We start from the raw sequence: 54,304 nt of genomic DNA, 5'->3' as shown, positions 1-54,304 counted from the left end.
CCAACGCGGAATAGACGGAAAGGGCAGAGTCTTTCGTGCGGCCAAAACAGAACAGAACCTTGACGTTTTCGCGGCCCTTCAGGCCAGCCGGAAAATCATGGGTCTTGATCAGAGATCCCGCAGGCAATTCAGCCGTTGCCAATTCCGGTTCAAACCCTGCCTTTGGTTTTCGGAACCAGCGGCGACGCTTGCAGGCCACCCAAAGCGCGTCAAACATTAGCGTACTGCCCGATCTGCCATTGCTGGCCACAATTATGCAGGGGTCATCTTTGCTGTTCAGGCCGAAAGTAAGTTTGGACATGTTGATAATCAGGGTTCCCACACGGGTTCGGGGTCTACCGGCACTAGATGTCTAACTTTCGGCAAAAGGTCCAGCGATTAGCCGAAGTCTCGTGCCGGCCTGTCAGTCCGCGTGTGACTTTAAAGCTGCTCGGAAACGCACCAAAGCGCCCTTAAGCCTGTCCGGTTTCGTGATCCAGCCTTTGCTGCGCGATCGCCTCGTTACGGAGGGCCTTCTGGTGGTCTTCCATACATTGCCGCACAAAGCTCAGGTGACGATGTACTGCTTCTCTGGCACCTTCCGGATCGCGGGCCTGAAGCGCGGCGTTGATGTCTCGGTGCTGATCTAGAATAGCCTCGCGCGTGGTGCGCTGGTTGAACATCATTTGGCGATTGTAGAAAACACCTTGCCGCAGCAAGTCAAACATGGATCGCATCATGTGCAGCATCACGACGTTATGGCTTGCGTCGATGATGGCCATATGAAACTGGGCGTCCAGATGCGCTTCGTCTTCCGGGGCATTGCGCGTGTGGGCGGCTTCCATTTTGTCAAAGATCGTCTGAACGACCTTCAAATCGCTTTCCGACCCCAGTCGCGCCGCGCGCTCGGCTGCCAACCCCTCCATATCCCGGCGGAAAGACAGATAGTCCGAAACCGCCTCATCATGGCTGCTGAACAGTCGGATCAGGGCGGGGGAAAAGGCCGATCCCAAAACCTCGGCCACATAGATGCCGGATCCGGCTTTTGCGGTCAGCAAACCTTGGTCCTGCAACTCGGAAATCGCCTCGCGCAGGGATGGACGGGACACGCCCAGTCGTTCAGCCAGTTCACGCTCGGCCGGAAGGCGCTCGCCGGGGCGTAGGATGCCTCGCAGGATCAGCAATTCGATTTGCCGCACCACCGCTATTGAGAGCTTTTCGGTCTGAACTTTTTGAAAGGGCATGAGGATGTCGTTTTGAGAATTGGTCAAATCATATGACCACGGTTTGCGGTGCGGTTCAAGAAGAGCAGATCACAGGGTTCAAAACATTAGGTCAGCAATATTGACATTAATGTGTGAGTCACTAGTGTTCACCCATTCAAGAGCGGAGGAGGCTCATGACCAACCACGAGTTGTTTGCAACGCGGGCGTCGCGCATGAAGGCGTCGGAAATTCGCGAATTGCTGAAGCTGCTGGATCAGCCCGGAATCATTTCCTTTGCAGGCGGAATTCCGGACCCGGCCTTGTTTCCCGCAGACGCATTCTCGCAGGCTTTTCAGGTTGCGCTTAGTCCAGAAAAAAAGGCGCAGGCCCTGCAGTATTCGGTCAGCGAAGGCTATGCCCCGTTGCGCGAATGGCTTGTCGACCACATGCGCGAGATCGGCGTTGTCTGCGACATCGACAACATCCTGATCACATCCGGGTCACAGCAAGCGTTGGACTATTTGGGTAAGCTTTACCTGTCGCCCGGCGATACGGCGCTTGTTGGTTGGCCGACATATCTGGGCGCGCTGGCTGCATTCAACGCCTATGAGCCACGGTTCGACCGGCTAAGCGTGAATGGCAACCGGGGTGCTGATGAATACGTCGCCGCTGCCGGGGCCGGCAGGGTCAAGTTTGCCTACCTGTCTCCGGATTTCGCCAACCCAACGGGCGAGACCATGGATTTGCGGGGCCGCGAGGCTTTGCTGGATCTTGCTGAGGACTTGAATTGCGCCGTGATCGAAGACGGGGCGTATCAGGCGTTGCGATATGAAGGGGAAGCGATCCCACCGATTTTAGCATTGGAGCTGGCGCGGAAAGGGGCGATCGAAGACTGTCGTACAATCTATTGCGGTAGTTTCTCCAAGACGCTGTCGCCGGGCCTTAGGGTCGGGTGGGTTGTTGCGGCCAAGCCCGTGATCTCTCAACTGGTGCTGATGAAGCAGGCTGCTGATCTTCACTCGGCGACCATTAACCAGATGGCGATCGACCAAGTGGCTCGGGCGTGTTTCGACACGCATATCCCAATGCTGCGACAGACTTACGGCGCGCGCCGGGGAGCGATGCTGGATGCGTTGGAAGAATACATGCCGGATGGGGTGGAATGGACGAAGCCCGAAGGGGGGATGTTTGTCTGGCTGACGCTGCCTGTTGGTACTGATGGTGCCGCATTGCTGTCCCGCGCTTTGGAAACGGTCAAAGTGGCCTTTGTTCCGGGTCAGGCATTTTTCCCAGATGGCTCGGGTGCAAACACGATCCGTTTGAGCTTTTCAAATTCGGACGAGGCGACAATTCGTGAAGGCATACGTCGCTTGGGTGAGGTCTTGCAGGCCTGAATGCGCAATAAGGGTCTGTTAACCAATTCCGGCCATTGAGCGGGGTATGAAACGGCTTCTGACTTTGCTGCTGATGTTGGCCGCTTGTTCGGCTGGCACACCGCAATTCCGCGATGTTCCGGCCACTCGTATTGCTGTCAACGGCAGCGTTTTTGACGTACGCGTGAGAGGAGAGTTGGCCGAGGCGGTGCGGATCAACACGCAATATGCCCCGCGCTTGGGCCCAATCCGCGATCGCGCAGCCCTTGCGATGGCACAGGTATCTGGCTGCCCGATTCTTGATGTTCTGGGTGATGCAGCCGTCACGGTCGGCGTTTTGGGGTGTGACCGTCAGGCCGGTGAACGCTTGTTGCTGACCTCGATTTCCGTGCCAAACTACGAATGTATTGATTTTGGCACCTATGAAAGTTCAGGTGACGGCGGTTATCAGGTTTTTGAGTGTACGCCCTATTGATACAGACTGAGGCCGGCGGAAATCAGCAAGATATTGTGGATAACTCATGCCGATATCCCATATCCTGCGCAACCTCGTTGACTCAGCCCCAATCTGTTGCGCAGACTTCCAGATATAGGAATCATGGGACCCGTCGCCTTTGCGCTTTAGCAAACTCAAACTCACCGGCTTCAAAAGCTTTGTTGATCCGACCGACCTGATCATCGCGGACGGGTTGACCGGAGTTGTGGGTCCAAATGGCTGCGGCAAGTCCAATCTCCTGGAAGCGTTGCGTTGGGTGATGGGGGAAAACCGCCCCAAATCCATGCGCGGTGGCGCGATGGAGGATGTGATTTTTGCGGGGGCGGCCACACGTCCCGCTCGCAACTTTGCCGAAGTTGTTTTGACCATGGACAACTCGGAACGGCTGGCCCCGTCAGGGTTCAATGACACCGATCAGCTTGAGATCGTACGCCGTATCACCCGCGATGTGGGCAGCGCCTATAAGACAAATGGCAAGGACGTGCGGGCGCGCGATGTGCAGATGCTGTTTGCCGATGCGTCCACGGGGGCGCATTCACCCGCGCTTGTGGGTCAGAACCGCATCGCCGAATTGATCAACGCCAAACCTCGCGCGCGTCGGCGTATCCTGGAAGAGGCTGCGGGGATCTCCGGTCTGTACCAGCGTCGGCACGAGGCCGAGTTGAAGCTGAAAGGTACTGAATCCAACCTGACGCGCGTCGATGACGTGCTGGAACAGCTTGGAACGCAGCTTGCGCAGTTGGCCCGACAAGCGCGCCAGGCTGCCCGGTATCGCGAGATTGGCGAACAGTTGCGGCAGGCCGAGGGGATGCTGCTGTATCGCCGCTGGAAAGAGGCCGACATGGCCCGCCAGCAGGCCGAAGAAAAGCTGCGCGAGCGCATTACCGAGGCGTCCCGCGCCGAGGCCGAAGCGCGTGAAGCGGCGGCCAAACGCGCCGAGATCGAGCAAACTCTGCCCCCTCTACGCGAGGAAGAGGCGATTGCCGCTGCCGTGTTGCAACGCCAGCAGGTGCAGCGCGATCAACTGGCCGACCAGGAAACACGCGCGCGGCAGACGATCGAAACCTTGACCAACCGCATTCAGCAGTTGGGTAACGATATTGAGCGTGAGGCCGGTCTGAACCGCGACGCAGGTCAGATGATCGAACGGTTGGAATGGGAGGCGAGAGAGCTTGCCAAGGCCACCGAAGGACATGACGAGAAAGTCGCCGAAGCCGCCGAGATTGCGCGCGAGGCAGCGTCTGTCCTGCAGGACCGCGAGGATCACCTCTCGCAGGAAACCGAGGATATGGCCCGTCTTGTCGCCCGGCACCAGTCGGCGCAGCGTTTGGTTGAGGACAGCCGCAAGACGCTGGCCCGGTCTGAGGGTGAAGAAGAAAAAGCCCGTGTTGCGGTGGACGAAGCCCGTGACGCACTAAGCCGCGCAACCGACGCGTTCGAGGCCGCTCAGGAGGGTGAGGAAGAAGCCCGAGAATCTGCTGAGGCCGCCGAAGAAGCCCTGGCCGCTGCAGATGAGATGCGCACCGAAACACAGGCCCGAGAGGCCGAGGCCCGTGCCCAACGGTCCGAAGCTGAAGGTGAGCTTGGCGCCATTCGCGCCGAAACCGCGGCCCTTGCGAAACTGGTCGAACGTGACACGGCCGAAGGCGGGCAGGTGCTTGACCTGCTGCGCGTTGCACCGGGTTACGAAAAGGCGCTGGGTGCGGCGCTGGCCGATGATCTGCGCGCGCCTCTGGTCGAAGGTGACGGACCGTCCGGCTGGGTTCAGGTTGCCGGATACGATGCCGATCAGCCCCTGCCAGACGGCGCAGAGCCGCTGGCGCTGCATGTCTCAGGGCCGGACCGTCTGAGCCGCCGGATTGCTCAGATCGGGTTGGTCGACGCAGAACAAGGTGAGCGGTTGCAGGCCTCGCTGCAACCAGGGCAACGTCTGGTGTCGCGCTCGGGCGACTTGTGGCGCTGGGACGGGTTCCGGGCCTGGGCCGAGGACGCGCCAAGCGCGGCTGCCCTTCGGTTGGAGCAACTGAACAAGCTGGAAGCGCTGAAACAGGAATTGGCCCGGACCGAAGCGCAAGCCGATGGCGCACGCGCGGCGCATGAGGCCCTGTCGCAGCAACTGGCCGATGTCACCGAAGCGGACCGCCGAGCGCGTGAAGCCCGCCGTGCTGCTGATCAGCGTATGGCAGAAACTGCTCGGCAACTCAGCCGGGCCGAGGCCGACCGCAATCTGGCACAGGGCAAGCTTGAGACTTTGACCCTTGCCGTCGACCGCCACAAGGAAGACGCCATGTCTGCCCGCGCCCAACTGCGCGAGGCCGAGGGTGCGCTGACCGGTTTGGGTGATCTGGACAGCGCCCGCGCGCAGGTTGAGGACATCAAACAGACAGTCGAGGCCGCGCGGATCACGATGCTGACCCACCGTTCGACCCATGATGAGCTGCGCCGCGAAGGAGAGGCCCGAACCCGGCGCACACAAGAGGTGACCAAAGACCTGAGCGGGTGGCGGCACCGTCTGGACAGTGCCGAGAAGCGAATTTCGGAACTGGCAGAGCGCAAGGAAAGCTCGGAAGACGAGCTGTCCGAAGCCATGGCCGCCCCCGGTGAAATTGCCGAGGCGCGCGAAGAACTCAACGAGTTGATTGAAACGGCCGAAGCGCGTCGGGCCGAGGCTTTGGATAAGCTGGCTCTGGCCGAAACCCAGCAGCGCGAAGTTGTCATGGCCGAGCGGGATGCAGAGCGCGTCGCGTCCGAAGCCCGCGAGACCCGAGCGGCTGCCGAGGCACGGTGTGATGCCGCCAAAGAAGGGGTGACCGCGGCGGCTGAACGCATTGCCGAAGATCAGCAACTGACCCCGAACCAGTTGTTGAATCAGTTGGACGTGAACCCCGACCAGATGCCCGCCGCCGACGCGCTTGAGGCCGAGGTCAACCGCCACAAACGTCAGCGCGACGCGATGGGCGCGGTGAACCTGCGCGCCGAAGAAGACAGCAAAGAGGTTCAGGAGGAATTCGACACGCTGAACGGTGAAAAGGCTGATCTGGAAGAGGCGATCAAGGCGCTGCGCAGCGGTATTGCCAGCCTCAACCGCGAAGGGCGCGAGCGTCTGCTGACGGCGTTTGAACAGGTGAATTCGAACTTCGCCATGCTATTCAAGCACCTGTTTGGAGGCGGCGAGGCCAATCTGGTCATGGTCGAAAGCGATGATCCGCTGGATGCCGGGCTTGAGATCATGTGCCAGCCGCCGGGCAAGAAGCTCTCGACCCTCAGCCTGTTGTCGGGTGGGGAGCAAACTCTGACCGCGACCGCGCTGATCTTTGGCGTCTTCCTCGCCAACCCCGCGCCGATCTGTGTGCTGGACGAGGTCGACGCGCCTTTGGACGACGCCAACGTGACGCGCTTCTGCGACTTGCTGGACGAGATGTGCCGCCAGACCGACACGCGGTTCCTGATCATCACCCACCACGCGGTGACGATGGCAAGGATGGACCGGCTGTTCGGCGTGACCATGCAGGAACAAGGCGTCAGCCAACTGGTTTCCGTCGATCTGAAGAAGGCCGAGCAGATGGTCGCCTGACCGCTCACTGCATCGTGACGCCTGTTGCGGGTCTTTCACGATAGGGTCGCGGTATGACCCGATATCTGATCCTCGCCCTGCTGATCGCTGGCCCCGCCAGCGCCGCCGATTGGCCGACCAAACCCGGAGACACCCCCCTGTCGCCCGAAGAGCTGGACGCGTTGGCGGGTCAAACTTTCACCTTCTACGATGACGGTCAGGCTGCATTCTCGGCCGGGGGTGCCTACTCCTATACCTACGCCAGCGGCGACGCGGCCTTTGGCACCTATTCCATCGCCGAAGACGGCAGCGTCTGTATCGCCTATCGCAACGGATTCAGTCGCTGTGATCTGTACGTGCGCAGTGGAGAACGCTTGATCCTGATTGATGAGAAAGGCGATCGGTATCCGGTCAGGCCGGAGTGACTGATCCATCAGGAAAAAGCTGTCTCCAATCGTTTTAGCGAACTTTGAGGCCACACTTCATCGAATGTGTAAAATTCTTTGAAGGCGGGAATCTCCTCGCTGAGTGGTACCCAAGCTTGTTTGCTGTTCGTGAAAATCTGCGCATCCGGAGGACATTGATCCGGGTTGTCCAATGTCCCAACACGCACGTACTTTAACTTGCCAAGACGGATCATGTAGCTGCTGAACACGGCGACGCCACAATTCTTGCAACGCGTAATAATCTGGCCTTTACCGCTTGGCGTGGAAAGTTCGTGTTCAGTGATCGGCCCCTCAAGCTGCACGCGGTCAGCCTCAATAATGGCGTTCAAGACATAAGCCGCTCCGGTTTGTCGCTGGCATTCGTTACAGTGACAGCAATGGACGAACATAGGTGGTGTCGTCATCTGATACGTTACGGCTCCGCAGCCGCATTTTCCCTTGATCATTGTTTCCCCCAAGTTGTCGTTTGCATTCGTGCCATCGTCTTTATTCGACCAGTTCATAGTGTTTGATCGAACGCGACTCGACCAACTCTGTCTCTGCGGGATCGATGTGCGGACTCTGGTAGTCTTCGCCGACAAACGCCTTAAGTGACTCTAGATTTTCCCACACCATAACAAAGCTGAATTCTCGGGGTGTGTCGGTGCGCGCAGCCCCAGGAAATACTTGAACCATGCCCTTGGTGCTTCGCATCAAGGGGATCGCTGTTTCATGGAAGAATTTGCTGAACTCTTCTTCTTTGCCCGGCCGAGTCACGACCTGAAAAATGCGCATGATCATTCTTCCATCCTCCGAAAAGTTTGGTTCCTGCATGCACGAGCGCCTCAGCTTCTAGGACCATATCATTTTGTAACGACCTTGTCTTATCAGGGCACAAGCCAGACACCGCGTCACAACCGCCCCAACAACTCTGCCGTCGGCCACGCATCCGCAGGCAGACCCAGCCGTTGTTGCTCGGCCTGAACGGCCGACCGTGTCCCGGCCCCCAGAATGCCGTCGATCTTGCCTACATCATGGCCGCGTGCCTGAAGTTTGGTTTGTAGCTGCTTCATCTGTGCGCCTGTCAAACCCTGTGTTGGATTCCCGGCGTCATAGATTTGGGCACCTTCCAGACGGGTGCCGAAATAGGCGGCGGTCAGGACGTAGACAAAGCTCTGGTTCCATTCGAAATAGACGTCGAAATTGGGATAGGCCAGAAACGCCGGTCCCTTGTGTCCCTGCGGCAGGATCAGTGACGCAGGCAGATTGGCCAGCGAACCGTTTCGGGCCTGTACTCCCATCGCCTGCCAGTCCGAGACCGGGCGCGGCTTGCCCGGGCCGGACAGGGACCAATCCATTTGGTCCGGAACCGCGACCTCCTGCAGCCACGGCTGACCTGGTTGCCACCCAAGATGCGACAGCATTTTTGCGCCGGACATTAGCGCATCCGGGGCCGAGGTTTTCAGCGAAACCGTCCCGTCTCCGTCGCCGTCCACGCCATTGTCCAGAATATCCTGCGGTAGCATTTGAACCATGCCGATCTCACCCGCCCACGCGCCGGTCGTTCGGGCGGGGTCGAAATTGCCCTGACTGTACAATTCCAGCGCCGCAAATATCTGAGGGCGGAACAGTTCGGGCCGGCGGCAATCATGGGCCAATGTCACCAGTGCGTTGCGGGTGTTGAAATCCCCCTGAACCGCTCCGTAGTCGGTTTCAAACGCCCAGAATGCCAGCAACACGCCGCGTGATACCCCATATTCCCGCTCAATCCGGTCAAAAACAGCGTCGTATTTGTGTGACATGGCCTGCCCGCGATCTATTCGGTTTTGCGAGATCAGGCGGCGAGAGAAATCAATGAATGGTTTCTGAAAGACGCCTTGCGCGCGGTCAGCTCTGAGAACGGCGCCATCCTGCTGAACACCTTGAAAGAAAGCGTCGATAGTAGATTTATCAAACCCGTTGTCCACCGCCTCGGTCTTTAGCCCATTCACAAAGGAATTGAACCCGCCACCACATTGGGCAAAGGCGGGTGTGATGAATAGGGTGGTTGCAACAAGACCAGAAAGAAAACGCATGGGTGGCACCGTCAGAGAATAAAACTAAGCCCAGCCCACACCGACACGAGGCCCAGCGCAAGCCCCCAAACGGTCCACAGCATGTTACATGCGCGGAAAACCTCCGGTGCACCGATCTCACGCGGGGCGTCGCCGTTGACCCATGCCAAATCCCGAAGCTTTCCATCATAGCTGCGCGGCCCGGCAAGTGCGACGTTCAGGGCACGGGCCATGGCGGCCTCAGGCCAGCCTGCGTTTGGCGAGATATGGCGCCGCGCGTCTGAGGTGATTCCTTGCCACTGCGCCCATTGACCAGATTGCACGACGATCATGACGCTGGTCAGGCGGGCAGGGATCAGGTTCAGAACATCATCCAGACGGGCGGCGGCCCAACCAAACTCAAGATATTTTTCTGAGCGGTAGCCGATCATGCTGTCGGCCGTGTTGACCGCCTTGTAGATCAGCAGACCCGGCAGCCCGGCAACCAGAAACCAGAAGGCGGGCGCAATGACACCGTCGCTCAGGTTTTCGGCGGCACTTTCGATCGCTGACCGCGCGACCTGTGCCTCGGTCATGTCGCGTGTGTCCCGTGAGACAATCATGGCCACTTTCGCGCGCCCTTGGTCAAGCGAGGCGTTCAGCCCCTCGGCCACATCTCGCACATGCGTCACAAGGGATTTCTGCGCCAAGAGAATGGCGCAGATCACAAGCTCAACCAGGGGGCCAAGCATGGCCAGTGCGCCTCCGAGTATCATTGCGCCGATGACCAGTAGGACGACCACGGCGACCCCTTTCAGGCGCCGGTGCCCGCCACTATTCAATCGTTTGTCCAGCAGGCCGATAAGGTTACCGATCATCACCGCGGGGTGCCTTACCCGGGACCACACCCAATCTGGCTCCCCCAGTGCCGCGTCCAGGCACATGGCGCAGACCAGCAGAAAAGCGGTGCTCACAGCGCGGCCTCCAGCCGTGCCCAGCCATTTGCAGGTGGAAGCCCCAGCCGCAGGTAGGTTTGCGAATAGGGGAAGATGCGGCTCCAGATATGCGCATGGGCCAGACGGTCTTGCCAATCGGCGGCCTTGTCGACCGCATAAAGACGGAACAGCGTGGTTCCCCCCACAAGCCTCGCACCCTTCCGCGTCAGAAGGGTATCCAGCCTGATTGTTTCCTCGGTCAGGCGTTGGCGTGTGGCGTCGGCCCAAGCTGTATCGCTCAGGGCTCGTTCTCCGATCTGCAGGGCGGGACCGGAAACGGCCCAAGGTCCGGTCAGGTCGTTCAGGCGGGCAATCAGGTTCGGGTCGCCGATTGCGAAGCCAAGGCGTAATCCCGCCAACCCCCAGAACTTGCCAAAGCTTTTCAGTACGATCACACCCGGTTTGGTCCCCAAATGGATCAGGGACGCTTCGGGGCTGACATCGCAAAAGCTTTCGTCAATCACGGTTAGCGGGGCATTTGCGTCGGCTTCGGTCCATATCCGCCCATCAGGGTTGTTAGGATGCACGATAACGCGGGCTTCGGTCGGACCGTCGGACTGAACTGACCATCCATGCGTTGAAAAAGCGGCTGCGTGTTCATTGTAGGTGGGCGGCGTGATGTGAACCCGCCCGCGCGGTGCAAGATCGGGTATGCGTGCAATCAGGGCGGAAGCGCCAGGTGCGGGTAAAATATCAGCCTCGTCAGGAACGGACCAAAAACGCCGCGCGGCACTGGTCAGGCGTTCAAACGCGCCGTGATCGGGAAGCGCGCTCCAATCCGAGGGCGTCAAACCCGTGACATCATAGGGATGCGGATTGATCCCGGTCGAAAGATCCATCCAATCGCCGCGTGCCCCACCATAGGATTCGATTGCCCCGTCTAGCCCGCCGCCATGATCCCGTTTGGATCGGGGGTTCAAGATATCGTTATGGGTTGTCATCGTGAAGCTCGTTGGAATCCTTGATTTCGGTCCGTTTCAAGCGGATTTTCGCCGTCGGCACAAGCAAATCCACGCGATCCGGAAGCCCTGCAGATACCGTTAACAGTTTGTTAAGGAAATCGCGTGATCACAAATTACAGGGGCCAGCACTGTTTGTTCTACCTAGCCCCGAGGTTGTCGCTGATGAATGTTTTGATTGTAGAGAGTAACCCCGATCTTGGTCGGGTCTGGAAAAGGCATCTGGAGCGTCAGGGCGCTGAGGTCACGCTTGTGGCCGGGCAAGAGGTCGCGATCCTTGCGCTTTATGGCGCAGAGTTTGACATCATTGTGTTGGACCTTGTGCTGGAAACCGGCAGCGCTCTGGCTGTTGCCGACTTCGCCAGCTATCGCCGCCCCGAAGCGCGGGTGATATTTGTCACCAACACCACGTTTTTCTCGGATGGGTCGATTTTCGCGCATAGCCCAAATGCCTGCGCCTATGTCCAAAGTGAAACGCCGCCAGAGGATCTGGCGGCGATGGTTGAACATTACGCGGCGGGTCGCTGACCGCGACCGTGTGGTTCCATGTAGTCCAGCATGGGGTTCACCGGGATAATCCGATGCGGATTTATACTGTCGTGACTATAGTGGTAGTGCCGCACAATATGGTTCATGTTCACGGTCTGAGCGACACCGGGCCATTGATAAAGCTCGCGGGTATAGGCCCACAGGTTCGGGTAATCGACCAGACGGTTTCGGTTGCACTTGAAATGCAGGTGATAGACGGGGTCGAACCTGATCAAGGTTGTGAACAGCCTCCAATCAGCTTCTGTAACGCGATCTCCCATAAGATAGCGATGGGTGCTCAGGCGGTTTTCCAGCCAGCCCAGTGTTTCAAATAGCGGCCCAACAGCCGCGTCATACGCTTGCTGACTGGTTGCGAACCCTGACTTGTACACGCCGTTGTTGACGTCAGAATAGATACGCGCGTTGACCTCTTCGATATCGTCACGCATAGCCTCGGGCCAGTAATCGTCGGTGTTTCCTGTGATCCCGTCGAAGGCCGAGTTGAACATGCGGATGATCTCGGAACTTTCATTCGAAACAATGGTTTCCTGGGTATTGTCCCATAGAATTGGCACCGTAACGCGGCCCGAATAGGCGGGATCGGCCTTGGTATAGACTTGATGGGCGAACTCCAACCCAAAGAGCCCGTCCCCTGTGGCGCCATGGTCGTCTGTTTCAAACGTCCAGCCTTTGTCCATCATGTCAGGATGTACCACTGAAACCGAGATAAGGTCAGTCAACCCCTTCAATTCGCGAAAGATCAACGTGCGGTGTGCCCACGGGCAGGCGAGGCTGACATAGAGGTGATAGCGATTCGGTTCGGCCTTGAAGCCCCCCTTGCCGGACGGACCTGCGCTGCCGTCTGCCGTTATCCAATTGCGAAACTGCGCTGCACTGCGTTTGAACGCCCCGCCTGTGGACTTGGTGTCATACCATGTGTCGTGCCACTTGCCGTCGACCAACAGGCCCATGCTCTGATCCTCCGAATTGAGATGTCAAAGAACATAGACGGTCGCCTTAAAGGTTCCTATGCGAGGCGACGCGCATATTGCCTGCGCCTGCGCACAAGTCCGGTTGGGATTTCCGTGCAACAGGTTGAAATCCAAACGCTCTTGGTGACCAGCTTTACTAGATTTTTACATTCTGACCCTCACAATAGGACTCTGCTGCGGGGGAAATTTGCAATGACGACCTATGTTTCAAAGGAAATGAGTGCCGAATTGGATGCGGCACGAATCGCAGGATTGAAAAAGACAAGCCGACTTCGTGTTCAATTTGGCGACAATACGTTCAAAGTCCTGCGATTGTGGAAGGATGGCTTTACCGTCGAAGCTGAAACGACACCTCAGCTTCGTGGTCTGGTCGATATTTATGATGGCGCAAATCACCTCTACCAGTGCCTGATCATCGCGGATCAGGACGAAGCCGGTGAAATGCGGTATGAATTCAAGCGCAGCACTGCTGCCTCGGACAAGGCTCCGCTGGATTTCTACCGCGATCCCGATGCTCCGATAGCCTTGCTGGGGCATAAGGACTAAGCCTTAGCCCAACGGATCAATCGTTGGGCTTGGATTCACTGCAAGTCAGAAAAGGCCTGTTTCAGCCTGTTGCAAGCTTCTTCCACGCGGCTGCGCTGGGTTGCCAGATTGAACCGCTCGAACGTCTCGCCGCCCGGACCAAATCCGGGGCCGGGCGAGGTCGCGATCTTGGCGTCCTCACGCAGGCGGCGGATAAATTCAGGGTGATCCATTCCGGTTCCTGAAAAATCGACCCAAGCCAGAAAAGTCGCCTGAAGTGGCATGGACCACAGGCCGGGGATATCTGCGATGGCTGCGTCAAAAAGCTTTCGGTTACCGTCAAGATGCGCAACCTGTTCGTCGACCCATGCGGCGCCTTCGGGCGAATAGGCCGCCATGATCATCGCCACGCCCAAAGCGCTGGGCGCATAGTCAAGGGTGCCGAGGCGATGGACCATCGCCGCGCGCAGTTTTGGGTCGGGAATTATCATGTTGCCGGTGCGTTGACCCGCAATGTTGAACGTCTTGGAGGCCGCCGTCAGGGTTACCGTCCACGGTCGTGCAGCGGGCGCGGCCACGTCCATGGGGACAAAGGTGCTGCCGGGGTAGACCAGGTCATGGTGAATCTCATCAGAGACCAACACAAGGCCATTGCGTTCAGCAAAGGCTGCCACAGCGCGCAACTCATCCGCAGTCCAAACCCGACCGGAGGGGTTCTGGGGTGAACACCACAGAAGCATCTTTTCTGTCCCGTCCAAGCGCGACTGCGCGTCGTCCAGATCAATCGTGTAACTGTCGCCCTGTCGTGCCAGCGGGCATTCCACCACGCGGCGGCCGGATTTGTTCACCTTGTGGGCGAACTCATGATAGACGGGCGTGAATATGACCACGCCGTCCCCGGGCTCGGTCCACACATCCAGACACAGCGCGATCGCATTGCCCAGCCCTTGCGAGGTCAGGACCCAATCTGTGTCAATGTCCCATGCATGACGGTTTTTCATCCACCATTGGACCGAAGTCAGATAGTCAGGGTGCGCCCACGAATACCCGAAAACACCGTGATCCGCGGCCTTTCGAACGGCTTCGATAACGCAGGGTGCGCTGGGATAATCGGAATCTGCCGTCCACATCGCCAGCCCGTCCTGCGGTGAAATACCGTAGAGTTTCTCTAGCTTGTCCCATTTTGAGCTATAAGTGCCCCGGCGGTCGATCAGGTCGTTGAACGTCATGTCTTCTCCATCTGTCGGCTGGAAAGCTAGCTACAATTTTGGCAGGTGCAAGGGGGGCGTTGCGGCGGGGCGTGTGATGGCCTAAATCAACCCCATGAAACGCTCAATTCTTATTCATCCCGACCCCCGACTGAAAAAGGTCTGCGCCCCGGTGACCGACCTGTCGGACGAGCTGCGTCAACTGGCCGATGACATGCTGGAAACCATGTATGACGCCCCCGGTATTGGGCTGGCCGCGCCGCAGATTGGCGTGCTGGATCGGCTGATCGTGATGGACTGCGTCAAGGAAGAGGGCGAGGAACCGCGCCCGCTGATCATGTTCAACCCCGAGATCATCGCATCGTCGGACGAAACCAACGTCTATGAAGAAGGTTGCCTGTCGATCCCCGAGCAATTTGCAGAGGTGACCCGACCCAAAGTCGTCGAGGTGGCGTGGATTGACCGCGACGGCAATGCGCAGCAGGAAACATTCGATGACCTCTGGGCGACCTGCGTGCAGCACGAGATTGACCATCTGAACGGCAAGCTGTTCATCGACTATCTAAAACCGCTGAAACGCCAGATGATCACGCGCAAGATGCAAAAGCTGAAACGTGAAAAGGCGCGCGCATGACCGTTCGTACCTGTCTGCCATGGCCCGACAAGCGCCTGCGTACCAAGGCAGAGGTTGTGAGCGAAATCACCGACGATATCCGCGCGATCTGGGATGACATGGTCGACACGATGGAGGCGATGCCCGGCGTGGGCCTTGCTGCGCCTCAGATCGGTGTGATGCTGCGGTTGGCGGTCGTGGATGGTTCGACCGAGCGGGGCCGGGCCGTGCGACTGGCGAATCCCGAGATTCTGCACAGCTCGATCGAGATGCGTGAACATGATGAGGCCAGCCCAAACCTGCCCGGCGTGTCGGCCAAAGTGAAACGACCTCGTGCGGTGACCGTCAAGTTTCTGAATGAACAAGGCATGATCGACCGCCGTGATTTTGTCGGGATCGAGGCGACAAGTGTGCAGCACCAGATCGACCATCTGAACGGCCGCATGTATTTCGACCGGCTCAGCAAGGTCAAACGCGACATGCTGCTGCGCAAAGCCAAGAAACTCGCGTAGGCCGGGCTTCAGCCCGGCACCGCCCAAGCCTCGGAGCCCTGTCATGCGCATCATCTTCATGGGAACGCCCGAATTCTCGGTGCCGGTGCTGGATGCGCTGGTTGAGGACGGGCATGAGATTGCCGCCGTGTATTGCCAGCCACCGCGCCCGGCGGGGCGAGGTAAGAAAAACCGCCCGACCCCGGTTCATGCGCGAGCCGAGGCGTTGGGCCTGGCTGTACGCCATCCGGTTTCTTTGAAGTCCGAAGAAGAACAATCCGCTTTCGCTGCGCTGCAAGCTGACGTCGCCGTCGTTGTGGCATATGGCTTGCTGTTGCCTCAGCCTATTCTGGATGCGCCGCACCTTGGCTGCCTGAACATCCATGCCAGCCTATTGCCCCGCTGGCGAGGGGCCGCGCCGATTCACCGTGCAATCATGGCGGGTGATGCACAGACCGGTATCTGCATCATGCAGATGGAGGCAGGGCTGGACACCGGCCCTGTCCTGCTGCGGCAGGCCACCGATGTTCGAGATCAGGAAACGACCGACCAACTACATGATCGGCTTTCTGAGATGGGCGCGGGTCTGATCGTTCAGGCGTTGGCCACCTTGCCTGACCTGACGCCGGTGAACCAGCCCAACGATGGTGTGACCTACGCCGCAAAGATCGACAAATCCGAAGCGCGCATCGACTGGACACGCCCGGCGGTTGAGGTTGATCGCCAGATACGCGGGTTATCACCCTTTCCCGGCGCGTGGACCATGGCCGCAGGCGAGCGGATCAAACTTCTGGCCTGCTGTCTGACTGTGGGACAGGGCACCCCCGGTCAGGTTCTGGACGACGCGTTGTGTGTCGCTTGCGGAGAGGGGGCCGTGAAGCTCCTGCGCTTGCAAAGGGCGGGCAAAGGCGCGCAGGATACAGAAACGTTCCTGCGCGGTTGGCCAATCCCGGCCGGTACGCTGTTTCAATCGGAGTAACACCGCATGTTCATGATCCTGATGGGCACAATTGTGATCGCCGGGATCGTTGGATACCTGTCCGAAAAGACCGGTTTCACGCATAACGGATATGTGCCTTCGATCATCATATGCATTGGTGGAGCGTTTCTGTTTTATTTTGTCCGTATCATGTTCGGCATCAGCTTTGGCGCGCCCGGTCTGAATGCCGTGATCTCATCCATTGGCGCGCTGATCATCGTGCCGACGCATTGGAGGAAATGACATGCCCGTAATCGCTCTGATCGTGATTGGCGCGGCCGCAGGGTTTCTGGCCACGCGTCTGATGCGGATCGAGGCTGACATTCCGACAACGATGCTCATTGGCATAGTCGGCGCGCTGGTCGGAGGGTTTCTGCTGCGCACATTGATAACGGTTGCAGGGTGGCTGTCCGGTTTTGTCGGAGCTGTTTTGGGCGCATTACTGGTGATCTGGATCTGGCAAAAATATCAGCGCCGCTGATCTGCGTGTCCTCTGTTCGCTTAACCTACAATACGTGACCCAAGCCTCGTTGCTAACGACGCGGTGGTCTGCTTTTGTAGACTGGCAATCGCCAGCCAAACAGCAGCGATCCAGCCCTGAGGGCCCAGCAGACAAGGGCACAGGCGGAAAGAGCGGCAAAGGTGTCCAGCCCTAAACGGGTTGCTAATACGGCCGTCAGAGCACCAGCAAAGGCGCAAGACACATAAAGCTCGCCCTGTTTCAGAACCAGCGGGACCTCATTGCAGACCACGTCGCGCATCAATCCGCCGAGGCAACCTGTAATGATCCCCATCAGAACAACGATGACGCCGGAATGACCCAGTGACAACGCAGCCGCCGTTCCTGCGGCAACGGCGATGGACAGGGCAAAACTGTCCAGCCAAACCAGCCAATTATACCGGCTTTCCATCAGGTGTGCGGTGAAAAACACCAGCGCTGCAGCACCCGTTGCGATCAGGATGTAATTTGGCTGGCCAACCCAGAAAACCGGGTGCCGGTCCAGCAGGAGATCACGCACTGTTCCGCCGCCAACCGCAGTCAGGCAGGCAATGAACGCAAAGCCCACCAAATCCAACTGCGCCCGGCTTGCAACCAAGGCGCCCGTCAACGCGAACACAAAGACCGAGGCATAGTCCAGCAGTGCCAGACCGCTCACGCCTTTTCCTTTTTTGGCTTGAACGGAGCCATGCCCGCACGGGCCAGTTCGTCGGCCTTTTCGTTCTCGGGGTGTCCGGCATGTCCTTTGACCCACTCCCACGTCACGTCGTGGCGGGTCTGCGCTTCGTCCAGTCGTTGCCACAGATCGACATTCTTGACGGGCTTTTTGTTCGAGGTCTTCCAGCCATTGCGTTTCCAGCCGAAAATCCAGCCGGTCACTCCGTTCTTTACATAGGCGCTGTCTGTAACGACCGTGATCTTCGAGGCCCGCTCCAGTGTTTCCAACGCGCTGATCGCGGCCAGCAATTCCATGCGGTTATTGGTAGTTTCGGCCTCTCCGCCGTTCAGCTCGCGTTCTTTCAGAACGGTGTCGCCATCCATCGCGCGCAGCAACACACCCCATCCGCCGGGGCCGGGATTGCCGGAACAGGCCCCGTCTGTATAGGCGAACAGTTCAGGCATGGGCGAGCACCAGAATGAAGCCGTCGTATGACCCGGCCAGCCCCGCTCCGACGCCAGTGGTGATCTGGTCGATGGTAAATCCGGTGGTTGCAAGGGCCTCTTCGATCTCGGTCTGTGAGAAATAGGTATAGAACCGATCCAGGTCGTCGCGATGTTCCCCCGTGCCGAGTTTCAGGCCAAGGAAGAAAACGCCCTGAGGTTTCAAAGCGCGGTGGATCGCCGTCAAATGACGTGGGAAATCTTCGCGCGGGGCGTGCAAAAGTGAAAAGCTGGCATAGATGCCATCATACTTAGAAACCTCGGTCACGTCATCGAACGTGCCGAGATGTGCATCTATGCCATTTTCCAAGGCGTGATCGACAAAGGCCTGTGTTGCGTCCAGCGCGCGAACCCGCAAGCCTTCGCGCTGCAAGAACGCACTGTCTGAACCGGGACCAGAGCCGAGGTCCAGAACATAGCCACCGTTCACGACGGCTTCGGCAAAGGCCATGCGCGCTTCGATCTGTTCGGGGGGCAGGGGGATACTCAGGTATTCTGCAACGCGGGTTGTGTAAGCATCGATCGTTCTTTTATCGGTCACAGGTATACTCCGACGGCAAGGCAGGCCAAGACAACGGCCGTCAGCAACATGCGCAACCGCATCCACCAGACCGGGGTCAGTCGCCAGTATGAAAACATGGCGTCCAATAAAAGCAACCCGGCAAATCCGTACATCAGGTTTGTTCCGGCACTGACTGGGCCGCCGCCTGTCTTGAAGAACGCCCATAGCGCAGGCAGGACCGAGAGCGTGTAGCAGGTTGCTGCTTTGCTGGCCGACGTTTTGGTCGCGAAGCCCCACAAAACGCCTGACATGAAGCTCAGGATGACCGAACCGTAGAATAGCTGGATATACGGCCCAACAAACCGAGGCCCCAGCGCCTGTTTCCCCCAGTCGTTCAGATCACCGTTCAGGTAGGTCAGAGCACCCCAGATGAACGGGATGAGACCGGCTAGTCCAAGGAGCAGGGGGGCTTTTGGTATTCCGCTCATGCGGGTTCCCGCAGCACGCGCGGGACTTTGAATTCAACGTTTTCGACGGCCGTTTCCACCATCTCGACCGTCACGTCATAGTGATCGCGGAAGGCATCTATCACCTCGTTCACCAACACTTCGGGGGCCGATGCACCCGCCGTGATTGCAATGCTGGAGATCCCTTCCAGCGCACGCCAATCGATATCGGTCGCGCGCTGCACGAGCTGGGCATAGTCACACCCAGCGCGCGAGGCGACTTCGACCAGACGCCGTGAATTGGACGAATTGGGTGCCCCCACCACCAACAGGGCGTCGGATTTTGGCGCAACGGCCTTGACCGCTTCCTGTCGGTTGGTCGTCGCATAGCAGATGTCTTCCTTATGCGGTCCGACAATCGCCGGGAACCGGGCCTGAAGCGCCGCGATAATGTCTTTTGTGTCGTCGACAGACAGGGTGGTCTGGGTCACAAAGGCCAGCTTTTCGGGGTTGCGAACCTGAACCGTAGCAACATCTTCGACCGTTTCGACCAACAGCACTTCGCCCGCTGGCAGCTGGCCCATGGTCCCAACCGTTTCCGGGTGCCCCTTGTGCCCGATCATGATCATCTGAAGACCCGCGTCCGAGTGGCGCTGGGCTTCGACATGGACCTTGGAGACCAAAGGACAGGTCGCGTCCACATAGATCATTTCGCGCCGTGTCGCCGTTTCCGGGACCGATTTCGGCACGCCATGGGCGGAAAAGATCACTGGCCGGTCATCAGGGCATTCGTCCAGTTCCTCGACAAACACCGCTCCTTTGTCGCGCAGCCCGTCGACGACAAATTTGTTATGCACGATCTCGTGGCGCACATAGACCGGCGCACCCCATTTTTGCAGTGCCATTTCAACGATCTTGATGGCCCGGTCGACACCGGCGCAGAACCCGCGCGGCGCGGCAAGGTACAAAGTCAGCGGGGGCTTGTTCATGTCACGGTCTCCTTAAGGCCACAGGTAAGTCTTTTCCCGGCCTTGGTCCAGACAGGACTGCGTCATTGATCTGACATGAATCAGTGCTAGCCAAGAGGTGTTTTAGCACCTGTCTTTAGTTAAAGAAGCGCGGTCAGGTGATAAACCTGACCGCGCCGTTTTCAACTCGGTTGTGAGTGACCGGGTGTTACTGCCCACCGGCCGCAACGCTGCGCGGTTCCATGGGCATCTCACGCGGAGGGCGGCCGATCACGTCGCGCAGGTCCTCCAACTCGATGAAGTTGTCCGCCTGGCGGCGCAGTTCGTCCGAGATCATCGGCGGCTGGCTGCGAATGGTCGAGACGACCGATACACGCACGCCCTGACGTTGCAGGCTGGCAATCAGCGGGCGGAAATCCCCATCGCCCGAAAACAGCACCATATGATCCACGCGTGGTGCCAGTTCCATGGCATCGACGGTCAGTTCAATGTCCATGTTTCCTTTGACTTTCCGACGCCCCATGCTGTCGGTGTATTCCTTTGCCGGTTTTGTCACCATGGTGAAGCCGTTGTAATGCAGCCAGTCAACCAAAGGACGGATCGGCGAATACTCGTCGTTTTCCAAGAGCGCTGTGTAGTAGAAAGCTCTGAGCATCTTACCGCGACGCATGAATTCCTGACGCAGCAGCTTGTAGTCGATATCAAACCCAAGCGCTTTGGCGGCCGCATAAAGATTCGAGCCGTCGATGAACAGCGCTAGCCGTTCGTCTTTATAAAACATAAATAGTTCCTTCCGGTACAAACCAGAACGCCGGGTGTTACGTGAGTGAGTCTAGGAAATAGGCGGCGCGCTGATACGCCTATAATTAGGGCATTTAATGTGTATCGCAAGTATGCAATTCACCGAATATAGGGAGTAGAATGCGCAAATTTTCGTCAAAAGTGGTGATCGCACTAGGTGCAAATCTCAATTTGAGGGATCAAGGACCCAAGGTGACACTGGAAAAGGCGCTTGACGCGATACCGCGTCAGGGGGTGCTGATTCGCGCGGTCAGCCGGTTTTTCGAGACGCCGTGTTTCCCAGCCGGAGCGGGGCCGGATTATGTCAACGCGGCCGCGCTGATCGAGACTGACAAGACCCCGGCAGAGCTTTTGCACCTGCTGCATGAGGTCGAGCATGACCACGGCCGCCAACGGGTTCAGCGCTGGGGAATGCGCACACTGGATTTGGATCTGGTTTGCTATGACGATCAGGTGCTGCCCGATCGCGATGGGTATGAGCGGTGGAGAACCTTGTCTGCGGAAGACCAAAAACAACAGGCGCCGGATCAGTTGATCCTGCCGCATCCCCGTCTTCAGGATCGGCCTTTTGTATTGGTGCCCATGGCAGATGTCGCCCCGGATTGGCGTCATCCGGTGCTGGGCGGAACCGTGCAGGAAATGCTGGCAGACCTTCCTGCGGACGATGTCGCGGCAGTCACCCCAATGTGAACGGTGCATTTGCAGCATTTCCTGCTTGTCAAGGCGGGGATTCGCGCTTAGATAAACCTCTTCCTGACATGGATTCAGTAACGGAGAGCGCCCTATGGCCCGCGTGACGGTTGAAGACTGCGTAGACAAAGTGCCAAACCGGTTCGAGCTTGTGATGCTTGCCGCCCATCGTGCGCGCGAGATTTCCGCTGGTGGCCCGATCACCGTGGACCGCGACAACGACAAAAACCCCGTCGTTTCGCTGCGCGAGATCGCGGACGAAACCCAAAGCGCGGATGAGCTGCGCGAGCGCTTGATCGAAGCCAACCAAACCCAGATCGAGGTTGATGAGCCGGAAGAAGACCAGATGGCTCTGCTGATGGGTGCGGAAACCGATAAGCCTGCGGACGACGATATGTCCGAAGAAAAGCTTCTGCGCGCTCTGATGGAGGCTCAAGGCCAGGGGTAATCCCCTCGAACGAAGGTGCGGACCGGATGATTTCTGCAGACGATCTGATTGCGCTGGTCCGCAACTACAACCCTAAGACAAATGCAGACCGCATCGCCCGGGCTTATGAGTTCGGAAAGCAGATGCATGAAGGCCAGTTCCGCCACTCGGGAGAGCCTTATTTTACCCACCCCGTTGCCGTTGCCGCCATCCTGACCGAACAGCGTCTGGATGATGCAACGATCATCACGGCCCTTTTGCATGACACAATCGAGGACACCAAGGCCAATTACGGCAAGGTGTCTGATCTGTTCGGGGATGAGGTCGCCAAGCTGGTGGACGGTGTCACCAAGCTGACGAACCTGCAGCTTTCCAGTCGTGAAACCAAACAGGCCGAGAACTTTCGCAAACTGTTCATGGCGATGTCCAAGGACTTGCGGGTTATTCTGGTCAAGCTGGCCGACCGCCTGCACAACATGCGCACGATCAAGGCGATGCGCCCCGAAAAGCAGGTGCAAAAGGCGCGCGAGACGATGGATATCTACGCGCCGCTTGCAGGCCGCATGGGGATGCAATGGATGCGCGAGGAGCTGGAAGACCTCGCCTTTCGCGTTCTGAACCCCGAAGGCCGCCAGTCGATCATTCGCCGTTTCATCACATTGCAGCGTGAAACCGGTGACGTGATTCATCGCATCACGGGCGACATGCGGCGCGAGCTGGAAAAGGCTGGGATCGAAGCTGAGGTGTTTGGCCGCGCTAAGAAACCTTATTCGATTTGGCGCAAGATGCAGGAAAAGGATCAGGGCTTTTCGCGCCTGTCTGATATCTATGGGTTCCGCATCATCACGCAGACTGAGGAAGATTGCTACCGGACGCTGGGCGCAATTCACCAGCGGTGGCGTGCGGTGCCGGGGCGCTTCAAGGATTACATCAGCCAGCCGAAATCGAACGGGTACCGCTCGATCCATACAACCGTGTCGGGACGCGACGGTAAACGGGTCGAGGTTCAGATTCGTACCCGTCAGATGCATGACGTTGCCGAAACAGGTGTGGCTGCGCATTGGTCTTATCGCGATGGTGTCCGCTCGGAAAACCCGTTTGCGGTCGATCCGGCGAAATGGATCGCCAACCTGACCGAACAGTTTGACAGCGAAGAGGATCACGAAGATTTCCTCGAGGCGGTCAAGTTGGAGATGTATTCCGACCAGGTGTTCTGCTTCACGCCCAAGGGCGACGTGGTCAAGCTGCCGCGCGGGGCAACGCCGATTGACTTTGCGTATGCAATCCACACCCGGATCGGGTCCGCCTGTGTTGGCGCCAAAGTGGACGGCATCAGGGTTCCGTTGTGGACACGGATCAAGAATGGGCAATCGGTGGATATTATCACCGCCGACGGGCAAACTCCGCAGGTGACTTGGCTTGAGATCGCAGTGACCGGGAAGGCCCGAACCGCCATTCGCCGTGCCTTGCGCGAAGTGGACCGTGAACGGTTCATCAAGCTGGGCAAAGAGTTGGCGCGGTCCGGCTTTGATCACGTCGGACGCAAAGCGACCGACAAAGCCTTGGATACGGCCGCCAAGCATCTTCGTTTGAAAGACCGCCACGAATTGCTGGCGCGGCTTGGCAGCGCGGAACTGACCGCCCATGATGTGGTCAGTGCGGTCTATCCGGAACTGACACAGGATGACGGCGACGCGATCCCGTTGCGCCGTGCTGTGATCGGTCTGGAGCCGGGGCAGAAATTCGACCGCGCGCCTTGCTGTCAGCCTTTGCCGGGTGAGCGGATCGTGGGGATTACCTATCGCGGGAAAGGCGTTGTGGTCCACGCCATTGATTGCGATCGCCTGACCGAGTTTGAGGGCGAGCCCGACCGTTGGGTCGATCTGCACTGGCATACCGGAACGCACCCGGCTGTTTATGGTGCAACCCTGGACCTGACCATTGGCAATGACGCCGGGGTGCTGGGGCGTATTTGCACATTGATCGGCGAGAAAAAGGCCAATATTTCAAACTTGGAATTTGTCGACCGCAAACCGGATTTTTACCGTTTGTTGATCAATGTCGAACTTCGGGATCTGGAGCAATTGCATTCGCTGATGCTGATGCTGGAGGCCGAAAGCGACGTTGCCGCGGTCGAACGCTACCGGGACAGGACCAAAACCGCCGTGGCGGCTGGCTAGGAAGGGGTGATCAGGAGTGGTTTTCAAGCGCCGAGATCGACGCTCGCCTGTCCAGATCGCATCCGAATTCGTCTATCCCCGAGGCGGATGGACGCGCGCTTTTCACTACGTCAAACATCGGGTCCGCCGCCTACCGGATTCGCCTGAACGTATTGCGCGCGGGATTGGGGCAGGGGTCTTTGCAGCGTTCACCCCTTTTTATGGACTGCACTTTGTCGTGGCCGCGGTGTGCGCGCGTTTGATCAACGGCAACATTCTGGCTGCGCTCAGCGGGACATTCTTTGGCAACCCGTTGACTTATGTACCTATCGGAGTGGTTTGCCTGCAGACGGGCCATTTCCTGCTCGGGACCGAGTTTCAGGAAGGCGACACGCAGGGGCTGATGGGAAAATTCGCTAATGCCCTGCGCGATCTGAAAGACAACCTGATCGCCATGTTCACCGACCGGGTCGCGGATTGGCACGGGCTTGGCATCTTCTATCGTGAGGTGTTCTACCCATATCTGATTGGCGGAATTCTTCCGGGTCTTTTGGCCGCTGCGATTTGTTACTACCTCAGCCTGCCTTTGATCCGCACCTATCAGCAGCGCCGCCGCGACAAGATCAAGGCAAAGTTTGATGAAATCAAACGGCTGGCCGAAACCAAGACTGCCGTTCCAGTTTCAAACGCACTAGGCTCGGCCAAAAGTTCGGAAAAGGAATCAGGCGATGTCTGACAATCATTTGCGTCTGGGCGTGAACATCGACCACGTGGCGACCATTAGAAATGCGCGGGGCGGGGCCTACCCCGATCCAATGCGCGCCGCAAAACTGGCAGAGGAGGCTGGCGCAGACGGTATCACTGCTCATCTGCGCGAGGATCGCCGGCACATCGTTGATGCCGATATTGAAGCGTTGATGGATGCGCTGACCGTTCCGCTGAATTTTGAGATGGCCGCCACGCCCGAGATGCAGAAGATCGCCCTGCGCCATAAGCCGCACGCGGTCTGTATCGTCCCCGAAAAGCGCGAGGAACGCACCACCGAGGGCGGGCTTGAGGTTGCGCGCGAGGAAAACAAGCTGGCGCATTTCATCGCTCCGCTACGGGACGTCGGCTGCCGCGTGTCCATCTTCATCGCCGCCGACCAACGCCAGATCGAGGCCGCCCATCGCATCGGTGCCGAAGTGATCGAACTGCACACCGGTGCATATTGCGACGCCTTTGCCGAGGGCCACATGGACGAGGCCAATCGTGAACTGGAAAGCCTGCGCGAGATGTCGGCTTTCGCCCATTCGCTGGGCCTTGAGGTCCACGCAGGCCACGGCCTGACCTATGACACAGTTCAACCTATTGCCGCCTTCCCCGAGGTGCGCGAGCTGAACATCGGTCATTTCCTGATCGGCGAAGCCATCTTTCGCGGCCTCACCCCCGCCATTGCCGAGATGCGCAGAATGATGGATGAGGCGCGGAGCACAAGCTGAAACGGTGCCTCTACCGAGTGGCGGGAAGTTCTATGAACCATTGCGCCACTTGGTCCGCCCAATCGGCCTGTCGACCATGGCCGTGTGGCCCTAACGCCAACGTGACCGACCCCCCTTTACACTTGGTCCATCTTTTTTCCCAAGTTGATGAATTTGTATCCACCGCATTTGCCATTTGGCCGCATTCGTTGGTGCGGGTCAGCAGTTCGACAGACTTGAGAACACTTCCTTGTTCAAATTCATACCCGCCGAAAACCACGAACCTGCCTTCCAGCGGTACAGTGCGATCCGCAAATCCATGTGAGTGATGCATGTGCACCGGGCCGCTGCACCGTCGCCACATCGGTTCCCAAAACGCGCCGGATGCAGATGCGTAGGCAGATGCAAAGTCGTGCGAATAACAGGCCTTGTCCCAGACCATTGAACCGCCACGGGAATACCCGGCAAGTAAAATTCTATTAGCGTCCAGGCCAAAACGATTTACGGCGTCTGCTTTTATGTCTTCCAGTGCCTTCAAATCATCTCTGGGCCAGCGATGGCCATCGTGAACACCCCAGTCCAGAACTTTGGGGTTTCCGACATCTGCTTGTCCATTTGGAACGATGACCGCAATTCCCCTTTCAATAAAGGGGGTTGTAAGGTTGGATCGTTTGACTGCCGAGTCGGCGGTGGCGGCATATCCGTGCAGGTAGATTACGCTTGGGGCATTTTGCGGTACCTCTGGCAAGACGACCCTGTAGGTAAGCTGCCCAACCTGACATGGATTATCCTCTTCACCGCAGTCCTGATTTTGCGCCGTGGCGATGCTGGCCAACGGTAAGATGGCCGCCACAATTCCCCAGAATAGTCTGTTGAACATCTCCAAAGCCCTCTGCTGGGACAATTTGGTCAATGCTTATCACAAAATAGCGCTGACCCACCATCTGCTTGCCAAGCCAGTCAAATTACCGTTGATTGTCGCCATTGCTAAATTGAGAAACCAATGATCCTCGGCATCGGCACAGACCTCGCGAATATCGAACGTATCCAGGGCACGCTTGACCGGTTCGGCGACCGGTTCCGCAACCGCGTCTTCACTCAGATTGAGCAGCGCAAGGCCGAGAACCGTGCCGACACAGCTGGAACCTATGCCAAACGCTGGGCAGCGAAAGAAGCGTGCTCCAAGGCGCTGGGCACCGGTCTGCGTATGGGGATCGCGTGGAAGGATATGTCAGTCACCAATCTGAAAACCGGTCAACCGGTCATGCATGTGACGGGTTGGGCGGCAGAACGGCTGCGTGAGATGACCCCCGAGGGCCATGAGGCAATCGTCCACGTCACGCTGACCGATGATCACCCCTGGGCCCAGGCCTTCGTAGTGATCGAGGCGCGCCCGCTTCAATAACGCAGCGCTCAGCCTTGACTAACCTTGCCGCGCCACGCATGTAGCACCCCAACAAACCAAGGACCGGAGAGCAGTATGGCCGAGGACGTCAAAACCGGAAATCCCGTGTGGGAGACGATCAAAACCATCGTCTACGCGCTGTTGATCGCAGGTGTTTTCCGCACGCTGTTCTTTCAGCCCTTCTGGATTCCGTCCGGCTCGATGAAACAGACCCTGTTGATCGGGGACTTCCTGTTCGTCAACAAGATGGCCTATGGGTATTCTTATGCGTCCTGCCCCAGCCTGATTATTCCCAGCGTTGGCCTGAATATCGACGCCGAAGAAATCTGTGGATGGATGCAGGGCGAGGATAACACGCGTATTTGGGGCACTGAGCCAGAGCGCGGCGATGTGATCGTGTTCCGCCATCCGGTCAACGGGCGCGACTATATCAAGCGCCTGATCGGTTTGCCGGGCGATCGTATTCAGATCCGTGAAGGGCAGATCATTCTGAACGGCACCCCGGTCCCGCAGAAGCCCGACGGGGTATTCACCGAAATCTCTGAACCTCAGGGATCGCAGGGATTGAGACCACGTTGCGAAAACGGTCCGGTTGGCTTTGGCGGTCTTTGCGAAAAGTCCCGAGTGATTGAGACATTGCCCAATGGCGTGTCTTACGATGTGCTTAATATCGGCAATCAGGGATCGGACAATACCGGCATCTATACCGTGCCCGAGGGTGAATATTTCTTTATGGGCGACAACCGTGATAACTCCAGCGACAGCCGCCTGCCGGTATCGGCCGGGGGAGTTGGGTATGTCCCCTACGAAGACCTGATCGGTCGGGCCGACCGTATCATGTTCTCGTCCGCTGGCCGGTCTATGCTGTTCTTCTGGACTTGGCGGGGCGACCGGTTCTTCAAGGCGGTCAATTGAAGCTATCGGCTGAAATAAAAGCTTTTCAAAAGCGGTTGGGGTATGAGTTCTCGAACCCCGAACTTCTGGTACGCGCGCTGACCCATGGATCAGTCTCGTCGCCGACACGACCAGATAATCAGCGGTTGGAGTTTCTGGGCGACCGGGTATTGGGTCTGGTGATGGCAACGGCGCTTCTGGAAAGCGACAAGAAAGCGTCCGAAGGGCAGCTTGCCCCGCGGTTCAACGCGCTTGTTCGAAAAGAAGCCTGTGCGGACGTGGCGCGGCAGATTGATCTGGGCGCGGTGTTGAAACTGGGCCGATCCGAGATGCTGTCCGGCGGTCGTCGCAAACAGGCCCTGCTGGGGGATGCGATGGAAGCGGTTATTGCCGCGGTCTACAGCGATGCCGGATTTGAAACAGCGGCCGAGGTTGTCCTCAGGCTGTGGGGTGACCGGATTCACAATGTCGAAGAGGATGCGCGCGACGCGAAAACCTCTTTGCAGGAATGGGCGCAGGCGCGGGGCCAGAAACCTCCGTCCTATGTCGAAATCAAGCGCAGCGGCCCGGATCATGCGCCGGTTTTCACCATCGCAGCCCGCCTTCAGGACGGAACCGAGGCGCAGTCAACGGCTGGATCAAAGCGTCAGGCAGAGCAGGCAGCCGCAAAAGCGCTGTTGGACAGGCTGACCTGATCGCTAAGGTGCGGGCGGCAGTTTTCCCTGCTCTTGCAGCACCTTCAATATGCTCAGGATTGTATCTGGGCTGACATCGAAAGACCCATCCAGCGCAACGCCAATCCCCCCGTCGCCAATTTCCACCGTGCCACCGGCGTCATAGCGCGGGTCAATGGATGAAAGTTCTGGCGGAAGCGTTGGACAGATTGGGTTGCGCTTTAGCAGGGCGTCAGCGGCCTTTTCGATGATGCTGCGGGCATCGTTCAAAAACCCCTGCTTTGTGTTGGGATCAAGGATCGGGGTTTCAAGGGTCAATTCCAAACCGGTCAAATCAAAATACACGCACTGCTTTTGCACCTGAGCAGACGCGGTTCCGGTAAATGTGATCGTATTCGCGGCTATGCTGTCCTGCCGTTTGGGAGGCTGCCCGAGTTGATGATCGCAGCGGAAGGCCTCCATCTTGACGCGGCCTTCCACATTCACATCGCGCCCGAGGGCAGACAGATCAAGGCTGTCCAATGTTACTTCGGCATTACACAAGTCGGACAATTCAGTGTTTCTTAGGCCCTGTATCAACGCGGCTTGGATATCCCGCAAATCCAGAATGGCATCCACCGAGATACGGGTTGGTGAAACCTCTTTTAACGTCAGGTTCAACTGGTACGGAATTTCAGTGCCATCCGATCCCAGGGTCCGCTCAAACTCGAGCTGCACGTCACGGGCATCCGCTGGCTGGAAGCCCAGGCAGAAGCCAACGGCAAGGGCAAAGTACCGCTTCATTCCACCACCCCGAACCCTTGCTTTTCCTGTAGCGCCGCGATTAGGTCCAACAGCGTTCCTGCACTGGTATCAACCGAACCGCTAAGCGCGGCACCCACGCCGCCGCTGCCGATTTCTCTGATCCCGCCAGAGGTAAAGCGCGGCTCCAACCCTTTCAATTCACTTGGGAGCTCTGGGCAAACGGGGTTTTCCGCCAATACTTCCGCGGCTTTTTCAAGGATCAAGAGTCGGGCTTTTTCCGTCAGCCCGATCATGTCAGAGACAGTTCCGACAAACCCCTGCAAGTCCAGTTCCACATCTTCCAAACGTAAGTGAAGACAGTTCCGTTCAACTGCAGCAGAGGCTTTGATCATGACATCCACATTCTGCCCGAACAGCAAAACACCTCGGTAGTGCGTTTTGGGATCATCGGTGTCGCAGGCATAGAATTTGGCCTGAACCTGTCCCTCCGCCACCAAGGCATCTGCCTGGGCTGACACTTGTGACACGGCCAAAGCGAATTTTTGCTGGCAGGTTTCCTTCAGAACGCTTGAAAACAGCCACGGCGCGAGGTCCTGCAGTGAACGAAGATCCAAAAACGCGTCCATACCCAACCGGGTTTCGCCAGCGTCTTTGAGGGACACGAAAAGAGTATAAGGAAGGTCCTTGCCTTTGACCTGCACGGTTTCGGCGATGCGAAACTTCACGGTCTCGGCATGTGCCGGTCTAACGGCCGTAGATACTGAGCAAACCAGAACAGTGAACATTCCGGCAAACATGCTGCCCGTCCAATGCCTGATGCCGACGAAAGCTGAAAACACGTAGTCCACCTGTAATATGCAACTTTAGGCTAGCAGAGAATTTTACACGCCGCTGGCCTTTTTTCGGGGAATGTAGATCGCAAGGGATCGCGGGGCGGTTGCGCATGGCTGTCTTGCAACAAATGCCTCTGGCCCATCGGCTCTTTCTGATATAGGGGTGCGCACTTGCAAACAGGATCGCAGCACACATGACCACACGCGCCGGATTTATCGCTCTGATCGGAGAGCCTAACGCAGGCAAATCCACCCTTCTGAACCGGATGGTCGGGGCCAAGGTTTCGATCGTGACGCATAAGGTTCAGACTACGCGCGCCCGTATTCGTGGCGTCGCGATGGAAGGGGATGCGCAGCTTGTGTTTGTGGACACACCCGGCCTGTTCAAACCACGTCGCCGACTGGATCGCGCGATGGTTGCCGCAGCGTGGGGCGGGGCGGCGGATGCTGATGTCGTTGTTCTGATGGTCGAGGCGCATCGCGGCATCACCGAAGGGGTCGAACGTATCCTGGAAGGGCTGGAAGAGATCGGGCAGGGCCGTACCATCGCATTGGCGATCAACAAGATCGACAAGGTGCCCAGTGAAAAGCTGCTGGCGCTGACCAGCGACCTGAACGCGCGCTATCCATTTGCTGATACCTTCATGATTTCGGCCGAGAAAGGCCACGGTGTCGATGACCTTCGCAAATGGTTGGCGGCTGAATTGCCCGAGGGCCCGTGGCTCTATCCCGAAGACCAAATTGCCGATCTGCCGCTGCGGATGATCGCAGCCGAAATGACGCGCGAGAAACTGACCCTGCGGCTGCATCAGGAATTGCCCTATCAGCTCACGGTCGAGACCGAGAATTGGGAAGAGCGCAAGGATGGCTCGGCCAAGATAGATCAGGTCATCTATGTCATGCGCGATGGCCACAAAGGGATCGTTTTGGGCAAGCGCGGCGAAACAATCAAAGCCGTCAGCCAAGCGGCCCGCGCCGAACTGGAAGAGTTTCTGGACCGTAAAATCCACCTGTTCCTGCAGGTAAAGGTCCGACCTAACTGGCTGGAAGAGTCCGAGCGCTATTCGGAAATGGGGCTGGATTTCAAAGACGGAAACGCATGACCCGTCTGACCGCAGATTTCTGGGTTCACGCCTATATCGCGCGGTTGCGGCTTCAGGATATCCCTGCATTTGTCGTGTCGCATGGCGACGATACGGCCGGTGCCGTCTTGGTCAAAATGAACACGCTGGATGGTCAGGCGGTGGCATACCAACGCAGCTTTGACTTGATGAGCGGTGAGCGTAAATGGGTGGAGCTGTCCGGTGGCGCGGAGGCAGACGTGGACCAAGCCATTCAACGCCAACGCAGTTTTGACCCTGATCTTTGGGTGATCGAGGTTGAAGACCGGCAAGGGCGGCACCTTTTGGGTGAGGACGGGCTGGAGTGATGGTCCGGCTCGGCGCGTAACAACTTGAGCCCAAACCATGGCGCAAAACGCCAAGACTTTGTGGCGCCTCGCATTTGATACCCTTGCACACTGCGCTGGCTTGGGATTTGCTGCGCTCGGTACAATCTGTCACGGGATCAAAACTTGGACTGGCGCGATCATGGCATCCTTCTGACCTCCCGCAAACATGGTGAGACCTCGGCGATCATCGAGGTCTTTACCGAAGCCCACGGCCGTCACGCAGGGGTTGTTCGGGGTGGGGCCAGCCGCAAGATTTCTCCGATCCTGCAACCGGGTGCGCAGTTGGATGTGCTTTGGCGGGCTCGGCTGGAAGAGCATCTTGGCACGTTTCAGGTTGAACCGTTGCGGTCCCGCGCAGCGGCGGCGTTTTCCGGTCGGTTGGCGCTGTCCGGGCTGAACGCTGTGGTGGCCTTGTTGTCCTTCAGCCTGCCCGAGCGTGAACCGCATCCGGGGGTTTACAAGCAAACCGAACAGTTGATGGACCTGCTGGGCCAAGATGAGATTTGGCCACTGGCTTATCTGCGTTGGGAACTGGCGTTGCTTGAGGAATTGGGCTTTGGCCTCGACTTTTCAGCCTGTGCTGTTACCGGCGCGACCGAGGGGTTGGTTTTTGTCTCGCCGAAAACCGGACGAGCGGTCAGCAAGCAGGGCGCGGGGGAATGGGCGGACAGGCTGTTGCCTTTGCCCCTCTGCCTGAAGGGCGAAGGCACAGCCCCGGATTCAGAAATCGCGCAGGGTCTGCGGACCACTGGCTACTTTCTGGAGCATCATCTGGCCCCATCGCTTGGTCACAACCCACTGCCCGAGGCCCGAGCCCGTTTCATTGATCAGTTCACTCGGCGGCTTTGAACAGCATTTCATGCCCGTCGTCATTGCGCAGGATCAGGACATCGCCGGATACTTCAGACTGGGTCATGGCCAGTAGCGCCGCAAAGTAGAACCCTTCGGCTTCAAGACCGGCGCAGGCCGCGCGTGTGGCCGTCAGGTCGGCGATTTCGAACCAAGGGTAGGGCGCGTTCAGCGTACCGCTGTAGCTGTTGCAGGGGGCATTGCCTGCGATCTTGCCTTCTTCGGGGAAACTCAGCAGGGCGCTTGCCGGAAAGCGTTCACCATCGATTTCCTGCAGTACCCAGGTCTGATTCGCCGCGCCATAGGCGGCCACGGTTTCGTCCTTGTCGCATTGCAGTAGCGCCAGCAGAGGAAAAGCAAAGACGAGGCGTATCATGCTGGTATCCTTATCAATACGGTATCGCGCCGTTCAGCAGTTCTTCCCGAACCTCGCTACGAGGCCGCCAGTTATACCGAGTGTCTTCGCGCACAGGGGCCCAGAAAAGCGCCCCACTGTTCCGCCAAGGGTCGAGAATGACACCGTCATACATCGAGGCACCTTTAGCGCTGATCAGGGCCGAGTGATGGATGATGCGAAACGATGTTGGTGGTGACGTGGCCCAATGCACGTCCAGTGTCCGAAAATCTTCCTGCCGCAGGCGTGTGGACATGGCTTCGGCCCAGTCATTGCACAACCCTCGTTCCCGAAACCCGTTAATGACCTTTGCATTGTGAATGATCGCCGGGTCCGTAACATTCCAGTCCCGCGCTAATTGCTGCGAATATGTGTATGAAATGCGGGCAGCCCTTTGCGCCTCGGCAGGGTCGACACGCGGGTCGAGGTCCGTGATAGCCGCGGCAAGCGCGTCAATGTCGTCTTGACCAGCGCTGGGTTGCGTGGTCGTGCAGCCGCCAAGCGCAAGGGTCAGGACGGTCGCGCAAAGTACCAATAAAGATCGGATCATTCTGATTTTCGCATTTGGAACTGTTTGTATGTTTTGGCTGCTCTATCGTCGTTTTGAGTGAATTCATAGAACGAACTGACAGATCAGCCAAAAGCGCACGCACCTGCTGACAAAAAAGACCCGGCGCGAACGCCGGGTCAAGTTGGGGAAACGGGGTTGCCGTAATCAGGTTAGCCCAGCAAACGCCGAGCGATCACTTGTGCCTGAATTTCGGCTGCCCCCTCAAAAATGTTTAGAATGCGTGCGTCACACAGAACGCGACTGATCTTGTATTCCAGTGCAAAACCGTTGCCGCCATGAATCTGCAAACCGTTATCAGCGGCGGCCCAAGCAACACGAGCCCCCAACAGCTTGGCCATGCCAGCCTCAAGGTCGCAGCGCTGGCCGTGGTCTTTTTCCCATGCGCTGAAATAGGTCAACTGACGCGCGATCATGATTTCGACCGCCATCATCGCCAGCTTGCCCGAGACACGCGGGAAATTAATCAGCGATTTGCCGAATTGCTTGCGTTCCTGCGCGTATTGCATGGCGATATCCAGCGCGCTTTGCGCCACGCCAATGGCCCGTGCGGCGGTTTGGATGCGGGCGGATTCGAAAGTCTCCATCAGTTGTTTGAAGCCTTTACCCTCTTCGCCGCCAAGCAGGTTTTCACCTTTGACTTTGAAGCCGTCAAAACCCAGCTCGTATTCTTTCATGCCGCGATAACCCAGAACCTCGATCTCACCGCCGGTCATGCCTTCGGTGGGGAAGGGGTTCTCATCCGTGCCCGGCGTTTTTTCCGCCAGGAACATCGACAGGCCACGGTGGTCGGTGGCGTCAGGGTTGGTGCGGGCCAGCAGGGTCATCACATGGGTGCGTGCGGCATGGGTGATCCATGTCTTGTTTCCGGTGACCTCGTAATCGCCATCCCCGGTCTTGGTCGCCCGTGTGCGCAGGCTACCAAGGTCCGAGCCGGTGTTGGGTTCGGTGAAAACAGCCGTGGGCAGGATCTCGGCGCTGGCGATTTTGGGAAGCCATTGGGCCTTTTGCTCGTCCGTGCCGCCTGCGATGATCAACTCAGCCGCAATCTCGGACCGCGTGCCCAGTGAACCGACGCCAATATAACCGCGCGACAGTTCCTCGGACACAACGCACATCGAGGCTTTGGACAGGCCAAATCCGCCGAATTCTTCGGGGATGGTCAGGCCAAAGACGCCCATCTCGGCCAGTTCCTCGATGATCTCGATCGGGATCAGTTCATCCTTGAGATGCCAGTCATGAGCGTTCGGTTCGACTTTTTCCTGTGCGTAGCGGCGGAACTGGTCGCGGATCATTTCCAGTTCTACTTCCAAACCCGAAGCGCCAAACATGGTCGCACCGGCCTGATCTTCCATCAGGGCCACCAGACGTGTGCGGGCGGCCTGAGAGTTCGCCTGCGCCATCAGCGTCTGCACTTCGGAGCTTTGGAAGCCCGACAGCGCGTCCCAGCCAAGGCCCATATCCTGCAGGCGCACGACCTCACCCTGGTTCATCGGAATGCCGCCGGCGACCTGATGCAGATATTCGCCAAAGGCGATCTGGTGCAGCAATTGTTCGATTTCGCCAAATTTGCCATCGGCGTCCAACGCCTCGGCCCAGCGTTGCATTTGTTGCAGGGATTGCTGGTACGTCGCAAGCCATGCCAGCCCATGTGCTGCGGTTTGGTTGGCTTCGATCAACGCACCAGATACACGACCGTCCTTGGTTACCATTGCCCGGACCGACTCGCGCGCGCGTTCAAACACTGCTTCGACAGCGGGCACCGCAACGCGGGTCAAAGTCAGAAGGTCGGGCAAAATCGCGGATGTTGTCATCTGGGTCATATCCTGTCCGTCATGGGCCATGAATCACGTCCTTTTCTGGGTCGTATGGTCTTACCATGCTGCACATGCAGCGCAACAAAAATACGAATTACGCTGCGAAAAAGTTCAAAAATTGCTTGATCATTTTTGCAATGCAGAGAATTTCAGGGATGCTATCACAGTGCCATGACGTTGTTTTCCGCTTTCACTTCGCAGGAGTTGCTGCTTGCCTTCGGCGTCGCTTTCTTGGCCGGTTGGATCAAAGGCATGGTTGGGTTTGCGATGCCAATGGTGTTGGTATCCGGGCTAAGTATGATCCTGTCGCCTAATCTTGCCATTGCCGGTCTGATATTGCCGACAATTGTGACGAATGGCTTTCAGGCGCTTCGAGAGGGGGTACCCGCAGCCATTGACGCCATCCGGAAATTTCGGGTTTTTCTAAGCGTCGGATTGGTGTTCCTGCTTCTGGGCGCGCAACTGGTCAGCATTGTCCCGGAAAAGACGTTTGTGTTGATTATCGGCATTCCGGTGACATTCTTCGCTTTGATTCAGATGTTGGGCTTGAAGCTGACGCTTGAAAAATCCTCAGCCCGGATCGAGGCCAGTATCGGATCAATCGCCGGGTTTGTCGGCGGTTTGTCAGGGGTCTGGGGGCCGCCCACCGTTCTCTACCTGACTGCGCTGAACACGCCGAAGGCTGTACAGATGCGGGTTCAAGGCGTGATCTATAGCCTGGGTGCCGTGGCTTTGTTGGTGGCGCATCTGGGTTCGGGCATCTTCAATGCCCAGACGGCTCCGTTCTCGGCAGTTTTGATTTTGCCTGCGCTGATCGGCATGTGGGTTGGGCTGCAGTTGCAATCACGTATTGATCAGGCGCGGTTCCGAAAGGTCACGTTGCTGGTCTTGCTGATTGCCGGACTGAATCTGCTGCGGCGCGGCATTCTGGGTTAGGGGCGGCTATCCGCAATGCGGAATGCGAAATACAGTCCCAGCATAAGGAAGAACAGGCCCGAGATATCACCGATAAGATAAGCGACGTATTCAACGCGCGCGCTGCCGAAGGCCAAGTTGGTCAGCCCGGCGACAAGGAATGAGGTAATGACACCGACCCCCATGATGCAGGACCAGCAGGGTTTGCGGTCGGCGCGCGGGAACAAATCCCAGCCCACCCATTTCAAAAGGTAGAATACTGCCGGAACAGTGGTTACGGCAATTGCGATAGCCATGAGGCGGCTGGGCAGGAATACGTCAGAGCCACCAAGAAACGCGAACACAATAAAGACGCCCGGAAGTAAGGCGTAGATCGAACGCCAGCCAAGCAACCACGCTGCCAGAACGCGCACACCGTGCGGCAAAAACAAAAGGCTGGCGCGGCTGGGGTATTCCGGAAAGAAAACATTCTGCAGCGGCATCAGAACCTCAAACGTAAGGAAAGATGCCACCACATAAGCCAGCGAAGCGTAGAAAGTGTCAGAGGCCCATTTGTGCACGGCGATCAACCACCATCGTGCAGGCAGAAGCCATCATCTGGGTGCATGAACGATATACCGACCCCGGTTCGCGCTGCCACTTTGCGAAAGATAGCCCTTCTGCACCAGCGATTTCAGCGCGCGGAAAAATGTGGGGCGTGAAACACTTTGAACCAGTGTATGTTCGATCAGACCAAATGTGCGAACTTCCTGATCGGCCTTCGAAAGTTCTTCCGCAGCGTAATAGATATCGCGTTCCACCGGAGACAGTTGTTCAAGCCCCAGCGTGCGCTCCATGCTTTGCATCAGCTTACGTAGTTCGGTCAGTTTCGAGATTTCCGTCATGGTCTACCTGTTCCTTGCCTGTGTCATCCGCCGTGCAATTTCAGCGGGTGGAAACGTGCCGATTATTCAGCAAGTCTCGTATTGACACTCATCCCCTAATTTCTAAACTTACTTTCGATTGGGTTGCTCAGTTCGCGTGTTGTGAGTGCACGCTTGAGCCACCGCTAGGTTTTTTCACTTTCCGCCCGGTGCCAAAGCGCCGGGCTTTTTCGTCACAATGACACTTAGCGTTACCGTAATCCTCGAATCCGGGCAACGAATTTGTATGCGCTTTTGGCGTTATTCAACCCTGAAGAGATGACGATTTAGTGAGTCGCGCAATAAGAAAAGGGGGCGAAAATCGCCCCCTGTCTGATTATCCGATTGCGACAGCTTTTATGTCCTCGTCGATGAACGGTAAGTACTGTTCAAAATTCTCGGCGAACATTTGCACCAGTTTCTCGGCCTGTTTGTCAAAGGCGGCCTGATCGTCCCAGGTGCGGCGCGGATCCAGCAGAACCTCGGCCACACCGGGAACAGAAACTGGCACATCAAAGCCGAAATTGGCGTCCTTACGGAACTCGGCATCGCGCAGCGACCCGTCCAGAGCAGCGGTCAGCAAGGCACGGGTGGCACGGATGGGCATCCGGCTGCCAACGCCATAGGCGCCTCCGGTCCAACCGGTGTTGACCAGCCAGCAGGTCGCGCCGTGCTGGGCGATCTTGTCCCGCAACAGGTTGCCGTACTCTTCCGGGCGGCGCGGCATGAACGGTGCGCCGAAACAGGTCGAGAAGGTCGGCTGAGGCTCGGTGATGCCGCGCTCTGTCCCGGCAACCTTTGACGTGAAGCCAGACAGGAAGTGATACATCGCCTGCGCTGGGGTCAGCCGCGCAATCGGAGGCAGCACGCCAAACGCATCACAGGTCAGCATGATGATGTTCTTGGGATGGCCACCCAGCGCGCTGCTGGATGCGTTCGAGATGTACTCCAACGGATAGGCGCAGCGCATGTTTGCGGTCAGCGAGTCATCCTCGAAGTCCAGTTCCTTGGTTTCGGGGTCGAATACCATGTTCTCGATCACGGTACCGAACTTGCTGGTGGTCGCGTAGATTTCCGGCTCGGCCTCGGGGTTCAGGCTGATCGTCTTAGCATAGCAGCCACCTTCGAAGTTAAAGGTGCCGCGATCCGACCAGCCATGTTCGTCATCCCCGATCAGGGTGCGGGCCGGGTCAGCGGACAGGGTGGTCTTACCGGTGCCCGACAGGCCAAAGAAAACCGCGGTGTCGACCGGGTTACCAACAGCATGGTTGGCCGAGCAATGCATCGGCATGACGCCTTTTTCCGGCAGCATATAGTTCAACAGGGTAAAGACAGACTTCTTGTTCTCGCCCGCATATTCAGTGCCGCCGATCAGGATCAGCTTGCGGTCGAAGTTCATCGCGATCACGGTCTCGGACCGGCAGCCATGCTTGGTCGGGTCGGCTTGGAAGCTGGGGCAGTTGATGACAGTGAAATCTGCGGTGAACTCGTCCAGATCCTCACGATCGGGACGGCGCAGCAGGTGACGGATGAACAGGTTGTGCCAGGCCAACTCGGTGACCATGCGCACATTGATCGAATAGGCCGGGTCTGCCCCGCCGACGAGGTCCTGCACGAAATAGTCGCGGCCTTTCATGTGGGCCAGCATGTCTTCGTACAGTGCGTCGAACCCTTCGGGGCTCATTTCCGCGTTGTTTTCCCACCAGATTGAATCGGCAACGCTGTCGGTCTTGACGACATGCTTGTCCTTGGGCGACCGGCCGGTGAACTTGCCGGTGGTGACCAGAAAGGCCCCGCCATTGCCCAAAGTGCCTTCTTCACGCTTCAGAGCCTCTTCGATCAGCGCCGGTTCCATGAAGTTATAATAGACATTGCCCAGACCCTCGATGCCCTGATCTTCGAGGCGGAATTGCGGGTTAACCCGTCCAGATGTCATGTGTGTCTTCTCCTGTGGCGGCGCGAAGGCTTTGGGCCGGGTGCGCTCTTGGGGCAAATTGCCGGATCGTTCCGGCGGACAGGCGCGTCTTATCACGGTCATTTGGGGCATGAACAGGACGGTTTGGCGCAGTTAGCGCAACCAAGGTCAGGTTTAGCGCCATCACAAATTTCCTGTCGGAAATCATGGCGCTTTTCCGGCAACATTAACGGCTTTTTTGCCGCAACTGTGTGACAACAAACGCACGATTCGCAGATACGGATTGATTCGCGGCCTTAAAAACGCCAGAAATACCTTACTAATAACGATATAAAGCATGAGTGAGCAGGAATAGGGGCAAACCCGATGTCAAAGATTGCACTGGTGGACGACGACAGAAACATTCTGACGTCCGTGTCCATGACGCTTGAGGCCGAAGGCTTCGAGGTCGAAACGTACAACGACGGGCAGGCTGCGTTGGACGCATTTAACAAGAAACTGCCGGACATGGCCGTTCTGGATATCAAGATGCCGCGCATGGACGGCATGGATTTGTTGCAGCGCCTGCGGCAGAAAACCCAGATGCCGGTGATCTTTCTGACCTCGAAGGATGACGAAATCGACGAAGTGCTCGGCCTGCGCATGGGGGCTGACGACTACGTCAAGAAACCCTTCTCGCAGCGTTTGTTGGTCGAACGTATTCGCGCGCTGCTGCGGCGGCAGGAAGCGACTTCGGGTGATGCTGCAACGGCCAGCACGGGCGATGCCAAGGTCATGGAACGGGGTGAGCTGCGGATGGACCCGCTGCGTCACGCGGTCAGTTGGAAAGGTACGGACGTATCCCTGACGGTGACTGAATTCTTGTTGTTGCAAGCCCTTGCGCAACGCCCCGGTTTTGTCAAAAGCCGTGATCAACTGATGGACGTCGCTTACGACGATCAGGTGTATGTAGACGACCGTACGATTGACAGCCATATCAAGCGTCTGCGGAAGAAAATGCGCGCCGCTGATTCAGAGTTTTCGGCCATCGAAACTCTGTACGGGATAGGCTACCGGTACAACGAAGAATAAGATTGACCGCTTAACAAAGGGTAGTTGGGCCTCGTGCGCGATACGGAACAAGCCAGCGAATTGCGGGACGGTGATGTGGTTCTGGGCGATGACTGGGTCATCCCTCAGGATCCTGACTCGGCCGAACTGGGGGCATCGCGCCGCAGTCGGAACCTATTTTCGCTGCGCGGGTCGCCGCTGGCCCGCAAAATCATCACGTTTAACCTGATTGCTCTGGTTATTCTGGTCACCGGACTGCTCTATCTGGATGACTCACGGGACGAACAGGTAAAGCAGACCGCGAGCAATCTGATGGGCGACGCCCAGTTGGTCAGCAACGTGTTCGAAGCGCAGTTGCGCCAGAATTCTGCCGCTCATTCTCTTAGCACGGCCGAGCTTGATGTTAAGGACACTCTTGCCGGGTTGAGCCTTCCGGTCGGCGGCGAAGTTTTTGTTTACGATGCAGCGGGAACTCTGATCGGCTGGACCCGGGGGGGGGCAACAAGCGCTCCCATGCCCATTCTTCTAAGGTCAGAAGCCGAAGTTCAGACCGGCAGCACCCTGATCAGCGATGCGCTGAACGCCGTCTGGAAAGGCCTGTCCAAGATATTCACCAACGCCAACCCGGATGAGGCACCGACGCTTGCACAACGCGTGCAGTCCCTGATTCCGACCGCGCTGCAAGGACAGATGCAGGTGCAGGCCGTAAAAGATGCAGCAGGCGAAACAGTAATCGTTGCCGCCTCGCCCATTTCATTAGAGGGGTCGCCTGTCGGCGCTGTTGCGATGGCCGGACCTGCCGGTGAAATCGACGCGTTGGCCCGGCGCGAGCAAGAGCGCATTTTGCAGATGTTCGTGGTTGCGCTTTTGGTTTCAATCGGCCTGAGTCTTGTTCTGGCGTCGACAATTGCGAACCCTTTGGCGGACTTGGCCGCCGCCGCCGAGTCGGGCAAAGACCGCGGCGCGGGGGTAAATCCGGGACGAATTCGCATTCCCGACCTGAGTGCACGCCCCGATGAAATCGGTCGCCTCAGTCGGGCGCTGCGGGGCATGGTGAACGCGCTATACAACCGGATCGATTCGAACGAACAGTTCGCCGCCGATGTTTCGCATGAAATCAAGAACCCCTTGGCCAGCCTGCAATCCGCCGTTGGTACGCTGCGCATGGTCAAACGGGAAGATCAGCGTGAAAAACTGTTGAGCGTGATTGAACATGATGTCCGTCGGTTGGACCGTCTGGTCAGCGATATATCGAACGCGTCACGCCTGGATGCGGAACTGGTCAAAGAAGAAGAACAGCTCTTCGATCTGCTGAAACTGCTAGGCAATATCAGCCAGTATCTGGGAGAAGAGGCCCGGAGCAAAGGCGTGGATTACATCACCGATCTGCCGTCTCAGCCGATCGAAATAAACGGGCTTGAGGCGCGCTTGGCGCAGGTGTTCGTCAACCTGATCACAAATGCGATCTCGTTCTGCGAAAGCGGTGATGCCATTCGCGTTTGGGTGCGTCGCCGTGAAAACCGCGTTCTGATCGTCGTCGAAGACACCGGGCCCGGCATCCCGGAACAGGCGCTGACCAAGGTTTTCAAACGCTTCTATTCACAGCGCCCGGTGGAACATTTCGGCAATAACTCTGGCCTTGGGCTTGCGATCTCAAAACAGATAGTCGAGGCGCATGGCGGTGTGATCTGGGCCGAAAACATTCGCCCGACAGAGGCCGACGTCACGTCCGATCCACTTGGTGCGCGCTTTGTCGTGGGTCTGCCCGTGTAGTCATGAGCGGTCGGGCCCTCGCAGACGTCGCGCATCAGAACACTGCCATTATACATGCCACATGTGTTGCCTTCGACGGGCGGGGTCTGTTGATCCTTGGTACCGCTGGGGCAGGAAAATCGGCCCTTGCGCTGCAGATGATGGCTTTGGGCGCAGGGTTGGTTGCAGATGACAGGGTCGTTTTGACCATGGAACCTGAAAAGGTCCTGATCGATGCTCCTCCAGAGATCCAAGGATTGATTGAGGCGCGCGGCGTCGGCTTGTTGCGTGCGCAATCGGTCGGGCCAGTAAACCTGAGCTATGTTGTTGATCTGGACCAAACAGAGACAGCCCGCTTGCCAAACGTAACGGAAATCCGTGCCCTGAGGCAAACTGTTCCCTTGCTACGCGGCGCGGGTGTCCCCAATTTGGCATCAGCTTTGATGCAATTACTTAAAATGGGGCGTGTAGACCCTGAATGGCCCAGCACATGACAACTCAGCGGCGCATCGTTCTGGTAACGGGACCTTCGGGCGCTGGCAGATCAACGGCGATCCGCGTTCTCGAAGACCTTGGCTTTGAGGCTATCGACAACCTTCCGATGGGGCTCTTGCTGCGCCTGCTTGAAGGACCCGCAACCGACCGTCCCATGGCGTTGGGAATAGACGCGCGGAACCGCGATTTCTCGACGATCGGGTTCATTGAACTGATCGCCAAAGTTCAACGCATGGACCATGTCGACATTTCAACCCTGTATCTCGACTGCGACGACGAAGTCTTGGTGCGCCGCTTTTCCGAAACCCGACGACGCCACCCTGTCGCGTCAGATTCAAGCCCCGAAACCGGCGTTCGCCAGGAAAAAGAACTACTCGACCCGATCCGTGAAATTGCGGACACGTTGATCGACACCAGCCCGCTGAACGTTCACCAGTTGCGCGAAGAGGTCGAGCGCTGGTTCGCGCCGAAAGGTGGACGCCACCTGGCGGTATCTATCGAGTCTTTTTCGTATAAGCGCGGCTTGCCTCGTGGATTGGATATGGTGTTTGACTGCCGGTTTCTCGCCAATCCGTACTGGCGCCCGGAACTTCGCGCCGAAGATGGTCGAAACCCGGATGTGGCGCGCTATGTTCAGTCTGACGCGAACTATGCACCGTTTTTTGACCGTGTTGTCGATTTGCTTGAACTCCTGTTGCCGGCCTATCGCGCCGAAGGCAAAGCGCACCTTTCGGTGGCCTTTGGGTGCACCGGAGGACAGCACAGATCCGTTGCTACCGCCGAGGCGGTCGCAAAGGCCCTTGCAGAGCAGGGGCAGCAAGTGGCAATTAGGCACCGCGAAATGGAACGTCGATCGTTGAATGTGAGGTCGGATTGATCGGGATCGTACTTGTTGCACATGGTGGGTTGGCTCAGGAGTACCTGGCCGCAATGCAGCATGTGGTCGGAAAACAGCCCGGCTTGGCCGCGATCTCGATCGAAGCGGATCACGATCGCGATGCCAAGCAGAATGAAATCTGTGTCGCCGCAGACAGTGTAGATGTGGGTGACGGTGTTGTCGTTGTAACCGATCTGTTTGGTGGCAGCCCATCGAACCTAAGCTTGCGCGCCTGCGCCCCGCAGGATCGACGTATCCTTTACGGTGCAAATCTGCCTATGTTGATTAAACTGGCCAAATCCCGCCACTTGCCAATCGGCGACGCCGTGCGGCAGGCGATGGAGGCTGGACGCAAGTATATCAATGCGCAAAATGTGACGTTGGACGAAGACCGGATTGATTAAGAATGACGAACCGAAGCTTGAAAATAATCAATGAAAAGGGCTTGCACGCCCGTGCCTCGGCAAAGCTGGTTGAGGTGGTCGAAGGTTTCGACGCCCAGGCCGAAGTGTCAAAAGACGGGCTTTCTGCGTCAGGTGACAGCATAATGGGTCTTTTGATGTTGGCAGCATCGCGCGGAACGACTATTGACGTCGAGACGTCCGGACCGGATGCTGAGGCGTTGGCTGATGCGCTGGAAACCTTGGTGAACGACAAGTTCGGGGAAGGGTTCTGACGGCGCCTGCTGCGACATCAAGAACGGGAAGACCAGGAATTGGCGGAAACGACGCACGAGACCAAGACAGGCCCGGTTGTGGATGGGACCGAGGACCAGGGCGAAATCTACGATCGTAGAACCCTGACCTACGCAAACTCTTTCGACGATGCCTGGACTTCAACAGCTATCCGCGCCATCGAATGGTGTACGGGCAAGCTGACCATTTTGCGTATGGTCAACAAATTCGAGAAGAAGAACGAATACTATCGCGGCCAACGGTTCTGGGGCGGCGCGCTTGAGGTTATGGGTATTAACCTGACTACACCTCAGGAACAGATTGCCCGCATCCCGAAAACCGGCCCGGTTGTCGTGGTTGCCAATCACCCCCACGGAATGGTCGACGGCATGATTCTGGCCGAACTGATCGGGCAGGTGCGCAGTGACTATCGTATCCTGACCCGCTCTGTTCTGACTGGTTTGGACGAGGCCGCGACGTCGTTCATGATCCCTGTCCCCTTCCCACATGATCCGGAAGCACAGGCCAAAATGCTTGAAATGCGCGGCAAGGCGATGGAGCACCTGAAAAATGGCGGAGTGGTCGCATTGTTTCCGTCTGGCGTGGTGATGTCGTCTGATGACTGGTTCGGCCCCGCGATCGAGCGCGAGTGGAACGTGTTTACGGCCAAGATGATTCGCCGATCGGGCGCGCAAGTCGTTCCTATCTTCTTTCCTGGCAGAAACTCGCGGGCATACCAGATCGCCAACAAAATGTCCGCGATTCTGCGCCAAGGCCTACTGCTGCACGAGATCGTTCGCTCCTGCAACAAACCTCAGTCACCGGTAATCGGTGATCCGATTTCAGAAGAAGACATGCAACTGCTCGAGCGCGACCCACGCGGCTTCATGGCTTGGCTCCGCAAGCACACGTTGGGACTTGGTGAGTCGCTTTAACCCTGATCCGTCTCTTCATCTGGCCAAAAATATCCCGGGGGTGAGGCCGGGTGAAATCCGGGCGAGGGGGCTGGCCCCCTTTACCGGGTCGGGACAGGCACTTCGCCTCTATAGTCATAAAAACCGCGCTGTGTCTTGCGCCCTAACCACCCGGCCTCGACATATTTAGTCAACAAAGGGCACGGGCGGTATTTGGTGTCGGCCAATCCGTCATGAAGGACATTCATGATCGCCAGGCACGTGTCCAAACCGATGAAATCCGCCAGCTCAAGCGGACCCATCGGATGGTTTGCGCCCAGTTTCATTGATTGGTCGATGGATTGAACATTCCCGACGCCCTCATACAGGGTATAAACAGCTTCGTTTATCATCGGCATCAGAATGCGGTTCACGATAAAGGCCGGGAAGTCCTCGGCGCTGGCTGCAGTTTTACCAAGTCGGTCCACGACGGTTTTGCAGGCGCTGAATGTCTCTTCGTCGGTGGCAATTCCTCGAATCAACTCGACCAACTGCATGACCGGAACCGGGTTCATGAAGTGGAACCCCATAAAGCGTTCGGGTCGGTCTGTTCGACTTGCCAGCCGCGTAATGGAAATCGACGACGTGTTTGATGTCAGGATCGTATGTGGCTGCAAATGCGGCTGAAGATCTTCGAAGATCGCCTGTTTGATCGCCTCGCGTTCTGTGGCGGCCTCGATCACAAGGTCGGTCTGGCCCAGCTCGGGCAATTCAAGCGTGGTCTTGATGCGCTTCAGCGCGGCCTGCATTGCGTCGTCCGAGATTTTTCCACGCGATGCTTGTCGCGCCATATTCCCTTCGATCGTTGTTATTGCGCTGTTAAGTGCGTCTTCGCTGACGTCATTCAGCAAAACGTCGTAATCGGCCAGGGCAAGAACATGGGCAATGCCGTTCCCCATCTGACCTGCGCCAATCACTCCGACCGATTTTACATCCATATTCAGGTGCCTTTGTGCCACGGGTTATGGCGACAGTATCGGCAGTTTGGGGCAGGCGGCAAGAGGATCAAGCATCTGGATTTTGCTTCAAATGCGCACATTAGGAAATTCTCAAGATTTGCGGCTGCATGATGGCACCCGGGTGAAAAATGGGTGAGTGGTATGAGCTATCATCAAACAGGCTCGGGGGGACCCGAGGATGCCGTGTGCCAATATGATGGATCGCGGTTATGGTTTCGTGGGCCGCAGCGATCTTTGGATACGCATTACATGGCATGTGTCGGCGGGACCGAAACCTTTGGGCGCTTTGTCGAACGTCCTTTTCCCTCGATTCTCGAGGGAAAACTAGACCGCAGGTGCCTGAACTTGGGCAGCCTTTTCTGTGGCGTGGACGCGCTGTTGCGGGATACTGGCCTGCGATCTTTGCTAAGCGGCGCAGAGATGTGTGTCCTGCAGGCTCCGGACATTCTGGGGCAATCAAACCGTTTTTACAAAGTGCATCCCCGGCGAAATGACCGGTTCCTAGCACCTACCGATGATTTGTGTTCGCTTTACCCGGAGATCGACTTCACGGACGTGCATTTCGTGTATCACCTTGTGTCGCTGTTGAAGGGACATCAGGACGCGCGGTTTGAGGTGGTTGCTGAAGACTTGCGTAAGAATTGGGTCGGGTTGCTGCGAGAACTGTTTAACTCTCTGAAAGCACCTGTGATCCTCTTGAACCTGGATGTCCGGCGGCAGTCCGATGAATGTGAATTTGGTACAGATGCCCAGGTTCCTGTTTCAGCAGAAATGCTAGGGGCTGTCCGCCCCTATTGTCTTGATGTTGTGGACCTGTTCGTTAACGTTTCTGGCCAATCTGAAGAATTGGAAAATATGTTGTTTGGAACATTGCAGCAGCCGATGGCCGAGCACATGATCGGCCCGGCTGCACATAGGAAAATTGCCGAGACCCTTTCGCGTCGTATTCGGGACCTACAATGAAAAAAGGCCCGCCGTTTGGCGGGCCTTTTATTCAAAGCGAAGCGTGGGCTTAGCCGAGTTTCTCGGTCAGTTCCGGCACCGCCTGGAACAGGTCGGCAACCAGACCAAAGTCAGCAACCTGGAAGATCGGCGCTTCTTCGTCTTTGTTGATCGCAACGATGACCTTCGAGTCCTTCATGCCCGCCAAGTGCTGGATCGCGCCCGAGATGCCGACAGCGACATACAGGTCCGGTGCAACAACCTTACCGGTCTGACCCACCTGCCAGTCGTTCGGAGCATAGCCCGAGTCCACGGCGGCGCGCGACGCGCCAACAGCGGCGCCCAGCTTGTCGGCCAGGGTTTCGATCAGTTTGAAGTCCTCTTCCGAGCCGACACCACGGCCGCCCGAAACAACAACGCCAGCCGAGGTCAGCTCGGGGCGATCGCTTTCGGCAACCTTGTCTTCAACCCACGAGGACAGACCAGCGTCAGCACCGACCGAGATGGTCTCAACCGCAGCCGAACCGCCTTCGCCCGCCGCGTCAAAGGACGCGGTGCGGAAGGTGACGACTTTCTTAGCGTCGTTCGACTTGACGGTCTGGATCGCGTTGCCCGCATAGATAGGACGCTCGAAGGTCGAGCCGTCAACCACGCCGGACGCATCCGAGATCACCATCACGTCCAGCAGCGCCGCAACGCGCGGCATCACGTTCTTGGTATCGGTGGTGGCGGGGGCAACGATATGCTCGTATCCGTCGGCCAGACCAGCAATCAGGGCCGCAGTCGACTCCGCCAGGCGGTGACCCAGCGACTCGTCTTCAGCGACCAGAACCTTGGAAACGCCGTCGATCTTCGCAGCGGCTTCACCTGCAGCAGCGGCAGAGCCACCTGCGGCCAGAACGGTCACGTCGCCCAGTGCCTTCGCGGCATTGACGGCTTTGGCGGTGGCGTCCAGCGCCAGTTCACCATTGTTGACTTCGGCGAGAAGAAGAACAGCCATTACACAGCCCCCGCTTCTTTGAGTTTCGCAACCAGCTCGTCAACCGAGCCTACGACGATACCAGCGGCACGTGCCGGCGGCTCTTCGGTTTTGACGATTTCCAGACGGGGCGAGACGTCGACGCCGTAATCGGCGGCAGTTTTCTCGTCCAGCGGCTTTTTCTTCGCCTTCATGATGTTGGGCAGCGACGCATAGCGCGGCTCGTTCAGGCGCAGGTCAACGGTCACGATGGTCGGCATCTTGACGCTGATGGTCTGCAGGCCGCCGTCAACCTCACGGGTGATCTTGGCGGTGTCGCCTTCGATGTCTACTTCGGACGCGAAGGTGCCTTGGCTCCAGCCCAGCAGGGCCGACAGCATCTGACCGGTGGCGTTCATGTCGTTGTCGATCGACTGTTTGCCCGCCAGAACCAGACCGGGCTGCTCTTCCTCGACCACTTTGGCCAGGATTTTCGCAACGGCCAGAGGCTCGATATCCTGATGAACGTCATCGGCTGCTACAACCAGAATGGCGCGGTCAGCGCCCATGGCCAGAGCGGTGCGCAGCGTTTCCTGCGCCTGCTTGACGCCGATCGAAACGGCAACGACTTCGTCGGCCTTGCCCGCTTCTTTCAGGCGGATCGCCTCTTCCACGGCAATCTCGTCGAACGGGTTCATCGACATTTTGACATTGGCGAGATCGACACCGCTACCGTCCGCTTTCACGCGGACCTTCACATTATAGTCAATCACGCGTTTGACAGGCACGAGTACCTTCATTTTGCGCTTTCTCCTTACAAATCCGGTAAGCCGCGAAGCGACTCCACCAATGCTCTCGGGGGTCTGAATAGCGTTTCAATTCGAATGGCAACAGAGCAAAATCGTCACGTCATGGTCTTGGGACGTCGCGTTTCGTATTTTTTGACGCTACGGCGCGCAATATTATTGCTGCGTCATTAAGGGGTTCAGTGGCTGGGCCCTCTCTTCTGGCCCGGCCATTGTCACCAAGACACTGTGCCGCATTCAGCGGTTCGCGCCCGGAACCCACAACACGTCCCGCGTGCCGTTTTCATTGGCGCAGCGGGCAGCAACGAAGAACCAGTCGCTGAGGCGGTTGAGGTATTTCACCGCGACCTCGTTGACGGGCTCCATATTCGTCAGCTCAACCGCCAGTCGTTCAGCCCTGCGGGACACGGTGCGGCAGACATGCAGATGAGCCGCCAGGCGTGAGCCACCCGGCAGGATGAAACTGCGCAACGGCTCAAGTGTTTCGTTCATCACGTCAATTTCAGCCTCGAGGCGGTCAATTTGAGCGGGTACGACTCGCAGGGGGGGATAATCCGCCTCGGCGTCTTTTTCCATTTCGGGGCGGCAGAAATCGGCGCCCAGATCGAACAGGTCGTTCTGGATACGCGACAGCGCAGCCTCAACTTCGCCCTCGGCCTCGGTGCGGGCGACGCCGACAAAGGAATTCAGCTCATCCACTGTGCCATAGGCGGCCACGCGGCCCGAATATTTCGCGACGCGTTCGCCATTACCCAGCGCGGTTTTTCCGTCATCGCCGGTGCGCGTGTAGATTTTGTTGAGAACGACCATCTATTGAACCCCCTGCCCACGGAGCCAGACGTAGAGCACGATCAAAACCACGGCAATGAATTGAAACAGGATGCGAAGTCGCATCATCTTGTTGCTTTTCATTGCGGCTTCCTTGCCGCTTTTGCCGAAATTCGAGATGCCGATCGCCAGCACCACAACAACAGCAGCCATGGCCAACAGTAGAACGACCATCAGAAGGTCCATGAGTACACCGTCCGCGTTACTTGTTTCGTTGGGCTATCATCTAGCCTCTGACGTGCAAAAAGCGAACGGGTAATTTCGCCTCAGACGTCCGACAGGATGCGGTCGATTGTGCGCGTGGGCAGGATCCGTCGCAGCCACCCGGCGATATAGGTCGGCGTGGTGACATAGTAGCGGGCGCGCGGGCGTTTGGATTCCACGGCATGTGCCAGCTTGTCGGTCACCGCCGATGCCGGCAGCTCGAACCGGTCGGGCCCTGAGGATTCGTACAGTCTTTTCAACAACGAGGCTTCGTATCGGTCGCGCAGGGCCGAGTCTTGCCAATTGATGAAACGCTCGAAAACCGGGATCGAGTTTTCGCGGATTTTGGAGGTGATAGGGCCGGGTTCGATCAGGATAACCTTGATGTCTGTGTCGGCTAGCTCCAACCGCAATGTGTCGGTCAATCCTTCGACCGCATATTTGGTTGCCACATAAGCGCCCCGCCAAGGATATGCGACCAGACCGAGAACAGACGAGTTTTGAACGATTCGCCCGTGCCCCTGCGCGCGCATGACGGGGATGACCTGCCGCGTGAGATCGTGCCAGCCAAAGAAATTGGCCTCAAAGATCGCGCGCAGGCCATCTGTTGGCAGGTCTTCCACCGCACCGGGAAGACCATGCGCGCCATTATTGAACAATGCGTCGAGCGTGCCGCCTGTCTTATCAAGAACATCCTGCAGGCCGGACGTGATGCTGTCACTGTCGGTATAGTCGATACGGGGGCTTTCGAAACCCTGCGCCCTCAGACGGTCGCAGTCACGTTGCTGCCGACATGAGGCAAATACGCGCCAGCCGCGCGCCCGCATACCATGCGCCGCGTCCAGCCCAATCCCCGAAGAGCAGCCGGTGATAAGAATTGTCTTCTGCATGGTCTTCCTGCCTCTCGCCTTGCACCAAAGCTATGGCGGGGCAGGGGGCAGGACAATGTCAGCGCCGCGTCAATCTGCGGTTTTTCTGACCAGAGATGCGGAAATCCATCCGACCTGTTGCTCGGGCAACACGCGCAACCTTAGCCAGCCGGTGCCTGAATCGCTGAGGACTTCAACCTTTTGGCCGATGGATGCTTTGCCGATGACGGGATAGATCGTCCCCGGACCGTCGCGCATGTTCACCCGCGTTCCAGAGATCTCGCGGATGTCCTTTTGTGGTTCTTCGTAAGCTGATGGTTCCAACACCTCTTCGGGCTGGGTTTCAGCGATCTGGCGCAACCCGGTTATGCCGTCTTCGAGGGACGCCAAGGTGATGTTGGCGCTTTGATCGGCAAAAGCCGACAGGCCCGAGAATGTCTCAAGGCTGGCGGGTTCCGGCAGGATTTCCACGATCTCTTCTTTCGCCAAGATCGGCTTCACCCGTACGGTTGGCGTACGCAGGGCGACATTGGTCACCAATTGCTCGGCGCGGGTGTGTTGCAATGGCACAGGTTCGGGCGCAACGGCCACGCGCTCGGGTTGGGCGGTGCGCAGTCCGCGCGGCTCAAAATCAGGGCCGCCGCTCATGACGTAAAAACACCATCCGAGCGCGGCAAAAGTAACAAGAACAAGGCGCGACATGGCGCATCCCCCGGTAATCGAAAAAGGTAAAATAGGCAGCAGTTCAATTAAAGAGAGCCTACCATAATTCACGATCGGAGTCGAAAGATTGGGGGAAATCCTAAGCTTGCCTCCCCCTGTTGCAAAAAGCGCCACTTGTCCCCAGCAAAATGCGCGCTGGTTGCTTTACCGCGGCGCGCTTGCGTCGTATCACATCATATATGAACGACACGATCGACGACCCCAACATGGAGGCCCCCGATGGCGGGGGCGAGGTAGCTGAACCGCTGCGCCGAGCGATTGGCGAACGCTATCTGACTTATGCTTTGTCGACCATCATGCACCGGGCCTTACCGGATGCGCGCGATGGTCTGAAGCCGGTTCACCGGCGAATCCTTTATGCCATGCGTGAGCTGCGACTCAGCGCGACGGGGGGATTCCGTAAGTCGGCCAAGATTTCCGGCGACGTGATGGGCAACTACCACCCCCATGGCGATGCCGCGATTTATGACGCGATGGCGCGTCTGGCGCAGGACTTCAACGTGCGCTACCCACTTGTCGACGGGCAGGGGAATTTCGGCAATATCGACGGCGATAACCCGGCCGCCTCGCGGTACACCGAGGCGCGGATGACTATCGTGGCCGAGGCGCTGCTTGAGGGGCTGAACGAAGACGCTGTCGATTTCCGCGACAACTATGACGGTACGCTGACTGAACCCGTCGTGCTGCCCGCACAGTTCCCGAACCTGCTGGCCAATGGCGCTAGCGGTATTGCGGTGGGGATGGCGACGAACATTCCTCCGCACAATATCTCAGAGCTGTGCGATGCCTGCCTGCATCTGATCAAAACGCCGGATGCGCGTGACGACACATTGTTGAACTACGTGCCCGGCCCCGACTTTCCGACAGGTGGCGTGATCGTCGAACCACCTGAGAACATCGCGCAGGCCTATCGCACCGGGCGCGGGTCGTTCCGCCTGCGCTGTAAGTTCGAGGTTGAAGATCTGGGCCGTGGCCAGTGGCAGATCGTTGTCACCGAGATTCCCTATCAGGTTCAGAAATCCAAGCTGATCGAGAAGATCGCGGAACTGATCCAGACCAAGAAAATCCCGATCCTCGGCGATGTACGCGACGAATCTGCCGATGACATCCGCCTGATCCTTGAACCGCGCTCTAAGAACGTGGACCCCGAGGTGTTGATGGGAATGCTTTATCGCAATTCGGACCTTGAGGTGCGGTTTAGCCTTAACATGAACGTGTTGATCGACGGCGTGACGCCCAAGGTCTGCTCGATGAAAGAGGTGCTGCGCGCTTTCCTCGATCACCGGCAAGAAGTTCTGCTGCGTCGTTCGCGTCACCGCATGGCGAAGATCGACCACCGTTTGGAGGTCTTGGAGGGCTTTATCGTTGCCTTCCTGAACCTTGATCGTGTGATTGACATCATCCGCTACGACGACGACCCCAAAGCCGCGCTGATGCGCGAGGATTGGGGCATCGACCATGTCCGGGCTACTGATGAGTCCGACTATGTCTCGCCCAAACCGGGCGAGGGCGAGTTGTCCGAGGTTCAGGTCGACGCGATCCTCAACATGCGCCTGCGCAGCTTGCGCCGTCTGGAAGAGATGGAGCTGGTCCGCGAGCGCGATGAACTGATGTTGGAACGCGCCAACCTCGAAGACCTGCTGGCCGATCCCGCCCTGCAATGGGCCAAGATCGCCGAGCAGTTGAAAGAGACCAAAAAGACCTTCGGCAAAGACTACGAAGGCGGTGCGCGCCGCACCCAATTTGCCGAAGCCGGGAATGTCGAAGAAGTAACGCTTGAGGCGATGATCGACAAGGAACCGATCACGGTTGTGTGCTCTCAGATGGGGTGGATTCGCGCCATGACGGGTCACATTGACCTGAAGCGTGAGCTCAAGTTCAAGGATGGCGACGGCCCGCGCTTTATCTTCCATGCTGAAACCACCGACCGTCTGCTGGTTTTTGCGTCGAACGGGCGTTTCTACACGGTCAGTGCGGCCAACCTGCCCGGCGGGCGGGGTATGGGCGAGCCGCTGCGCCTGATGGTGGACTTGCCGAACGAGGCGCAGATTATCGACATCATGATCCATAAGCCGGGGCGCAAGCTGCTGGTGGCCTCGGATGCTGGCAACGGTTTCATGGTGCCAGAGGATGATGTTTTGGCCCAGACCCGCAACGGCAAACAGGTGCTGAACGTCAAGGGAGACGAAACCGCGATGATCTGCAAGCCAGTTGAGGGCGACCATGTGGCCGTGGTGTCCCAGAACGGTAAGTTTCTTGTGTTTCCCGTCGAAGAGCTGCCCGAAATGGGGCGCGGCAAAGGTGTACGTTTGCAAAAATACAATATGGCGCGCGGACGGCAGGGAACACTTGAGCTGGATGGGGGGCTGTCGGACCTCACGACCTTTGATTGGGCAGAGGGGCTCAAATGGTCCATGGGAGGGGATAAAACCCGGCATGAGGCCGATATGTCCCAGTGGCTTGCGAAACGCGCCAGCGTTGGGAAAAAGCCGCCATATGGTTTCCCGAGGGACTATAAATTCTCGTGATCGCACCGCCGCGACAGTCAAATTCCGTCGATGCAGCTTGGCACAAGCCCGGTTGGTGCGCTAAGTCAAAGAAAAACAGGCCTATCGAGACGAGATCATGTTACGCATTCTAACCTTGATAACCGGATTGACCCTGCTGGGCGCATGTGCGCAAACGCAGCTATACGAAGAGCCCGAGTCGCTGGGGGAATTCAAGCTTCGCGTGAACTACGCCTTTGCTGAAAAGGCTGTGCAGGGTCCCGTTTCCCGCGATGCCACGCCGGATGAATGGACAGCAGCGATTCAGAACGCCGTGGATGTCCGCCTAGGCCGGTATGAGGGCGCGCAGGAATACGACATCGGTATCAGTCTCGAAGGATACATGCTGGCCCCGCCGGGTATTCCGGTCATCTACAACCCCAAAAGCACGGCGATTGTTTTGGTCAACGTCTACGACGTGAAGAACAAAGAATTCCTGGCCAAGGGAAAACAGTTTCAGGTTCTGGAAGATACGACCGGTGAAAGTGCCCTGACCGGGTCAGGAAATACACGCACCAGAGAGGAACAGATGAGCGGTCTGGCCCTGAAGGTTGCGGACCGAGTCGAAGAGTGGTTGGCCGAAGAACATGAAGATAACGGCTGGTTCCAGCGCCGCCCTGACCTGATACAACCTCTCGAATCCGGCGAGCTGACGCAAAATCCGGCATCATGAACGGGTTTTAACGCAGGATGTGCTTGATTTTCCCCTGCGAACCAAATATCTCGCGCGCGCAGATGTAACCACGGGACCAAGGGTCCCCCAAATCACAAAAGGGCGCCTGAGGAATGGCAAAGGAAAAGTTTGAGCGTACAAAACCGCACGTCAACATCGGCACGATTG

The 54,304-nt window shown here is 57.8% G+C and carries 65 protein-coding genes (1 of these 65 cut by a window edge); 33 read left to right on the top strand and 32 right to left on the bottom strand.

Going from position 1 to position 54,304, the window contains the following annotated elements; genetic code table 11:
• Together GOV88_RS18865 and GOV88_RS18860 are read right to left on the bottom strand one after the other, a co-directional pair.
• On the bottom strand, positions 1-301 hold the 5' portion of the coding sequence (locus tag GOV88_RS18865) for a hypothetical protein (RefSeq protein ID WP_171241374.1). 374 nt of this gene lie to the left of the window's left edge; only the first 301 of its 675 coding nucleotides appear in the window; it begins with the start codon at positions 299-301; its stop codon lies beyond the left edge, outside the window.
• A 151-nt stretch (positions 302-452) separates the two neighbouring features.
• A complete protein-coding gene (locus GOV88_RS18860; protein ID WP_171126875.1) occupies positions 453-1,223 on the bottom strand; it encodes an FCD domain-containing protein in 771 nt (256 codons plus the stop codon).
• A 155-nt stretch (positions 1,224-1,378) separates the two neighbouring features.
• On the opposite strand from GOV88_RS18860, the gene GOV88_RS18855 reads away from it, so the two are divergent.
• The 4 genes from GOV88_RS18855 to GOV88_RS18840 all read left to right on the top strand — a co-directional run bounded on the left by GOV88_RS18855 (position 1,379) and on the right by GOV88_RS18840 (position 7,031).
• Positions 1,379-2,578: a PLP-dependent aminotransferase family protein gene (locus tag GOV88_RS18855; RefSeq protein ID WP_171241373.1), complete on the top strand. Its 1,200-nt coding sequence runs from the start codon at positions 1,379-1,381 to the stop codon at positions 2,576-2,578.
• 46 nt (positions 2,579-2,624) lie between these two features.
• The gene (locus GOV88_RS18850; RefSeq protein WP_171126873.1) at positions 2,625-3,032 is read left to right on the top strand and encodes a hypothetical protein; all 408 of its coding nucleotides are present in this window, start codon (positions 2,625-2,627) and stop codon (positions 3,030-3,032) included.
• 139 nt (positions 3,033-3,171) lie between these two features.
• A complete protein-coding gene (locus tag GOV88_RS18845) occupies positions 3,172-6,627 on the top strand; it encodes a chromosome segregation SMC family protein (protein ID WP_171241372.1) in 3,456 nt (1,151 codons plus the stop codon).
• Between the two features lie 53 nt (positions 6,628-6,680).
• Positions 6,681-7,031 (top strand): hypothetical protein, encoded by a 351-nt coding sequence (locus GOV88_RS18840; protein ID WP_171126871.1) that lies wholly within the window; start codon positions 6,681-6,683, stop codon positions 7,029-7,031.
• Between the two features lie 8 nt (positions 7,032-7,039).
• Here the strand turns inward: GOV88_RS18840 and GOV88_RS18835 are convergent, their stop codons facing one another.
• The 5 genes from GOV88_RS18835 to GOV88_RS18815 form a co-directional block, all read right to left on the bottom strand.
• On the bottom strand, positions 7,040-7,555 hold the full coding sequence (locus GOV88_RS18835; protein ID WP_171126870.1) for a GFA family protein: 516 nt from the start codon (positions 7,553-7,555) through the stop codon (positions 7,040-7,042).
• The gene (locus GOV88_RS18830; RefSeq protein ID WP_171125310.1) at positions 7,539-7,832 is read right to left on the bottom strand and encodes an antibiotic biosynthesis monooxygenase; all 294 of its coding nucleotides are present in this window, start codon (positions 7,830-7,832) and stop codon (positions 7,539-7,541) included. The genes GOV88_RS18835 and GOV88_RS18830 overlap by 17 nt, the downstream gene beginning before the upstream one ends.
• A 110-nt stretch (positions 7,833-7,942) precedes the next feature.
• Positions 7,943-9,106 carry a lytic murein transglycosylase gene (locus GOV88_RS18825; RefSeq protein ID WP_171241371.1) on the bottom strand — a complete coding sequence of 388 codons (1,164 nt, stop codon included), beginning with the start codon at positions 9,104-9,106 and terminating at the stop codon, positions 7,943-7,945.
• An 11-nt stretch (positions 9,107-9,117) separates the two neighbouring features.
• Complete coding sequence (gene cbiB, locus GOV88_RS18820; protein WP_171125306.1) at positions 9,118-10,038, bottom strand: adenosylcobinamide-phosphate synthase CbiB; 921 nt, start codon at positions 10,036-10,038, stop codon at positions 9,118-9,120.
• Positions 10,035-11,000, bottom strand: coding sequence for a threonine-phosphate decarboxylase (locus tag GOV88_RS18815; RefSeq protein WP_171241370.1), 966 nt, complete (start codon positions 10,998-11,000; stop codon positions 10,035-10,037). Before GOV88_RS18815 ends, cbiB begins: the two co-directional genes overlap by 4 nt.
• A 183-nt stretch (positions 11,001-11,183) precedes the next feature.
• Between GOV88_RS18815 and GOV88_RS18810 the strand changes: the two genes are divergently transcribed.
• Complete coding sequence (locus GOV88_RS18810) at positions 11,184-11,546, top strand: response regulator transcription factor (protein WP_171241369.1); 363 nt, start codon at positions 11,184-11,186, stop codon at positions 11,544-11,546.
• Here GOV88_RS18810 and GOV88_RS18805 read toward each other — a convergent pair.
• Positions 11,528-12,517, bottom strand: a complete 990-nt coding sequence (locus GOV88_RS18805; RefSeq protein WP_171241368.1) for a glutathione S-transferase family protein — start codon at positions 12,515-12,517, stop codon at positions 11,528-11,530. The genes GOV88_RS18810 and GOV88_RS18805 overlap by 19 nt on opposite strands.
• Before the next feature lie 213 nt (positions 12,518-12,730).
• Between GOV88_RS18805 and GOV88_RS18800 the strand changes: the two genes are divergently transcribed.
• A complete protein-coding gene (locus GOV88_RS18800; protein ID WP_171241367.1) occupies positions 12,731-13,084 on the top strand; it encodes a hypothetical protein in 354 nt (117 codons plus the stop codon).
• Positions 13,085-13,119: 35 nt separating this feature from the next.
• On the opposite strand, the gene GOV88_RS18795 is transcribed toward GOV88_RS18800, so the two are convergent.
• A complete protein-coding gene (locus tag GOV88_RS18795) occupies positions 13,120-14,292 on the bottom strand; it encodes a MalY/PatB family protein (RefSeq protein WP_171241366.1) in 1,173 nt (390 codons plus the stop codon).
• Positions 14,293-14,386: 94 nt separating this feature from the next.
• On the opposite strand from GOV88_RS18795, the gene def (GOV88_RS18790) reads away from it, so the two are divergent.
• From def (GOV88_RS18790) to GOV88_RS18770, 5 genes are read left to right on the top strand one after another with little or no spacing between them, the layout of a single operon-like run.
• The gene (def, locus tag GOV88_RS18790) at positions 14,387-14,905 is read left to right on the top strand and encodes a peptide deformylase (RefSeq protein ID WP_171125297.1); all 519 of its coding nucleotides are present in this window, start codon (positions 14,387-14,389) and stop codon (positions 14,903-14,905) included.
• Positions 14,902-15,396: a peptide deformylase gene (gene def, locus GOV88_RS18785; protein ID WP_171241365.1), complete on the top strand. Its 495-nt coding sequence runs from the start codon at positions 14,902-14,904 to the stop codon at positions 15,394-15,396. Before def (GOV88_RS18790) ends, def (GOV88_RS18785) begins: the two co-directional genes overlap by 4 nt.
• Positions 15,397-15,439: 43 nt before the next feature.
• Positions 15,440-16,354, top strand: a complete 915-nt coding sequence (gene fmt / locus GOV88_RS18780; protein WP_171241364.1) for a methionyl-tRNA formyltransferase — start codon at positions 15,440-15,442, stop codon at positions 16,352-16,354.
• A gap of 6 nt (positions 16,355-16,360) precedes the next feature.
• Positions 16,361-16,597: a hypothetical protein gene (locus GOV88_RS18775; protein WP_171125291.1), complete on the top strand. Its 237-nt coding sequence runs from the start codon at positions 16,361-16,363 to the stop codon at positions 16,595-16,597.
• Position 16,598: 1 nt separating this feature from the next.
• Complete coding sequence (locus tag GOV88_RS18770; RefSeq protein WP_171212620.1) at positions 16,599-16,835, top strand: GlsB/YeaQ/YmgE family stress response membrane protein; 237 nt, start codon at positions 16,599-16,601, stop codon at positions 16,833-16,835.
• Positions 16,836-16,887: 52 nt separating this feature from the next.
• Here the strand turns inward: GOV88_RS18770 and GOV88_RS18765 are convergent, their stop codons facing one another.
• The 6 genes from GOV88_RS18765 to GOV88_RS18740 all read right to left on the bottom strand — a co-directional run bounded on the left by GOV88_RS18765 (position 16,888) and on the right by GOV88_RS18740 (position 20,711).
• Positions 16,888-17,511 carry a trimeric intracellular cation channel family protein gene (locus GOV88_RS18765; protein WP_171241363.1) on the bottom strand — a complete coding sequence of 208 codons (624 nt, stop codon included), beginning with the start codon at positions 17,509-17,511 and terminating at the stop codon, positions 16,888-16,890.
• Positions 17,508-17,975 carry a ribonuclease HI gene (gene rnhA / locus GOV88_RS18760; protein WP_171125287.1) on the bottom strand — a complete coding sequence of 156 codons (468 nt, stop codon included), beginning with the start codon at positions 17,973-17,975 and terminating at the stop codon, positions 17,508-17,510. The genes GOV88_RS18765 and rnhA overlap by 4 nt, the downstream gene beginning before the upstream one ends.
• Positions 17,968-18,555: a class I SAM-dependent methyltransferase gene (locus GOV88_RS18755; RefSeq protein ID WP_371808138.1), complete on the bottom strand. Its 588-nt coding sequence runs from the start codon at positions 18,553-18,555 to the stop codon at positions 17,968-17,970. The genes rnhA and GOV88_RS18755 overlap by 8 nt, the downstream gene beginning before the upstream one ends.
• Positions 18,552-19,004 carry a DUF3429 domain-containing protein gene (locus GOV88_RS18750; protein ID WP_171212618.1) on the bottom strand — a complete coding sequence of 151 codons (453 nt, stop codon included), beginning with the start codon at positions 19,002-19,004 and terminating at the stop codon, positions 18,552-18,554. Before GOV88_RS18750 ends, GOV88_RS18755 begins: the two co-directional genes overlap by 4 nt.
• Entirely contained in the window at positions 19,001-19,951 is a 951-nt protein-coding gene (ispH, locus tag GOV88_RS18745; RefSeq protein WP_171125283.1) for a 4-hydroxy-3-methylbut-2-enyl diphosphate reductase, read from the bottom strand. The genes GOV88_RS18750 and ispH overlap by 4 nt, the downstream gene beginning before the upstream one ends.
• Positions 19,952-20,138: 187 nt before the next feature.
• On the bottom strand, positions 20,139-20,711 hold the full coding sequence (locus GOV88_RS18740; RefSeq protein ID WP_171241362.1) for an NYN domain-containing protein: 573 nt from the start codon (positions 20,709-20,711) through the stop codon (positions 20,139-20,141).
• Positions 20,712-20,851: 140 nt separating this feature from the next.
• On the opposite strand from GOV88_RS18740, the gene folK reads away from it, so the two are divergent.
• From folK to GOV88_RS18715, 5 genes are all read left to right on the top strand, one after another.
• A complete protein-coding gene (folK, locus tag GOV88_RS18735; protein WP_171212616.1) occupies positions 20,852-21,421 on the top strand; it encodes a 2-amino-4-hydroxy-6-hydroxymethyldihydropteridine diphosphokinase in 570 nt (189 codons plus the stop codon).
• 94 nt (positions 21,422-21,515) lie between these two features.
• A complete protein-coding gene (gene rpoZ, locus GOV88_RS18730) occupies positions 21,516-21,869 on the top strand; it encodes a DNA-directed RNA polymerase subunit omega (protein WP_142639234.1) in 354 nt (117 codons plus the stop codon).
• A 26-nt stretch (positions 21,870-21,895) separates the two neighbouring features.
• The gene (locus GOV88_RS18725) at positions 21,896-24,028 is read left to right on the top strand and encodes a bifunctional (p)ppGpp synthetase/guanosine-3',5'-bis(diphosphate) 3'-pyrophosphohydrolase (RefSeq protein ID WP_171125279.1); all 2,133 of its coding nucleotides are present in this window, start codon (positions 21,896-21,898) and stop codon (positions 24,026-24,028) included.
• 16 nt (positions 24,029-24,044) lie between these two features.
• Complete coding sequence (locus GOV88_RS18720; protein ID WP_171125277.1) at positions 24,045-24,743, top strand: DUF2062 domain-containing protein; 699 nt, start codon at positions 24,045-24,047, stop codon at positions 24,741-24,743.
• The gene (locus GOV88_RS18715) at positions 24,736-25,488 is read left to right on the top strand and encodes a pyridoxine 5'-phosphate synthase (protein WP_171241361.1); all 753 of its coding nucleotides are present in this window, start codon (positions 24,736-24,738) and stop codon (positions 25,486-25,488) included. The genes GOV88_RS18720 and GOV88_RS18715 overlap by 8 nt, the downstream gene beginning before the upstream one ends.
• 10 nt (positions 25,489-25,498) lie before the next feature.
• On the opposite strand, the gene GOV88_RS18710 is transcribed toward GOV88_RS18715, so the two are convergent.
• Positions 25,499-26,347, bottom strand: a complete 849-nt coding sequence (locus tag GOV88_RS18710) for a PHB depolymerase family esterase (protein ID WP_171212613.1) — start codon at positions 26,345-26,347, stop codon at positions 25,499-25,501.
• A 123-nt stretch (positions 26,348-26,470) separates the two neighbouring features.
• On the opposite strand from GOV88_RS18710, the gene acpS reads away from it, so the two are divergent.
• From acpS to rnc, 3 genes are all read left to right on the top strand, one after another.
• Positions 26,471-26,872 carry a holo-ACP synthase gene (gene acpS, locus GOV88_RS18705; protein WP_171212612.1) on the top strand — a complete coding sequence of 134 codons (402 nt, stop codon included), beginning with the start codon at positions 26,471-26,473 and terminating at the stop codon, positions 26,870-26,872.
• Positions 26,873-26,947: 75 nt separating this feature from the next.
• A complete protein-coding gene (gene lepB, locus GOV88_RS18700; RefSeq protein WP_171125269.1) occupies positions 26,948-27,787 on the top strand; it encodes a signal peptidase I in 840 nt (279 codons plus the stop codon).
• Complete coding sequence (rnc, locus tag GOV88_RS18695; RefSeq protein WP_171241360.1) at positions 27,784-28,461, top strand: ribonuclease III; 678 nt, start codon at positions 27,784-27,786, stop codon at positions 28,459-28,461. Before lepB ends, rnc begins: the two co-directional genes overlap by 4 nt.
• A gap of 3 nt (positions 28,462-28,464) precedes the next feature.
• Here the strand turns inward: rnc and GOV88_RS18690 are convergent, their stop codons facing one another.
• Both GOV88_RS18690 and GOV88_RS18685 read right to left on the bottom strand, forming a co-directional pair.
• Positions 28,465-29,223, bottom strand: a complete 759-nt coding sequence (locus tag GOV88_RS18690; RefSeq protein WP_171241359.1) for a hypothetical protein — start codon at positions 29,221-29,223, stop codon at positions 28,465-28,467.
• Entirely contained in the window at positions 29,220-29,981 is a 762-nt protein-coding gene (locus GOV88_RS18685; protein WP_171241358.1) for a hypothetical protein, read from the bottom strand. Before GOV88_RS18685 ends, GOV88_RS18690 begins: the two co-directional genes overlap by 4 nt.
• Positions 29,982-30,211: 230 nt before the next feature.
• Here GOV88_RS18685 and era point away from each other — a divergent pair, with 230 nt between their 5' ends.
• From era to recO, 3 genes are all read left to right on the top strand, one after another.
• Positions 30,212-31,120, top strand: a complete 909-nt coding sequence (era, locus tag GOV88_RS18680; protein WP_171126846.1) for a GTPase Era — start codon at positions 30,212-30,214, stop codon at positions 31,118-31,120.
• Positions 31,117-31,446 (top strand): DUF1491 family protein, encoded by a 330-nt coding sequence (locus GOV88_RS18675; protein ID WP_171125259.1) that lies wholly within the window; start codon positions 31,117-31,119, stop codon positions 31,444-31,446. The genes era and GOV88_RS18675 overlap by 4 nt, the downstream gene beginning before the upstream one ends.
• Positions 31,447-31,590: 144 nt before the next feature.
• Positions 31,591-32,316, top strand: a complete 726-nt coding sequence (gene recO, locus GOV88_RS18670; protein ID WP_171241357.1) for a DNA repair protein RecO — start codon at positions 31,591-31,593, stop codon at positions 32,314-32,316.
• Here recO and GOV88_RS18665 read toward each other — a convergent pair.
• The 3 genes from GOV88_RS18665 to GOV88_RS18655 form a co-directional block, all read right to left on the bottom strand.
• Positions 32,300-32,692: an META domain-containing protein gene (locus GOV88_RS18665; RefSeq protein WP_171241356.1), complete on the bottom strand. Its 393-nt coding sequence runs from the start codon at positions 32,690-32,692 to the stop codon at positions 32,300-32,302. The genes recO and GOV88_RS18665 overlap by 17 nt on opposite strands.
• A 13-nt stretch (positions 32,693-32,705) precedes the next feature.
• Entirely contained in the window at positions 32,706-33,260 is a 555-nt protein-coding gene (locus GOV88_RS18660; protein ID WP_171125254.1) for a hypothetical protein, read from the bottom strand.
• A gap of 170 nt (positions 33,261-33,430) precedes the next feature.
• A complete protein-coding gene (locus GOV88_RS18655; RefSeq protein WP_171241355.1) occupies positions 33,431-35,122 on the bottom strand; it encodes an acyl-CoA dehydrogenase family protein in 1,692 nt (563 codons plus the stop codon).
• 144 nt (positions 35,123-35,266) lie between these two features.
• Here GOV88_RS18655 and GOV88_RS18650 point away from each other — a divergent pair, with 144 nt between their 5' ends.
• Positions 35,267-36,031 (top strand): sulfite exporter TauE/SafE family protein, encoded by a 765-nt coding sequence (locus GOV88_RS18650; protein ID WP_171125250.1) that lies wholly within the window; start codon positions 35,267-35,269, stop codon positions 36,029-36,031.
• Here the strand turns inward: GOV88_RS18650 and GOV88_RS18645 are convergent.
• From GOV88_RS18645 to GOV88_RS18630, 4 genes are all read right to left on the bottom strand, one after another.
• Complete coding sequence (locus tag GOV88_RS18645) at positions 36,028-36,570, bottom strand: hypothetical protein (RefSeq protein WP_371808268.1); 543 nt, start codon at positions 36,568-36,570, stop codon at positions 36,028-36,030. The genes GOV88_RS18650 and GOV88_RS18645 overlap by 4 nt on opposite strands.
• A 33-nt stretch (positions 36,571-36,603) precedes the next feature.
• A complete protein-coding gene (locus GOV88_RS18640) occupies positions 36,604-36,894 on the bottom strand; it encodes a hypothetical protein (protein ID WP_171125248.1) in 291 nt (96 codons plus the stop codon).
• Between the two features lie 355 nt (positions 36,895-37,249).
• Complete coding sequence (locus GOV88_RS18635; RefSeq protein WP_171125246.1) at positions 37,250-38,848, bottom strand: phosphoenolpyruvate carboxykinase; 1,599 nt, start codon at positions 38,846-38,848, stop codon at positions 37,250-37,252.
• Entirely contained in the window at positions 38,829-39,011 is a 183-nt protein-coding gene (locus GOV88_RS18630; protein WP_171125244.1) for a hypothetical protein, read from the bottom strand. Before GOV88_RS18630 ends, GOV88_RS18635 begins: the two co-directional genes overlap by 20 nt.
• Before the next feature lie 182 nt (positions 39,012-39,193).
• Here GOV88_RS18630 and GOV88_RS18625 point away from each other — a divergent pair, with 182 nt between their 5' ends.
• From GOV88_RS18625 to GOV88_RS18595, 7 genes are read left to right on the top strand one after another with little or no spacing between them, the layout of a single operon-like run.
• Positions 39,194-39,898 (top strand): response regulator transcription factor, encoded by a 705-nt coding sequence (locus tag GOV88_RS18625; protein WP_171241354.1) that lies wholly within the window; start codon positions 39,194-39,196, stop codon positions 39,896-39,898.
• Between the two features lie 33 nt (positions 39,899-39,931).
• The gene (locus GOV88_RS18620; RefSeq protein ID WP_171125240.1) at positions 39,932-41,650 is read left to right on the top strand and encodes a sensor histidine kinase; all 1,719 of its coding nucleotides are present in this window, start codon (positions 39,932-39,934) and stop codon (positions 41,648-41,650) included.
• Positions 41,651-41,652: 2 nt separating this feature from the next.
• Entirely contained in the window at positions 41,653-42,123 is a 471-nt protein-coding gene (locus GOV88_RS18615) for an HPr kinase/phosphorylase (protein ID WP_171241353.1), read from the top strand.
• Positions 42,120-43,001 carry an RNase adapter RapZ gene (gene rapZ, locus GOV88_RS18610; protein WP_171241352.1) on the top strand — a complete coding sequence of 294 codons (882 nt, stop codon included), beginning with the start codon at positions 42,120-42,122 and terminating at the stop codon, positions 42,999-43,001. Before GOV88_RS18615 ends, rapZ begins: the two co-directional genes overlap by 4 nt.
• Entirely contained in the window at positions 42,998-43,405 is a 408-nt protein-coding gene (locus GOV88_RS18605) for a PTS sugar transporter subunit IIA (RefSeq protein ID WP_171125234.1), read from the top strand. The genes rapZ and GOV88_RS18605 overlap by 4 nt, the downstream gene beginning before the upstream one ends.
• 2 nt (positions 43,406-43,407) lie before the next feature.
• The gene (locus GOV88_RS18600) at positions 43,408-43,677 is read left to right on the top strand and encodes an HPr family phosphocarrier protein (protein WP_170428736.1); all 270 of its coding nucleotides are present in this window, start codon (positions 43,408-43,410) and stop codon (positions 43,675-43,677) included.
• A gap of 39 nt (positions 43,678-43,716) precedes the next feature.
• The gene (locus GOV88_RS18595) at positions 43,717-44,610 is read left to right on the top strand and encodes a lysophospholipid acyltransferase family protein (RefSeq protein ID WP_171241351.1); all 894 of its coding nucleotides are present in this window, start codon (positions 43,717-43,719) and stop codon (positions 44,608-44,610) included.
• Between the two features lie 80 nt (positions 44,611-44,690).
• On the opposite strand, the gene GOV88_RS18590 is transcribed toward GOV88_RS18595, so the two are convergent.
• Positions 44,691-45,566 (bottom strand): 3-hydroxybutyryl-CoA dehydrogenase, encoded by an 876-nt coding sequence (locus tag GOV88_RS18590; RefSeq protein ID WP_171212605.1) that lies wholly within the window; start codon positions 45,564-45,566, stop codon positions 44,691-44,693.
• A gap of 162 nt (positions 45,567-45,728) precedes the next feature.
• On the opposite strand from GOV88_RS18590, the gene GOV88_RS18585 reads away from it, so the two are divergent.
• A complete protein-coding gene (locus GOV88_RS18585; protein WP_254449273.1) occupies positions 45,729-46,550 on the top strand; it encodes a DUF6473 family protein in 822 nt (273 codons plus the stop codon).
• Positions 46,551-46,599: 49 nt separating this feature from the next.
• Here the strand turns inward: GOV88_RS18585 and GOV88_RS18580 are convergent, their stop codons facing one another.
• From GOV88_RS18580 to GOV88_RS18555, 6 genes are all read right to left on the bottom strand, one after another.
• Positions 46,600-47,529 (bottom strand): electron transfer flavoprotein subunit alpha/FixB family protein, encoded by a 930-nt coding sequence (locus GOV88_RS18580; RefSeq protein WP_171241350.1) that lies wholly within the window; start codon positions 47,527-47,529, stop codon positions 46,600-46,602.
• Positions 47,529-48,287, bottom strand: a complete 759-nt coding sequence (locus GOV88_RS18575; protein ID WP_170388298.1) for an electron transfer flavoprotein subunit beta/FixA family protein — start codon at positions 48,285-48,287, stop codon at positions 47,529-47,531. The genes GOV88_RS18580 and GOV88_RS18575 overlap by 1 nt, the downstream gene beginning before the upstream one ends.
• A 243-nt stretch (positions 48,288-48,530) precedes the next feature.
• Positions 48,531-49,103, bottom strand: a complete 573-nt coding sequence (locus GOV88_RS18570; protein WP_171212602.1) for a cob(I)yrinic acid a,c-diamide adenosyltransferase — start codon at positions 49,101-49,103, stop codon at positions 48,531-48,533.
• On the bottom strand, positions 49,104-49,307 hold the full coding sequence (locus GOV88_RS18565) for a twin transmembrane helix small protein (protein ID WP_171125224.1): 204 nt from the start codon (positions 49,305-49,307) through the stop codon (positions 49,104-49,106). It abuts the gene before it with no gap.
• Between the two features lie 80 nt (positions 49,308-49,387).
• A complete protein-coding gene (locus tag GOV88_RS18560) occupies positions 49,388-50,215 on the bottom strand; it encodes an SDR family NAD(P)-dependent oxidoreductase (protein ID WP_171125222.1) in 828 nt (275 codons plus the stop codon).
• Between the two features lie 69 nt (positions 50,216-50,284).
• Positions 50,285-50,896 (bottom strand): SH3 domain-containing protein, encoded by a 612-nt coding sequence (locus GOV88_RS18555; protein WP_254428696.1) that lies wholly within the window; start codon positions 50,894-50,896, stop codon positions 50,285-50,287.
• Between the two features lie 200 nt (positions 50,897-51,096).
• Between GOV88_RS18555 and parC the strand changes: the two genes are divergently transcribed.
• Entirely contained in the window at positions 51,097-53,445 is a 2,349-nt protein-coding gene (parC, locus tag GOV88_RS18550) for a DNA topoisomerase IV subunit A (protein WP_171241349.1), read from the top strand.
• Between the two features lie 97 nt (positions 53,446-53,542).
• A complete protein-coding gene (locus GOV88_RS18545) occupies positions 53,543-54,136 on the top strand; it encodes a hypothetical protein (RefSeq protein WP_171241348.1) in 594 nt (197 codons plus the stop codon).
• The last annotated feature ends 168 nt before the right edge of the window (positions 54,137-54,304 follow it).

The sequence above is a fragment of the Ruegeria sp. HKCCA5491 genome (assembly GCF_013034565.1).
Taxonomy (GTDB): Bacteria; Pseudomonadota; Alphaproteobacteria; order Rhodobacterales; family Rhodobacteraceae; genus Ruegeria.
The sequence above is the reverse complement of the archived record's forward strand: the minus strand, read 5'-3'. Positions and strand labels throughout refer to the sequence as shown.

Coding starts and splice junctions, on each gene's coding strand:
- GOV88_RS18860 (WP_171126875.1), bottom strand. CDS start 1,223: ATGCCCTTTCAAAAAGTTCAGACCGAAAAGCTCTCAATAGCGGTGGTG.
- GOV88_RS18855 (WP_171241373.1), top strand. CDS start 1,379: ATGACCAACCACGAGTTGTTTGCAACGCGGGCGTCGCGCATGAAGGCG.
- GOV88_RS18850 (WP_171126873.1), top strand. CDS start 2,625: ATGAAACGGCTTCTGACTTTGCTGCTGATGTTGGCCGCTTGTTCGGCT.
- GOV88_RS18840 (WP_171126871.1), top strand. CDS start 6,681: ATGACCCGATATCTGATCCTCGCCCTGCTGATCGCTGGCCCCGCCAGC.
- GOV88_RS18835 (WP_171126870.1), bottom strand. CDS start 7,555: ATGAACTGGTCGAATAAAGACGATGGCACGAATGCAAACGACAACTTG.
- GOV88_RS18830 (WP_171125310.1), bottom strand. CDS start 7,832: ATGATCATGCGCATTTTTCAGGTCGTGACTCGGCCGGGCAAAGAAGAA.
- GOV88_RS18825 (WP_171241371.1), bottom strand. CDS start 9,106: ATGCGTTTTCTTTCTGGTCTTGTTGCAACCACCCTATTCATCACACCC.
- GOV88_RS18815 (WP_171241370.1), bottom strand. CDS start 11,000: ATGACAACCCATAACGATATCTTGAACCCCCGATCCAAACGGGATCAT.
- GOV88_RS18810 (WP_171241369.1), top strand. CDS start 11,184: ATGAATGTTTTGATTGTAGAGAGTAACCCCGATCTTGGTCGGGTCTGG.
- GOV88_RS18805 (WP_171241368.1), bottom strand. CDS start 12,517: ATGGGCCTGTTGGTCGACGGCAAGTGGCACGACACATGGTATGACACC.
- GOV88_RS18800 (WP_171241367.1), top strand. CDS start 12,731: ATGACGACCTATGTTTCAAAGGAAATGAGTGCCGAATTGGATGCGGCA.
- GOV88_RS18795 (WP_171241366.1), bottom strand. CDS start 14,292: ATGACGTTCAACGACCTGATCGACCGCCGGGGCACTTATAGCTCAAAA.
- def (WP_171125297.1), top strand. CDS start 14,387: ATGAAACGCTCAATTCTTATTCATCCCGACCCCCGACTGAAAAAGGTC.
- def (WP_171241365.1), top strand. CDS start 14,902: ATGACCGTTCGTACCTGTCTGCCATGGCCCGACAAGCGCCTGCGTACC.
- fmt (WP_171241364.1), top strand. CDS start 15,440: ATGCGCATCATCTTCATGGGAACGCCCGAATTCTCGGTGCCGGTGCTG.
- GOV88_RS18775 (WP_171125291.1), top strand. CDS start 16,361: ATGTTCATGATCCTGATGGGCACAATTGTGATCGCCGGGATCGTTGGA.
- GOV88_RS18770 (WP_171212620.1), top strand. CDS start 16,599: ATGCCCGTAATCGCTCTGATCGTGATTGGCGCGGCCGCAGGGTTTCTG.
- rnhA (WP_171125287.1), bottom strand. CDS start 17,975: ATGCCTGAACTGTTCGCCTATACAGACGGGGCCTGTTCCGGCAATCCC.
- GOV88_RS18750 (WP_171212618.1), bottom strand. CDS start 19,004: ATGAGCGGAATACCAAAAGCCCCCCTGCTCCTTGGACTAGCCGGTCTC.
- ispH (WP_171125283.1), bottom strand. CDS start 19,951: ATGAACAAGCCCCCGCTGACTTTGTACCTTGCCGCGCCGCGCGGGTTC.
- GOV88_RS18740 (WP_171241362.1), bottom strand. CDS start 20,711: ATGTTTTATAAAGACGAACGGCTAGCGCTGTTCATCGACGGCTCGAAT.
- folK (WP_171212616.1), top strand. CDS start 20,852: ATGCGCAAATTTTCGTCAAAAGTGGTGATCGCACTAGGTGCAAATCTC.
- rpoZ (WP_142639234.1), top strand. CDS start 21,516: ATGGCCCGCGTGACGGTTGAAGACTGCGTAGACAAAGTGCCAAACCGG.
- GOV88_RS18725 (WP_171125279.1), top strand. CDS start 21,896: ATGATTTCTGCAGACGATCTGATTGCGCTGGTCCGCAACTACAACCCT.
- GOV88_RS18715 (WP_171241361.1), top strand. CDS start 24,736: ATGTCTGACAATCATTTGCGTCTGGGCGTGAACATCGACCACGTGGCG.
- GOV88_RS18710 (WP_171212613.1), bottom strand. CDS start 26,347: ATGTTCAACAGACTATTCTGGGGAATTGTGGCGGCCATCTTACCGTTG.
- acpS (WP_171212612.1), top strand. CDS start 26,471: ATGATCCTCGGCATCGGCACAGACCTCGCGAATATCGAACGTATCCAG.
- lepB (WP_171125269.1), top strand. CDS start 26,948: ATGGCCGAGGACGTCAAAACCGGAAATCCCGTGTGGGAGACGATCAAA.
- GOV88_RS18690 (WP_171241359.1), bottom strand. CDS start 29,223: ATGAAGCGGTACTTTGCCCTTGCCGTTGGCTTCTGCCTGGGCTTCCAG.
- GOV88_RS18685 (WP_171241358.1), bottom strand. CDS start 29,981: ATGTTTGCCGGAATGTTCACTGTTCTGGTTTGCTCAGTATCTACGGCC.
- era (WP_171126846.1), top strand. CDS start 30,212: ATGACCACACGCGCCGGATTTATCGCTCTGATCGGAGAGCCTAACGCA.
- GOV88_RS18675 (WP_171125259.1), top strand. CDS start 31,117: ATGACCCGTCTGACCGCAGATTTCTGGGTTCACGCCTATATCGCGCGG.
- GOV88_RS18665 (WP_171241356.1), bottom strand. CDS start 32,692: ATGATACGCCTCGTCTTTGCTTTTCCTCTGCTGGCGCTACTGCAATGC.
- GOV88_RS18660 (WP_171125254.1), bottom strand. CDS start 33,260: ATGATCCGATCTTTATTGGTACTTTGCGCGACCGTCCTGACCCTTGCG.
- GOV88_RS18655 (WP_171241355.1), bottom strand. CDS start 35,122: ATGGCCCATGACGGACAGGATATGACCCAGATGACAACATCCGCGATT.
- GOV88_RS18650 (WP_171125250.1), top strand. CDS start 35,267: ATGACGTTGTTTTCCGCTTTCACTTCGCAGGAGTTGCTGCTTGCCTTC.
- GOV88_RS18640 (WP_171125248.1), bottom strand. CDS start 36,894: ATGACGGAAATCTCGAAACTGACCGAACTACGTAAGCTGATGCAAAGC.
- GOV88_RS18635 (WP_171125246.1), bottom strand. CDS start 38,848: ATGACATCTGGACGGGTTAACCCGCAATTCCGCCTCGAAGATCAGGGC.
- GOV88_RS18630 (WP_171125244.1), bottom strand. CDS start 39,011: ATGGCGCTAAACCTGACCTTGGTTGCGCTAACTGCGCCAAACCGTCCT.
- GOV88_RS18625 (WP_171241354.1), top strand. CDS start 39,194: ATGTCAAAGATTGCACTGGTGGACGACGACAGAAACATTCTGACGTCC.
- GOV88_RS18615 (WP_171241353.1), top strand. CDS start 41,653: ATGAGCGGTCGGGCCCTCGCAGACGTCGCGCATCAGAACACTGCCATT.
- rapZ (WP_171241352.1), top strand. CDS start 42,120: ATGACAACTCAGCGGCGCATCGTTCTGGTAACGGGACCTTCGGGCGCT.
- GOV88_RS18600 (WP_170428736.1), top strand. CDS start 43,408: ATGACGAACCGAAGCTTGAAAATAATCAATGAAAAGGGCTTGCACGCC.
- GOV88_RS18590 (WP_171212605.1), bottom strand. CDS start 45,566: ATGGATGTAAAATCGGTCGGAGTGATTGGCGCAGGTCAGATGGGGAAC.
- GOV88_RS18585 (WP_254449273.1), top strand. CDS start 45,729: ATGAGCTATCATCAAACAGGCTCGGGGGGACCCGAGGATGCCGTGTGC.
- GOV88_RS18580 (WP_171241350.1), bottom strand. CDS start 47,529: ATGGCTGTTCTTCTTCTCGCCGAAGTCAACAATGGTGAACTGGCGCTG.
- GOV88_RS18575 (WP_170388298.1), bottom strand. CDS start 48,287: ATGAAGGTACTCGTGCCTGTCAAACGCGTGATTGACTATAATGTGAAG.
- GOV88_RS18570 (WP_171212602.1), bottom strand. CDS start 49,103: ATGGTCGTTCTCAACAAAATCTACACGCGCACCGGCGATGACGGAAAA.
- GOV88_RS18565 (WP_171125224.1), bottom strand. CDS start 49,307: ATGGACCTTCTGATGGTCGTTCTACTGTTGGCCATGGCTGCTGTTGTT.
- GOV88_RS18560 (WP_171125222.1), bottom strand. CDS start 50,215: ATGCAGAAGACAATTCTTATCACCGGCTGCTCTTCGGGGATTGGGCTG.
- GOV88_RS18555 (WP_254428696.1), bottom strand. CDS start 50,896: ATGTCGCGCCTTGTTCTTGTTACTTTTGCCGCGCTCGGATGGTGTTTT.
- parC (WP_171241349.1), top strand. CDS start 51,097: ATGAACGACACGATCGACGACCCCAACATGGAGGCCCCCGATGGCGGG.
- GOV88_RS18545 (WP_171241348.1), top strand. CDS start 53,543: ATGTTACGCATTCTAACCTTGATAACCGGATTGACCCTGCTGGGCGCA.